Here is a 55,786-nt window from a genome sequence, read left to right as displayed (position 1 = left end):
TCACCGATGCCTCCCCGCTGATCATTGCCTCCGAGAAGGGTTTCTTTGCCAAACACGGCATGCCCGAAGTGAAGGTGGTGAAGCAAACCTCCTGGGCTGGCACCCGCGACAACCTGGAACTTGGCAGTGAACGGGGCGGCATTGACGGCGCTCACATCCTCACACCGATGCCCTACCTGCTCACCACAGGTTCCATCACCAAGAGCCAGAAGCCGTTGCCGATGTATATCTTGGCTCGGCTCAATGTGAATGGCCAAGGCCTCTCACTCTCCAATGAATTCCTGGCCGAGAAGGTCACCATCAAAGACCCGAAGATCAAACAAATTGCCGAGAGGAAAAAAGCCAGCGGCAAACTGCTGAAAGCCGCCATGACTTTCCCAGGTGGAACGCATGATCTATGGATGCGTTACTGGCTGGCAGCCAATGGCGTGAATCCGGCCACCGAAGCCGACCTGGTGGTGGTCCCACCAGCCCAGATGGTGGCCAACATGCAAACCGGCACCATGGACACGTTCTGCGTGGGCGAGCCCTGGAACCAGCGCACCGTAAATCAGAAGCTTGGCTATACAGGAGCCATCACCGGCGAACTGTGGAAAGACCATCCTGAAAAGGCCTTCTCGATGCGCTCCGATTGGGTGGACAAAAACCCCAAGGCGGCAAAGGCCTTGCTGATGGCCGTCCAGGAGGCCCAGATCTGGTGCGAGGACCCTGCCAATCTCGATGAACTCTGCGAGATCACCTCGAGAGACCGCTACTTCAGGTGCAGCGTGGAAGACATCAAGCCCCGACTGGCCGGCAGCTTCGACTACGGAGACGGGCGCAAGGTGGCGAACACTCCGCTGAAAATGCACTTCTGGAGTGACCAAAACTCTCACTCCTTCCCCTACAAGAGCCACGATCTTTGGTTCCTCACCGAGGACATCCGCTGGGGCTATCTGCCCGCAAACACCGACACCAAGGCCTTGATCGACCGTGTGAACCGCTCCGATCTGTGGCGTGAGGCCGCCACCGCCATCGGTCAGGCGCAGGCCATTCCCGCCAGCGATTCCCGCGGCAAGGAAACGTTCTTCGACGGCGTGGTGTTCGATCCGGCAGACCCCAAGGGCTATCTGGCCAGCCTCACCTTCAAAACCTTGAAGTAGATCGCCGGCGCCCATCGCCGGCCCACCCCATCACCCCTTCCAGCTCACGCGTTCCCCTTCCCATTGATGACCACGACGCTCAGCCCAGGACAGCGGCGCAGGCGTTCCGGCCTGCCTGCGCTCAAGCAGGCCCTGCCCTATCTCCTCTGCATCGGCGCCTTTCTACTGGCCTGGCAGATCCTCTCCGCCTTTCTCGGCCAAGCCCGTCTTCCAGGCCCGATCAACGTGATTGCGAACACCTGGGATCCCTACATCAGCCAGCCCTTCTTTGATGAGGGCGGCACCAGCAAGGGCCTGGGCTGGCAGATCCTGATCTCCCTACAACGGGTGGCTGTGGGCTATGGCCTGGCTGCCCTGGTGGGCATCGGCATTGGCGGCTTGCTCGGCCTCAACCGCTTCGCCGGCAAGGGCTTCGATCCGGTGGTGCAGGTGCTGCGCACGGTGCCGCCATTGGCGTGGTTCCCCATTTCGCTGATGGTGTTTCAGGACGCCAACACCTCGGCCATCTTCGTGATCTTCATCACGGCGATCTGGCCGATCATCATCAACACCGCTGTGGGCATCCAAGAGATCCCCCAGGACTACACCAACGTGGCCCGGGTGCTGCGCCTGAGCAAGCGGGCCTACATCCGCAACATCGTGATTCCAGCCACGGTTCCCTACGTGTTCACGGGTCTGCGGATTGCCGTGGGTCTGGCCTGGCTGGCCATCGTGGCCGCCGAGATGCTCAAGGCCGACGGTGGCATCGGCTATTTCATCTGGGATGCCTACAACGCCGGTGGCGAATCAAGCTCCAGCCAAATCATCCTGGCCATTCTCTACGTGGGGGTGGTGGGTCTGCTGCTCGACCGACTGGTGGCCTGGGTGGGCCGCAAGGTGAGCAAGGGGGCCAGCTGAGATGGCCACCGGACTGCTCACGGTTGATGCCGTCACCCAGACCTTCAACCTCGATGACGGCGGCCGATACGTGGCCCTGCAGGATGTGAATCTCGACATCCGCGCCGGCGAGTTTGTCACCCTGATCGGCCACTCCGGCTGCGGCAAGAGCACCCTGCTCAACCTGATGGCTGGCCTCAGCCAGGCCACCGAGGGCGGCATCCTGATGCATGGCCGCCAGGTCGCCGATCCGGGGCCGGAGCGGATGGTGGTGTTCCAGAACTACTCGCTGCTGCCCTGGCTCACGGTGCGCCAGAACATCGCCCTGGCGGTGGACACCGTGTACCCCAAGGTCAACCCAGCCGAGCGGCGGGAGATCGTGGAGCGCAACATCCAGCTGGTGAATCTCACCGCTGCAGCTCAGAAATTCCCAGCCGAACTCTCCGGCGGCATGAAGCAGCGAGTGGCGATCGCCCGGGCCCTGGCGATCCGGCCCACGTTGCTGCTGCTGGATGAACCGTTCGGCGCCCTCGATGCCCTCACCCGCGGCAACCTGCAGCAGCAGCTGATGCAGATCTGCCAGGAGTCGCAGCTCACCGCCGTGATGGTGACCCACGACGTGGATGAAGCCCTGCTGCTCTCCGACCGGGTGGTGTGTCTGCGCAACGGCCCGGCCGCCGGTATCGGCCGGATCGTGGACGTGCCGCTGCCACGCCCCCGCGACCGGCTGGCGGTGATGAACCATCCCGATTACTACCACCTGCGCGCCGAGCTGATCCATTTCCTGCAGGAGCAGCGCCGTCTCAAACAACAAGCCGCCGCCCACTGATGACCACCACCACCGCTGCCAGCAAAGCCAGCTCCGCCGCCACCAGCCAAGCATTTCTGGAATTCCGGGATGTGGGCCAGGTGTTCCACACCCGCCGCGGCCCCTTCGAGGCCCTGCGTGACATCAACCTGCAGGTGCGCCAGGGGGAATTCCTCTGCGTGATCGGCCATTCCGGCTGCGGCAAGAGCACCCTGCTGAACATGGTGTCGGGCTTCCTGCAGCCCAGCAGCGGGGCCGTGACCCTGGATGGCATCCCGATCGAGCGGCCCGGCCCCGATCGGATGGTGGTGTTCCAGAACTATTCCCTGCTGCCCTGGCTCACCGTGTGGCAGAACGTGGAGATGGCCGTGAAGGCCGCTCGCCCGGAGCTGGATGCCCCCAGCCGGCGCGAGGTGGTGAGCCATCACCTGGAGATGGTGGGACTGATGGAGGCCAGCAGCAAGCGACCAAGCCAGCTTTCCGGCGGCATGCGCCAACGGGTGGCGATCGCCCGAGCCCTGGCCGTGACCCCGGCGGTGCTGGTGCTGGATGAACCCTTCGGGGCGCTGGATGCGATCACCAAAGAAGAGCTGCAGGAAGAGCTGCTGGCGATCTGGCGCGAGCAGAAGCCCACGGTGCTGATGATCACCCACGACATCGATGAGGCGCTGTTCCTTGCTGATCGCATCGTGATGATGACCAACGGGCCCTCAGCCACCATCGGCGAGATCCTGGAAGTGCCCTTCGAGCGGCCCAGGAGCTACGAAGCGATCCAGGACGATCCCCGCTACGGCCAGCTGCGCAACCACGCCCTCGACTTCCTCTACCGCCGCTTCGCCCACGTGTTGGACTGAGGCAGCGATCACTGGGGACAAGATCGAAATTCAGGCGGGGGCCAGCGCCACCGCTGCCCCCTTCAGTTCGGGCTGCTTGGAGATCGGGCAGCCCAACTCGTGCATCAACCGATTGGCCTCGCAGGCCAGCTCCCCCTGGGAGGCGCCCCAGTGCATGGGCAGGAACACCGTGCCCGGGCGGATGCGTGCACTGAGCTGCACCTTCACCAGCAGGGCGCCGCGGCGGGAGCGCACCTGCGCCATCCCCCCCTCCTCCAGCCCGGCCTGGGTTGCATCGTGGGGGTGCACCTCCAGCAGTGGTTCGGGGTGGGCCTTGGCCACCCGCGCCACATGGGCGGTGCGGGTCATGGTGTGCCAGTGGCCCAGCAACCGGCCCACGGTGAGCACCAAGGGATAGGCGGCATCGGGGGGTTCGGCCAAACCCAGCGGTGGATCGGCCCAGAGGCGCGCCCGGCCAGAGGGGGTGGGAAAGCGACGGCCATCGCAGCCGGTTTCGGTGTAAAGCCGCTCCTGGCCACCGCCCGGCTCCGTGCCGCCAGGAAACGGCCATTGCTGGGGGCCGTGGTCGGCCAGGAGCTGGTGGCTGAGGCCACTGCTGTCGCACAGTCGGCCGGCGGTGAGCGCCACGAATTCGGCATACACCTCGGCCGCCGTGCCGTAGTTGAACTGCTCCACAAAACCGAGCCGCCGGCCCAGCTCGGCAAAGATCGCCCAGTCGGGGCGAGCCTCACCCGGGGGCTCGCGAAAGGCGCGGCAGAGGGTGACGCGGCGCTCGGAATTCACCATCACCCCCTCCTTTTCGCTCCACTGGGCAGCCGGCAACACCAGGTGGGCCACCGCCTCGGTTTCGGTGCCGGCGTAGGCCTCGCTGAGCACCACCAGCGGGCAGCTGGCCACCGCCGCCCGCACCCGATCGAGGCTGGGCAGGCTCACCAGCGGGTTGGTGGCCGCCACCCACCAGAGGTCGAGCTCGCCCCGCTCCATCGCCTCGATCTGCTGCCACACCGCCAGGCCGGGCTCGGGCACGATCGATCCGGGCGCGACACCCCAATGGCGCTCCACCTCAGCGCGGTGCTCCGGATCGCTCACAGTGCGGTAACCGGGCAGCAGCTGGGCCAGGCCACCCACCTCGCGGCCGCCCATGGCGTTGGGTTGGCCGGTGAGCGAGAAGGGTCCAGCGCCGGGCCGGCCGATCTGGCCGCTCACCAGGTGCAGATTGCAGATCGCCGCCACGGTGGCGGTGCCCTCGCGGCTCTGGTTCACCCCCATCGACCACAAACTCAGCGCGGCTGCGGCCTCACACCACCAATCGGCCAGCTGGCGCAGATCCGCTTCGGCGATGCCGCACACCGCCGCCGCCCGGGCCGGCTCCCAGGCCCGCCAGAGCGTCTCCAGCTCGGTGAAGCCCTCGGTGTGGACCGCCACGAAGGCCTGGTCCACGCCACCCCGCTGCAGCAGCAGGTGGCCCAGCCCGCAGAGCAGGGCCAGGTCGGTGCCCGGGGCGATCGCCAGGTGCAGATCGGCGGCGTCGCTGGTGGCGGTGGCGCGCGGATCCACCACCACCAGCCGCGGCCCGGCCCCCTTGCGCCGGCGCTTGAGCAGCCGCTGGAACAACACCGGATGGCACTCGGCCGTGTTGGTGCCGATCAGCAGCACCAGGTCGGCCAGGTCGAGGTCGTCGTAGCAGCAAGGCGGACCATCGGAGCCGAGGCTGCGGGCGTAGCCCGCCACCGCCGAACTCATGCACAGCCGCGAGTTGGCATCGAAGTTGTTGCTGCCCAGGGCACCCTTGAGCAGCTTGTTGGCCGCGTAGTAGTCCTCGCAGAGAAACTGGCCGGAGCCGTAGATCGCCAGCGCCTGGGGCCCCTTGCTGGCCAGGGTGGCCTGGATGCGCTCCACCAGCAGGCTGAAGGCCCGCTCCCAGCTGATCGCCTCGAAGGGCTGGTCGGTGCGGGCGCGCCAGAGGGGCGTGGTGAGCCGGTTGTGGTGCAGGGTTTCGCCAACGGTGGCGCCCTTCACGCACACCTGGCCCAGGGACGAGGGGTGGTGGCGGTCGCCGCGGGCGGTGCAACTGCCGCCGGGTTCGGCTGGCGCTTTGAGCTCCAGGCCGCAGCCCACGCCGCAGTAGGGGCACTGGGCCCGGGCGACTGGGCTGGCGGAGGAGTCAGTTGCCATGGGGCCATTGGACCAAGGCGGAGCGTCCGATGATGGTGGCGGTTGTTACCGCGATTCCCCTGAGCTCCCCCCTGGCCAGCGCCTGCTTCGGCTTCGAGGCCGACTTCACCGCCGACCTGCGCTGCATCCCGATGGCGGTGCGGCGCAAGCTGGATCTGGCCGGCGTGAAGCTCAAGCTGCAGCACTGGAGTGAGCTGGGCGAAACCGAGCGCCAGGAGCTGCTGGCCTGGGCCGACGATGCCGCCGCCATCGAGGCGCTGCATGCGCACCTGCTGGCGCGCACCGCCGGTCTCAGCGCCGGCCAGGCCAAGGAGCTGCCGCGTCCCAGCGGGGAGCCCTGGCAGCAAAGCGAGGAGCTGCCCGCAGTGCTGGCCGCCTCCTGCACCCAGCTGGGTCTCGGGGTGCGGGCCGGCGACTGGGCAGAGCTCACCGAGCTGCAACGCTTCGCCCTGGTGAAACTCAGCCACCCCGGCCACGAACACCGCAACCTGCAGCGGGCGCTGGCCGAGTTCGGGTTGCTGGCTGAGGCGCGCTGAACAGTGGCGCCCTGAGCCTCACCACTTGCGATAAGGCAGAAACTTGCCGTTCATGGTCACCACCACCCGATCGCCCTTGGGGTCCTCCTGCTTGGCGACGGTGAGGCTGAAGTCGATCGCCGACATGATGCCGTCGCCGAACTGCTCCTGAATCACGTCTTTGAGCGGCAGGCCGTAAACCTGGAGGATCTCGTAGAAGCGATAGAGCAGCGGATCGGTGGGGATCACCGGATCGAGGGCCCCTTTGATGGGATAGGTGATGAGGGCCTCCAGCAAGGCTGAGCGCTCGGGCTCGCTCACCTGCAGAGCCTCCAGCAGGGCCTGGGCCTGATCGGCGGAAGCCGTGGCCTGGCCGTAGAGCAGGCTGGCCGTCCAGACCTCGTCCTGACCCAGGCGAGCACCGAGGTCGGCGAAGCTGAGACCGCTGCGGCGCTTGGCGTCGAGAAGAGCCGTGGTGTGGGGAGGCAGAGCCATGGAGCGATCGAAGGAGCGGCGGGACCCTATGGGGGAACGGCGACCTGCCTGGCAGCCGTTGTTACAGGGGCCCTTGCGCACCTGCCTGCTGAGCGGCGGCGAGAGCCGGCGCATGGGCCGCGACAAGGCGCTGCTGCCCCACCCTGAAGGCGGCACGTGGCTTGAGCGCACCTTGCGCCTGCTGGCCCAGCTGGAGGCGCCGATCACCCTGCTGAGCCGCCATCCGGCGCACCTGGAGCTGGCCCCGCCTCCGATCACCGCCCTCGCTGAACCGCCCCCCTGGGAAGGCCCCCTGCTGGCCCTGCACCGGTTGATGCAGCGCCACCCCGACGAGCGCCTGCTGCTCTGCCCGGTGGACATGCCGGATCTCAGCCTCGCGGCCCTGCACACTCTGCTGGCGGCGGCGACTGGCGAGGCAGATCCCACCCGACTCCACCTGGCCCATGACGGCGAGCGCCTGCAACCGCTGCTGGGCCTCTACCCGAGCAGCGCCCCAATCCGGGCTCACCTGGCCGCGGCGGTGGAGCGCGGCGAGCGGCGGCTGCAGAGCTGGCTGGCCTCGCAGCCTTACCAGGCGGTGCCGCTGGATCCTCTTGCCATCCGCAACGTGAACCGGCCGCAGGCCGATCAGCCGATCGATTCGCCCAGCGCCTCAACCACCCGCTGACATCGATCCAACTCCGCCTCCAGCAGCGCGTCTTCAGCCGGCGACATAGAGCACCCGGCCCTCACGGGCCACATCGCCGAACACGTGCCAGCGGGAGCCGCTCAGTCGTTCGGCATCGGCAACGCCCGCCACCACCAGGTCGACTCCCACTCCCAGCCGACCCAGCGCCCGATCGAAGCGCTGCCAATACGCAATTTTTTCAGCGGGAGTGAGCTGGGGCTGGCGCACGATCACCGCCAGATCCAGATCCGAATCAACTCGGGCTTCCCCACGCGCCCGCGAGCCAAAGGCGATCACCGCTTGCACATCGGGCTCAACGCACAGACGCGCTAAGGCCTCGCCACACCTCTGGGGATCCAATCCTGTGCCCAAGTCCGGCGACACCTTCAACTCCTGGGGCTTGCGCCAGGGAATGGCCGGTGGGCGGAACGGCGTGGCAGCGGAAACAACCATGCCGAAACGCTACCGCCAACATCAGGACTGCAGCCATAGCGTGGCTGCCATGGCTAGCGCCACCGACCAGCTCAACCGACCCCTCGGGGTGCTGCGGCTGTCGCTCACGGCCCGCTGCAACCTGGCCTGCCCCTACTGCCTGCCCGATGGGGTGGAACCGCCTGGCCTGCTGACGCTGGCGCAGCGCCTGGCGGTGATCGAGGCGGCGGTGACCCTGGGGGCGCACAGCCTGCGGCTCACCGGCGGCGAGCCCTTGCTGCACGGCGGCCTGGAGGAACTGATCGCCGCGGTGCAAGCGCTGCGCGCCCGGGCCCCGGGAAGCCCGGGCCTGCGCGAGATCGCCCTCACCAGCAATGGCGCCCTGCTCAGCGCCGAGCGGGCCCTAAGCCTGCGTGCCGCCGGCCTCGATCGCATCACCCTCAGCCTCGATGGCACTACGGGCGCGGCAGTGGCCCGCATGGCCGGAGTCAGCAACGGCAAAGCCCTGCTGGCGAAGGTGCTGGCAGCGATCGAGCACGCCTGCGCCGCCGGCTTTGATCCGGGCCGCGGAGCGCTCAAACTCAACGCCGTAATCCAGCGCGGTGCCAATGACGACCAGCTGCTGCCCCTGGCGGCCCTGGCCCGCGAGCGGGGCCTGGAGCTGCGCCTGATCGAATTCATGGACGTGGGCAACCGCAACGGCTGGCGGCCCGAGGCGGTGCTGAGCGCCGCCGAGATGGTGGAGCGGATCAGCGCGCGCTGGCCGCTGGAGCCCCAGGGGCGCGCGGCCCACGCCACCGCCAGCCGCTGGCGCTACAAGGATCGCGAGCCAGAAGGCGGCGGCGTCCTCGCCGTGGTGGCGTCGGTGAGCGCCCCCTTCTGCGGCGACTGCAACCGCCTGCGCGTCACCGCCGACGGCATCGCCTACACCTGCCTGTTCGCCGCCCCCGGCAGCGGCCTCGACCTGCGCCCCTGGCTGCAGCCCACCAGCTCCTCAGAGGCGCTGCGCGACGTGATCGCCGGCCTCTGGAGCCGCCGGTCCGACCGCTGGAGCGAGGAACGGCAGGAGGTCTGGGCCCGCGGCACCCCCCCGGACCCAGTGGGAGCGCCCGCCCATGCGGAGATGGCCTACCTGGGTGGTTGAGATCAATGGTGGTTGAGATCAATGGTGGTTGAGATCAAACGGCCTCCACGCACCCAGAGCGTTACAGCCAGTGGTGCGGGTAGGGCAGAGCACCTTTGACCCAACGGCTGAAGACCGCGGCGATCAGCACCAACAGCAGTGAACCGCTCAGCACGGGCGTCAGCACAAATGGAGGGGCGGCCCCCAGCGCCACGCCGAGAAAAGCGAGGCCGCCGGCGGGCGGATGCAGGCAGCGCAGCTGCTGACCCAGCAGCACCGTGAGCGCCACCGCCAGGGCGATCACTAGCGGCCCCTGGCCGAGCCAGGCCACCGCCACCACGCTCACCAACGCTCCCACCAGGTTGCCGAGCACGATGTTGCGCGGCTGGGCCAGGGGGCTGGCGGGATAGCCAAACAGCAGCACCGACGACGCCCCCAGCGGCGCCGCCAGCAGCACCATGCCGCTCCAGGCACTGAGCAGGCCCAGCAGGGAGAGCGCCAGCAGCGCCCCCAACCAGGTGACCGACAGATGGCGGCCCCGAAAGCGCGGCTGGTAGTCCCGCCCGCGACGCCGCTGCTCCTCCAGCCAGGTCTGCAGCATCACGATTCGCGTCATGCTCCACGCACCAGCACCGGTACCCGCTTGAAGGCCGGGGTGCCGCTTTCGGGATCGCTCACGGCCCGCATCAGCACGTTGGCCTCCGGATAAAACATCAAAGCCGCTCCGCGGCGCACCGAGCCGGGGATCAGCTCAATCCCTTCCAGCTGGCCTGCTTCGCCCTGCACGGTCACCCATTGGTGGGCCCGCAGACCACAGGCAACCAGATCCTCCGGGTTGACCAGAATCGTCTCACGGTGGGTCATGCCCCGATAGCTGTCGCCCGGTTTGTACACCACGGTGTTGTGCTGGCCGTAGCTACGGGCGGTGATCAAGCTGAGCACCAGGCCCCGCTCACAGGGGGCCAGGCCGCCGAAATGCTCCGGACTGGGCAAGGTGAGATCCGGCAGGGGCGTGGCGGCGAGTTGGGCGCGACCCGTGGCGGTGGGGAAGCGCGGCTCCTGGAACACCCGACCCGCCACCTCAAACTCCCGCTTGCTGGCATCGATGTCGGCGATCGCCCCATAGCCGGGCACGGTGCGGGCGATCAACTCGCGCACATACACGGGATCCTGCAGGCACCGCCAGTCGATCGGCTCGCTGCCGTGCAGGCGGTGGGCCAGCTCGGCCAGGAAAGCCACCTCGCTGATCAGGTCCCCACCGCGCAGGTGGGTGCGGCCGGGCTCATTGAGCCGCACCCAGTTGTTGCCCGATTCCACCGTGGTGCGATGGGGCGTCTCGAAGCGGTTGAACACCGGCAGCAGCAAGGTCTGGCGGGCGCCGAGGCCATGGAAATGGCCGGTTTTGGGCTTTGTAGCCAGGTAGGCGATCGTGTCGATGCGGCCGAGGGCGCGCTGGGCCTGGGCGCTATCGGGATTGGCGCCGAACAGATTGCCGCCCAGGCACAACAGGGTGTCCACTTCACCCCTCTCGGCCGCCTCGATCAGGGCGCGGGTGTCGTAGCCGGGGGTGCGGCTGAGCGGCCGGCCGAGCAGCTGCTCAAGTGCCAGCCGCATCGGCTCACGCAGGTGCACCGACACCCCCATCGAGCCGAAGCCCTGCACGTTGGAATGGCCGCGGATCGGCATCGTGCCCGCCCCGGGGCGGCCCACGTTGCCCGTGAGCAGGGCGGTGTTGGCGATCGCCTGCACGTTGGCGGTGCCATTGGCGTGGTGGGTGATGCCCATCGCCCAGGCGAACACCACCGCCTTGCACGCAGCCAGCCGGGCGGCGGTGTGCTCGAGCTCCTCGCGGCTGAGGCCGCAGCAGGCACTGATCGCCTCCCAGCTGGTGGATTCGATCTGCTCAAGCAACGGCTGCCAGTCGTCAGCGTGGGCCTTCACAAACGCAAGATCGATGGCGCCGCGCTCCAGCAGCGCCTTCTGGATCCCCAGAAACACCGCCGTGTCGGAACCGGGGATCGGCTGCAGAAACAGCGAGGCGATCTCACTACCACCGCCGAGCATCGAGCGGATCGGGAAGGCGGGCGAGCCGAACTTGAGCAGCCCGGCCTCCAGCACCGGATTGATCACGATCACCGTGCCGCCGCGCTCGCGCAGGCGGATCAGCTCGTTCATCAGGCGCGGATGGTTCGCCGGCGCGTTGGAGCCCACCAGCACCACGCCATCAGCGTGCTGGAGGCTCTCCAGGTTCACCATCGAGGTGCCGCTACCGAACACCCTGGTGAGGCCGATGGTGGAGGGGGCGTGGCAGAGGTCGGAGCAGTCGGCCAGGTTGTTGCAGCCGCGGGCCCGCAGCAGCAGCTGCAGCAGGTAGGCGGCCTCGTTGGAGGAGCGGCCGGAGCTGTAGGAAGCCACCCGCGCCGGCGCCGGCGCGTGGAAGGCCTCGGCCACCAGCGCGTGCACCTCCTCCCAGCTGATCGGCTCGTAGTGCGTGCTGCCGGCGCGATGGATCAGGGGCCGATCGAGGCGCCCCAGGCGATCGCATTCGGCGGAGCTGAGCTGCTGCAGCTCGGCCAGGCTGCGACCGGCAAACACCTCAGCGGGCACCGCTGGCTGCAGTTCTGCCTGGATCGCCTCCACACTCTTGAAACAGCGCTGCAGCGGCTCGCCCAGTTCATCGCGAAAGCCGCCGTTCTGGCCGCCGGTGCCCCAGGCGCACGACAGGCAGGCGCTCTGATGGCTGAGGGTTTGCCAGAGGCGCAGACCCGTGGGCGAGAAGGTGGCGCGGGCCCAACCATCGATCAACGGCCAGCCGCCGCCGCTGCTGCCATCCTCCAAAGCCGATGGCAGATCCGACCCCGTCGGCAAACCAGTGGCTGGCGATCCAGACTCCTCAGGCGCCATGGCCACGGATGCCGGTTTCAGTGGCACGCTAGAGAGATCAGCCCTGGCCCGCCGGCTGATCCGGCGATTCCCCCAGCCGCGGCAACAGCTGCACCAGGTTGCAGGGGCGGGTAGCGGCATCGAGCTGGGCGCAGATCAAGCGGTCCCAGGCGGTTTCCACCGCGTCCAGGGAGCCCGGCAGCACGAAGATCACCGTGCCGTTGGCCACCCCCGCCAAACAGCGGCTCTGCAAGGTGCTGGTGCCGATCGTCTCGAACGACAGCACCCGGAACAGCTCGCCGAAGCCCTCAATCGTCTTGTCCAGCAGGGGAACCACCGCCTCCGGCGTGCCGTCGCGGCCAGTGAGGCCGGTGCCGCCGCTGCTGATCACCACCTGCACCGCCTCATCGGCGATCCAGCGGCTGAGTTCGGCGCGAATGCGATAACGGTTGTCGGGCACCAGTGCCCGCTCCACCAGCCGGTGGCCGGCCGCCTGAAGCCGCGCCAGCAGGGCATCACCGGAGCGGTCGTCCGCCAGGGTGCGGGTGTCAGACACCGTGAGCAGGGCGATGGCGAGGCTCAAAGCGGATCGAACAACGCGAGAGCCATCGTGACAGTGGCGCGCGGGAGCGCTAGTTAGCGTTGCGGCCATGGGTGAGCCATCGGCCGCAGGAATCCGCATCCGCCTGTTCGCAGGGCTGCGAGAGCAGGCGGGCTGGGCCGAGCGGCAGTGGACCGCAGACGCCTTGGTGGAGGCGACCCTCACCCCGCGCCAGCTCTGGCAGACGCTGCAATTGCCGGGAGAGCTGAACAGCGTGCGCGTCGCCATCAACCAGCAGTTCGCCGCGGCCGACACCCCCCTACTCCCCGGCGATGAGCTGGCTTTCCTACCTCCGATCAGCGGTGGCTGACGCTGAGGGCCTGCAGCTCAAGATCGATCTCCACTTGGAGGCCTTCGAGCCGCTCGCCTGCCTGGAGCAGTGGCAGCGCCAGCTCGCCGCCAGCGGCCCCAGCACCAACGCCAGCGCTGCCGAGAGCGTGTTCATCGGTCGAGTGCGGGCCGCGGCCGCCGATGGAACGCCCCTGCTGGCCCTGGAATTGGAGCACTATCCGGGCATGACCGAGCGCCAGCTGCAGCAGCTGGCCACAGGCTGCTGCGCGCGCCATGGGGTGGGCAGCTGCCTGGTGCAGCACCGCATCGGCCGGGTGCTGCCGGGTGAAGCGATCGTGCTGGTGGCCATCGGCGCCGACCGCCGCGGCCCCGCCCAGCGCTGCTGCCAGGAGCTGCTGGAGGCGCTCAAGCACGACGCACCGTTCTGGAAACGGGAGTGGCGCCGCGATGGCACAGGCGAGTGGCTCACGAGCAACACGCCGCTGTGAGCCTGCCCTTCAGCCCCGATACACCGTGTCATGGCTGCCGATGTCAATCGGAATCAGACGCTGGCCTTCGATCAACAACTCCAACGTGATCCTGTAGCTGATGTTGATCGACACGGAATGCAGCCCGCTCAAGCGTCCCTTCAGGGCATGCAGGCGCAAGGACGGGTGACCTGGATTGACCTCCAACAGCAACAGCGTCTTGCGGTACGCATCCCGCAACTCAGGATGGCGACGCAGGAAACGCGCGGCTCTGCGGTTGTACCGCTCGGTGAACAGGAGCGTCCAACTCAAGGCAGCTCAGCCGCCAGGGCATCCAGCCGCTGCAGGTGGGCCTCTACGGATTCTGCGATGCAACGTCCGGCCGCCACGTCGTTCCGCGTCTCCAAGAGGGCCAGTTCCAGCTCCAGATCCCGCAAGCGCTGAAACTCCTCGGCCTCCATCACCACATAACGCAAGCGGCCACGCACCGAGACGCCTGCTTCGCGCTCGTGCTCCAGCGCTCGCGTGATCGCCCCCACCCCCGCAGTCTTCAACGCATTGGCCGAGAGGATTTCCATCGCACGGTTGAGCGGCTTTCAAAGCATACGAACAACCGCACGCTTCACAGCACCGGCAACCGCAACAACTGCGCCCACAGCTCCGTGCCGGCCTCCAGGGCGCCCAGCTCCGCCGGGATCTCCAGCAGCAGATCGGCCCCCTGCAGCGAGCCGATGCGTGAGGAGGCCTGCGACCCTTCCACCCGGGCCCACAAGCCCCCGTCGGCGGCCACCACCAGCCGGGCCCGAGCCAGCTCCGGCCGGCCAGCCCCGCGCCGCAGCGCCGCCTCCAAGCGCACCTTCAGGCGCGGCAGCCGTTGGACCTCCGCTCCCTCCAGCCGTTGCAAGGCCGGCCACAGCAGCTGCAGCGCCGTGATCGCCGCCGCCACCGGATTGCCCGGCAAACCGAAAAATGGCACCCCCGCCACCTGGCCCCAGGCGAAGGGCCGGCCGGGCTTGAGGAACAACTTCCAAAAACTCACCTGCCCCAGCTCCGCCACCAGGGGACGGATCCAGTCGCTGTCGCCAGCCGACACGCCGCCGGTGCTCACCACCACATCACAGCCCGCCGCCAACTCCTGCAATGCCAGCCGCAACGGCTCCGGCTGGTCGACCACCACCCGCTGATCGGCAACGGCGTAACCGAGCCGCTGGAGCAGAGCACTGAGCAGCACCGAATTGCTCTCCCAGATCTGCCCCGGCCCCCGCGCCAGCCCCGGCGGCAGCAGCTCATCGCCACTGATCAGCAAGCCAATCCGCGGCCGGCGCGTCACCTGCAGCTGCTGCACGCCGCAACTGGCCAGGCGGCCGAGATCGGCAACACCAAGCCGCTGGCCTGCTGGCACTAGCTCCTGGCCCGCAGCCGCCTCCTCGGTGGGCTGGCGAATCCAGGGGTTGGGGCCGCCGGGCTTCAGCAAGTCCAGCCGCTCGCCATCCACCGCCACCAGCTCCTGGGGCAGCACCCGATCACTGCCCTCGGGCACCAAAGCACCGGTGAGGATCCGCACCGCTTCTCCGCTCCGCAACATCAGCCCATAGGGAGCCCCAGCCGCGGAGACCCCCACCAGCCGCCAGGAGCACCCAACCGGTGGCGGATCCGATCCAGCAATGGCGTAGCCATCCATGATCGAAGCGCGAAACCCCGGCACTGCAGCAGGGGCGATCACCGCCGCCGCCGTGGTGCGGCCCAGGGCGTGGCTGAGGGCGAGGGATTCGCTCGCGGCGAGGGGCTGGAGCTGCTCGAGGATCAAGGCGCGGGCCTGATCCAGCGGCAAGCCCTCGCGGCCATAGGGCTCCGTGGCAGGCCCATCAGCCATCGTCCTGACCCCCAGGGCGCACCCAATCCCCCCCGCGCCCTCCGGATTTGCGCACCAGCCGCACCGGCCCGATCGTCATCGCCCGGTCGGCGCTCTTGAGCATGTCGTAGAGGGTGAGCAGGCCCACCTGCACGGCGGTGAGGGCTTCCATCTCCACGCCGGTGGGGCCGGTGGTGCCCGCCGTGGCCTCACAGCGCAGGCCCACAGCCGAACCATCCGGCAACGGCGCCTCGGCGATCACCACCTCCAGGCAACTGAGCGGCAGCGGGTGGCAAAGCGGGATCAATTCGGCGGTGCGCTTGGCCGCTTGGATCGCCGCCACCCGCGCCACCGCCAACACGTCGCCCTTGCCGGCCCTCCCCTCGCGCACCAGCGCCAGGGCCTCCGGAGCCAGGGCAAGAAAACCTTCGGCAACGGCCTGGCGCAGCGTGGCCGGCTTGGCCGCCACATCCACCATGTGCGCCTCACAGCGGCTGTTGAGGTGGCTGAGCTGGAGGGGAGTCAACTCCGATGCAGCCATGGCCGCCTTGCAACCGACACCCAAGCATGAACCGCAGATGACAGCTGCAGCAGTGGCTCGCCCCATAACGTGAGGGTCCCTGAGCCCACGCCATGACCGCCCGCCCAGCCACCGCAGCCCTGTCGCTGCTGCTGGCCGCCGGTCTAGGTCTGCTCGCCGCACCGGAAACCCAGGCAGGCCCGCTGCTGCGCCGGGCCCAGGAACGCAAGGCCTGCCAGGAGTTCGCCGGCAAGCTCCAGGCCGCCTCCGGCAATGCCCAGCAGGCCCAACTGGTGTATCAGCAGGGGGTGCTGAAGCTGGTGGAAACCTTCGGCGAAAACCCCTGCGGCGACATCCCCGCCCCCACAGCTACTGCCCCGGCGGCAGCGCCCACTCCAGCACCGGCCACCCCCGCGGCTGCGACCACCATCCAGCCCACGAATCCCCAGCAGGCTCAAGCCTGCCAGGAGTTTGCAAGCAAGCTGCAGGGCGCCCAGGGCAACCCAGCCCAGGCCCAGCAGATCTATGCGATGGGCAGCCAGAAACTGAGCGGCATGTTTGGCCCCAACCCCTGCCCGCAGATCAAGGCCCCCTGAGCGCCAGCCCCCGCCGCCGGCACCGCTCCATCCCGCACACCAGCCCCACACGCACCCGGTCGCTCCCCTCTTGTCGCTCTCCCGCCCCTCCACCTTCTTCTGCGCCTTTCTGACGCTGCTCAATGACCGGCTGGGGGAGTCGATCGTGTTCCCGCTGCTGCCGTTTCTGCTGGCGGGCTTCACCAATGACGGCCGCGTGCTGGGTCTGCTGGCGGGCAGTTATGCCATCGCCCAGTTCGCCTTCACGCCCCTGATCGGCGCCCTCAGCGACCGCTTCGGCCGCAAACCGGTGATCAGTGTCTGCGTGGCGGGCTCGGTGCTGGGCCTGGCCCTGTTTGCCCTCACCATCAGCCTGCCCTGGGCCACCCTGTGGCCCGCGGCCCAGGCTGCCGGGCTGCCCCTGGCGCTGCTGTTCGGGGCCCGGCTGATCGACGGGGTGAGCGGCGGCACCGCCGCAACCGCGAGCGCCGTGCTGGCCGACATCTCGCCGCCGGAAAAGCGAGCCAAGGCCTTCGGCCTGATCGGCGTGGCCTTCGGCCTGGGCTTCATCCTCGGCCCGGCCCTCGGTGGCCTGCTCAGCCGCCTGAACGTCACCCTGCCGCTGCTGGTGGCGGTTGCCATCGCCATGCTCAACCTGGTGCTGGTGCTCACCGTGCTGCCGGAAACCCACCCGCTGGAAGCCCGCCGAGCGATGCCGCGCAAACGGGATCTCAACCCGTTCGCCGCGCTGCAGCGGGTGTTCACCAACCCCCAGGTGCGGCGCCTGTGCGTGGCCTTCTTCCTGTTCTTTCTGGCCTTCAACGGCTTCACGGCCGTGCTGGTGCTGTATTTCAAGCAGGCCTTCAACTGGGGGCCCGGGCTGGCGGCGGCGGCCTTTCTCGTGGTGGGCGTGGTGGCCACGGTGGTGCAGGGGGGGCTGATCGGACCGCTGGTGAAGCGCTTCGGCGAATGGCGGCTCACCTTGGCTGGCCTGGGCTTTGTCATCGCCGGCTGCCTGTTGATCCCGATGGCCACCCGCGCCAATGCCCAGCAGGTGGTGTTCAGCGCCGTGGCGGTCCTGGCGCTGGGCACCGGCCTGGTCACCCCCTGCCTGCGCAGCTTGGTGTCCCGGCGGCTCGACAGCGAGGGCCAGGGTGCCGCCTTGGGCAGCCTGCAGGGGCTGCAGAGCCTGGGCAGCTTCCTCGGCCCACCACTGGCGGGCTTGGCCTACGAAACCACAGGGCGGCAGAGCCCCTTCTGGCTGGGCATCATCCTGCTGGTGGGCGTGGCCCTGCTGGTGGCCGGCGGCCTACCGGGCCGGTCGGCAGTGGGGATGGAAGCTGGAATACACAGCTCAGACGGTTGAAATTGCTACGTTGCGCCTCATCAGGGGCGGGTTGGCATGGCGGAATCAAAGGCTGACGCGCAGGTCGCTCCGGAGCTCTACATCAACCGCGAGCTCAGCTGGCTGGAGTTCAACTCCCGGGTGTTGGCCCAGGCCCTCGACGAGCACACCCCGCTGCTGGAGCAGGCGAAATTCAGCGCCATCTTCAGCAACAACCTCGATGAATTCTTCATGGTGCGGGTGGCTTCGCTGAAGTCGCAAATTGAAGCGGGCGTCAGCACCCTCAGCGACGACGGCCTCACCGCCCAGCAACAGCTCCAGGCGATTCGCGCCAAGCTGCGGCCGCTGCTGGAGATGCAGCAGAAGCACTACCGCCACTCACTCAAAACCCATCTCGCCGACTACGGCGTTCACCTGATCGACTACGCCAACCTCAACGGCGATCAACGTGAGTGGCTGGACAGCTATTTCCAGAACGCCATCTTTCCAGTCCTGACCCCCCTGGCGGTGGATCCCTCCCACCCCTTCCCGTTCATCAGCAACCTGAGCCTCAACGTGGCCGCCCTGGTGCGCGACCCCGACTCTGGCCAACAGGAATTCGCCCGGGTCAAGGTGCCGCAGAAAAACCTGCCCCGCATCGTCCAGATCCCGCCCAACCTCAGCGGCAAACAACCCGAGCCCGTGTACACGGCCGTACCGCTCGAGCAGGTGGTGGCCTTCAACCTGGGCCTGCTGTTTCCGGGCATGCACGTGGAGGGGCACTTCTTCTTCCGTGTCACCCGCGATGCCGACCTCGAACTGCGCGACCTCGAGGCCGACGACCTGATGGAGGCCCTGGAGGAGGGCCTGCGCAAACGCCGCCGCGGCGGCGAAGTGGTGCGCCTGGAGGTGGCCGATGAGATGCCCGAAGCGGTGGTGCAGCTGCTGATGGAGGGCACCGCCGTGGAAGCCGAAGACGTCTACCGGATCAACGGCCCCCTGGGCCTCGACGACTTGATGAGCCTGTTGGCCATCCCCTTGCCCCAGCTCAAGGAAAAACCCCACAAGGGCCGCACCAGCCCAGCCCTGGCGCGCACCCAGAAGGGCCAGCTGGAAGACGGCTCGATCAAGGCCGAGGAGTTTGAAAGCATCTTTTCGGTGATCCGCCGCGGCGATGTGCTGCTGCATCACCCCTACGACCTGTTTTCCACCTCCGTGGAGGAATTCCTCAACCAGGCCGCCGACGACCCCTCGGTGTTGGCCATCAAGATGACCCTCTACCGCACTTCCAAGGATTCGCCTGTGGTGGGGGCCCTGATCCGGGCCGCCGAAAACGGCAAGCAGGTGATGGCCCTGGTGGAACTGAAGGCCCGCTTCGACGAAGACAACAACATCCAGTGGGCCAAGCAGCTGGAGGCTTCAGGCGTGCACGTGGTGTATGGCGTGCTGGGCCTGAAAACCCACACCAAAATCCTGCTGGTGGTGCGCAAGGAAAAGGAGCGTCTCAACAGCTACGTGCACATCGGCACCGGCAACTACAACTCCAAAACCTCCAGCCTCTACACCGACATCGGTCTGCTCACCGCAAGGCCGGAATTCGGCGCCGATCTGGTTGAGCTGTTCAACTACCTCACCGGCTTCTCCAAACAGCAGAGTTTCCGCCGGCTGTTGGTGGCGCCGGTCACCCTGCGCAACCGCATGGAGGGCCTGATCCGCCGCGAGATCGAGCACGCCCAGGCAGGCCGCGGCGGCCACATCCGGGCCAAGATGAATGCCCTGGTCGATCCGGCGATCATCGCCCTGCTCTACGAAGCCTCCCAAGCGGGGGTGACGATCGAACTGGTGGTGCGGGGCATGTGCAGCGTGCGGCCCAACCTGGAAGGGATCAGCGACAACATCAGCGTGGTGAGTGTGATCGGCCGCTTCCTCGAACACTCACGCCTGTTCTGGTTTGCCAATGGCGGCGAACCTGAAATGTTCATCGGTAGCGCCGACTGGATGTCTCGCAACCTGGACCGGCGGGTGGAAGCCGTTGCTCCCATCGAAGATCCACGGCTGCGGCATCAGCTTGAACAGGTGCTCGAGCTCTACCTTCAGGACACGGGTGCCTGGCACATGGACAGCCAGGGACATTTCAGTCAGCGTCAGCATGCTGGTGATCCAAACCTCGCTCAACAGCAAATGGTGCGTCGCTGGCGAGGCGGCTTGGCACCCGCCAACTGATGCTGCAAAAGCACAGGCATCCGTGCTAATCGGCAGCAAACCATACAGGAATTCTTCCAAATCAAACCGTTGCAGCATGCGTTGCAGTGCTACATTCCGGCCAAATCCAATACGGAGGCTTGGGTGTGGGGACGCCTTTGCAATCCGCTTCAGCCGTTGTTGACAACAACGGTTCGGAGCTTTCAGCAACGAAACTGGCAAAGGTGCGCGCAACCGGTCCCCGGGCCGGCGGACGTCTCAGTGCCGATTCGATTGGTTGGTATCTGAGCACCATTGGCCGTGTGCCCCTGCTCACGGCCGCGGAAGAAATCGAGCTGGCCCACCATGTGCAGGCCGGTAAACGGCTGCAAGAATTGCCCTCCGAAGAGATCACGCCCAAACACAAGCGCCAGCTGCGGATGGCCCAGCGGGCCCGCGACCGCATGATGGCGGCCAACCTGCGCCTGGTGGTAAGCGTTGCCAAGAAGTATCAAAACCAGGGGTTGGAACTGCTCGATCTGGTGCAGGAAGGGGCGATCGGCCTAGAGCGCGCCGTCGACAAGTTCGATCCGGCCATGGGCTACAAGTTTTCGACCTACGCCTACTGGTGGATCCGCCAGGGGATGACCCGGGCCATCGACAACAGTGCCCGCACAATCCGCCTGCCGATTCACATCAGCGAAAAGCTCTCGAAGATGCGGCGCATCAGCCGGGAGCTCTCCCACCGGCTCGGGCGCCAGCCCAACCGGCTGGAGCTGTCCCATGCCATGGACATGGCTCCCCAGGACCTCGAGGAGCTGATGGCCCAGAGCGCCCCCTGCGCCTCCCTGGATGCCCACGCCCGCGGCGATGAAGATCGCAGCACCCTGGGCGAACTGATCGCCGATCCGGCCAGCAACGAGCACATGGACTCGATGGACCGGCACATTCAGAAGGAGCACTTGGGCGCCTGGCTCTCGCAGCTGAATGACCGAGAGCAGAAAATCCTCAAGCTGCGGTTTGGGCTGGAGGGATCGGAGCCCCTCACCCTGGCGGAGATCGGCCGACTGATCAACGTGTCACGGGAGCGGGTGCGACAACTGGAAGCCAAAGCGATCATGAAATTGCGGCTGATGAGCAACGTTCAGCAGGCCGCCTGAGCCGATGGTGGGCGGATGGCCGCAGCAGCTGCTGGGTGTTGCGGCCATCACCAGCTGGCTGACCCTGCTGGTGATGGCCGCGCTGCAGGTGCGCCGCCGCTGGAACGGCCAGCGGGAATGGAGCCGCAAGCTGGTGCACATCGGCACCGGAGCCGTGGTGCCGATCGCCTGGGCCCTGGGCATCGACCGCCTGATCGCGGTGCCGGCGGCAGGCGTGATCACCCTGCTGGCCGCACTCAACCACCGCTTCCGGCTGCTGCCTGCCATTGAAGATGTCGGCCGCGCCAGCTACGGCACCATCGCCTACGGGGCCTCGATTACCCTGCTGTTGCTGCTGTTCTGGCCGCAGCAACCGGCTGCAGTCGCAGCGGGCGTTCTGGTGATGGCCGTGGGGGACGGCCTGGCCGGATTGGTAGGGCCGCTGGTGGCCTCCCCGAGCTGGCACATCTGGGGTCAGCGCAAATCAGTGGTGGGCACCACGGCCATGGCCCTGGGCAGCCTGGCGATGCTGCTGGTGGTGAGCCAACTGGCCCAGGCGGCAGGGCTGCCCCAACCGGCGCTGGGCGCCTTGCTGGCCATCGCCGCCGCAGCGGTGCTGCTGGAGCAGGCAGCCGTGCTGGGCCTCGACAACTTCACCGTGCCCTTGGCGGCTGGCTGGTTGTGGGCACGGCTCAGCTGAGCAGCAGGGGGCGGGCCGCCTGGGACTGCCGCACCGCTTCGGCCAACGTGTCGAGCACCGACCCGGTGGTGGCCAGATCGATGCAGGCATCGGTGATGCTCTGGCCATAGGTGAGCTGGGCAAGATCGGTGGGGATCTTCTGGTTGCCCGCCACCAGATGGCTCTCGAGCATCACCCCCATCACGTGGGTGGAACCCGCGCGCAGTTGCTCCGCAACCTGAACCGCCACCTCGCCCTGACGGCGGTAATCCTTGTTGGAGTTGCCATGGCTGCAATCCACCATCACCCGAGGCGGCAGGCCGGCTTTGGCCAGCTCAGCAGCGGCCTCCTCAACCGCCTCCGGGTGGTAGTTGGTACCGCGATTACCACCCCGTAAGACCAGATGGCCATCGGGGTTGCCCGTGGTGGTCACGATGGCGGCTTGACCGTCGTGGTTGATGCCAAGGAAATGGTGGGGCCGCGCCGCCGCCTCCATGGCATTGATGGCGGTGATGGCACTGCCGTCGGTGCCATTTTTGAAGCCGATCGGCATCGACAAACCCGAGGCCATCTCCCGGTGGGTCTGGCTTTCGGTGGTGCGGGCGCCGATGGCCGTCCAGCTGATCAGATCGGCGATGTATTGGGGCACCACCGGATCGAGCAGCTCGGTAGCCGCCGGCAGCCCCATCTCGGCTAAATGCAGCAGCAGGCCGCGGGCCACCCGCAGTCCCGTATTGATGTCGTAGCTGCCATCGAGGTGGGGGTCATTGATCAGGCCCTTCCAACCCACGGTGGTCCGGGGCTTCTCGAAGTACACCCGCATCACGATCTCGAGCGCATCCTGGAAGCGCTCTTGGGCCGCAGCAATGGCCGTGGCGTACTCCTTGGCCGCCGCCACGTCGTGCACCGAACAGGGCCCGACGATCACCAACAGCCGGGAATCACGGCCATGCAGGATCGCCTGAATCCGCTGGCGGGCCTGCTGCACGGTGGCCGCCGAGCGCTCCGTGATCGGCAATTCGCGATGCAACAGCGCCGGGGGCACCAGCGGCCTTGTTTCCACCACATGCAGGTCGGAGGTGGTGGTGGTGGTCATGGGCCTGATGCCGTTGAAACGGCGCCGCGCAGGGGTTTCCACCCTAGTCAGCAGCGATTGCGACCAAACGCTGGACCGGCCGCCAAGAACAATGGAAAGCAGATTGACGCGATCGGGCATGTCTGCAGCCAGCTTCCTCTCCAGCTACCGCGCCGCCGCGGCCGAGCGCGAGGCCCTGGGCATTCCGGCCCTGCCGCTCAGCGCTGAGCAGACCGCGGCCCTCACCGAGCTGCTGCAGGCCCCGCCCGCCGGCGAGGAATCCTTCCTGCTGCACCTGCTCTCCGAACGCATCCCCCCCGGCGTGGATGAAGCGGCCTATGTGAAAGCCGATTGGCTCAGCGCCGTGGCCCAGGCCAAAACCATCAGCCCCCTGGTGAGCCCCGTGGAGGCCGTGCGCCTGCTGGCCACGATGATCGGCGGCTACAACGTGGGCGCCCTGATCGCACTGCTAGCCAGCGCCGATGCCGCCATCGCCGAGGCGGCCGCCACAGGCCTGAGCCGCACCCTGCTGGTGTACGACGCTTACCACGATGTGCTGGAGCTGGCGGCCAGCAACCCCTACGCCCAGAGGGTGGTCGACAGCTGGGCCGCCGCTGAATGGTTCACCGCCAAGCCCGAGCTGCCGGCGGAGATCACCGTGACGGTGTTCAAGGTGGAGGGCGAAACCAACACCGACGACCTCTCGCCGGCCACCCACGCCACCACCCGCCCCGACATCCCCCTGCACGCCACGGCGATGCTGGAAACCCGCATGCCCGGCGGCCTGGAGCTGATCAAGGAGCTCAAAACCAAGGGCCACCCGGTGGCCTATGTGGGCGATGTGGTGGGCACGGGGAGCTCCCGCAAATCCGCCATCAACTCGGTGCTGTGGCACACCGGCACCGACATCCCCCACGTGCCCAACAAGCGCGGCGGCGGCGTGGTGCTCGGCGGCAAGATCGCGCCGATCTTCTTCAACACCGCCGAAGACTCCGGCGCCCTGCCGATCGAGTGCGACGTGAGCGCCCTCAACAGTGGCGATGTGATCACGATCCGCCCCTACGCCGGCACGATCGAGCGCGCCGCGGGCGAAGCGAATGCCGGGGAGATCGTGGCCCGCTTCGATCTCAAGCCCAGCACGATCACCGATGAGGTGCGCGCCGGCGGCCGCATCCCCCTGCTGATCGGCCGCTCTTTGACAGACAAGGTGCGCGCCCAGCTGGGCCTGCCCGCCAGCGACCTGTTCATCCGCCCCAGCGCCCCCGCCGACACCGGCAAGGGCTTCACCCTGGCCCAGAAGATGGTGGGCAAGGCCTGCGGCCTGAGCGGCGTGCGCCCCGGCACCAGCTGCGAGCCGCTGATGACCACCGTGGGCTCCCAAGACACCACCGGGCCGATGACCCGCGATGAGATGAAGGAGCTGGCCTGCCTGGGCTTCAGTGCCGATCTGGTGATGCAGAGCTTCTGCCACACCGCCGCCTATCCCAAGCCGGTGGATCTGAAAACCCACGCCGAACTGCCCGACTTCATGGCCTCGCGTGGCGGCGTGGCCCTGCGCCCCGGCGACGGCATCATCCACAGCTGGCTCAACCGCATGCTGCTGCCCGACACGGTGGGCACCGGCGGCGATAGCCACACCCGCTTCCCGCTGGGCATCTCCTTCCCCGCCGGCTCGGGCCTGGTGGCCTTCGCCGCCGCCATCGGCGCCATGCCGCTGGACATGCCCGAATCGGTGCTGGTGAAGTTCACAGGGAAGCTGCAGCCGGGCGTGACCCTGCGGGATGTGGTGAACGCGATCCCCTACGTGGCCATCCAGCAGGGGCTGCTCACGGTGGCCAAGGAGGGCAAGCAGAACGTGTTCAACGGCCGGATCATGGAGATCGAGGGGCTGCCCGATCTCAAGCTCGAGCAGGCGTTTGAACTCACCGACGCCACCGCCGAGCGCTCCTGCGCCGGCAGCACCATCAAGCTCTCGGTGGACACGGTGAGCGAATACCTGCGCAGCAACGTGGCGCTGCTGAAAAACATGATCGCCCGCGGCTACGGCGATGAGCGCACATTGGCGCGCCGCATCAAAGCGATGGAGGCCTGGTTGGCCAATCCGGTGCTGCTCGAGGCCGATGCCGATGCCGAGTATGCGGCGGTGATCGAGATCGATCTGGATGCGATCACCGAGCCGATCCTGGCCTGCCCCAACGACCCCGACAACGTCAAAACCCTGAGCGAGGTGGCGGGGGCGGCCATCGATGAGGTGTTCATCGGCTCCTGCATGACCAACATCGGCCACTACCGCGCCGCCGCCAACGTGCTCAAAGGCCAGGGCGAGAATGCCGCCCGCCTCTGGGTGTGCCCGCCCACCCGCATGGACGAGGAGATGCTGAAGAAAGAGGGCTACACCGCCGTCTTCGAAGCCGCCGGCTCCCGCATGGAGATGCCCGGCTGCTCGCTCTGCATGGGCAACCAGGCCCGGGTGGACGACAACACCACCGTGTTCTCCACCAGCACCCGCAACTTCAACAACCGGCTCGGCAATGGTGCCCAGGTGTACCTGGGCAGTGCTGAGCTGGCGGCGGTGTGCGCCCAGCTGGGCCGCATCCCCTCCAAGCAGGACTACCTGGCGATCGCGGCCGAGAAGATCGATCCTTACGGCGCCGAGCTCTACCGCTACCTCAACTTCGACCAGATCGAAGGCTTCGAGGATCAGGGCCGGGTGGTGAGCGCCGAAGACGAGGCGAAGGTGCTGACGGAGGTGTGAACTGTTGGGTGAGACGCTGGAGGTCCCCATCCGGCGTCTCACCTGAACCAGGAAACCCTGCTGTTTGAGCCCGCCCAGCCTGAGGCCGGGGCGCTGCGGACGGTGCTGGCCTTTCCCAGCACCTACACGGTGGGCATCACCAGCCTGGGCTACCAGGTGGTTTGGGCCACCCTGGCGCAACGAGCCGACGTGGATGTGCGCCGCCTATTCACCGACCAGGGCGACCCGCCGCACCGGATCTGTGATCTCTTTGGCCTGTCACTGAGCTGGGAGCTCGACGGCCCGGTGCTGCTGGATCTGCTAGAGCAGCAGCGCATTCCGATCTGGGCCAGCGAACGGGGCGACAGCGACCCGATCGTGTTCGGCGGTGGCCCCGTGCTCACGGCCAACCCCGAGCCCCTGGCACCCTTCTTCGATGTGGTGCTGCTGGGCGATGGCGAACTGCTGCTGCCCGCCTTTGTGGATGCGCTGCAACAGCACCGCGGCGCCCCGAGGGCCGAACGGCTGCGGCAGCTGGCCCAAGTGCCGGGCGTGTACGTGCCCAGCCTCTACGCCCCTCGCTACTCCAGCGAAGGCCAACTGCTGGCCGTAGAACCGATCGAACCGGGCATCCCAGCCACGGTGGCCAAGCAAACCTGGCGCGGCAACACCCTCAGCCATTCGGCCGTGATCACCCCGGAGGCGGCCTGGCCCTCGATCCACTTGGTGGAAGTGGTGCGCAGCTGCCCGGAGCTGTGCCGCTTCTGCCTGGCCAGCTACCTCACCCTGCCCTTCCGCACCCCCAGCCTCGATGACGGCCTGATCCCTGCGGTAGAGAAGGGGCTCACCGCCACCCAGCGGCTGGGCCTGCTGGGGGCCTCGGTGACCCAGCACCCCCAATTTGCCGACCTGCTGGCCTGGCTGGATCAGGATCGCTTCGAAGGCACCCGGGTGAGCGTGAGCTCAGTGCGGGCCGCCACGGTGACGCCCGAGCTGGGACGGATCCTGGCCAAGCGGGGCAGCAAGTCGCTCACGATCGCCATTGAGAGCGGCAGCGAACGGATGCGCCAGGTGGTGAACAAGAAGCTCGCCACCGAAGAGATCTACGCCGCCGCCTGCTACGCCAAAGAAGGCGGCCTCACCGGCTTGAAGCTCTACGGAATGGTGGGGTTGCCCACCGAGGAAGACACGGATGTGGTGGCCACCGCCGAACTGCTGCTGGCCCTGAAAAAAGCAACGCCGGGGCTGCGGCTCTCCCTGGGCGTGAGCAGCTTCGTGCCCAAGGCCCACACGCCGTTCCAGTGGCAGGGGGTGCGGCCCGAGGCCGACAAGCGCCTGAAGCTGCTGGCCAAGCGGCTCAAGCCCAAGGGCATCGAGCTGCGCCCTGAAAGCTACGGCTGGAGCGTGATCCAGGCACTGCTGTCGCGCAGCGACCGGCGCCTGGCCCCGGTGATCGCCGCCGCCAGGGGCCGTCACGAAAGCCTGGGGGGCTGGAAGCAGGCCTACCGGGCCGCAGTGGAGACCAGCCGCTCCGGACCCGAAGCTCCACCTCCCTGGGACGACGTGATCCACATCACCTGGAATCAAGATCGCGTCTTGCCCTGGGTGCACCTGGAAGGCCCCCTACCGACAGCCACCCTGGCCAAACACCGCAGCGAAGCCCTGGGCGAATCGCGCTGAAGCCCTACCCAGGCCTCAATCAAACACCGCCGTGCGGCCGCGATACACCATCACCTGACGGCAGAGGTGCAGCCGCAGGGCCCTTGCGAGAGCCAGGCGCTCGCAGTCGCGGCCCTTGCGGATCAGGTCGTCCACGTCGTCGCGGTGGCTCACATGCACCGTGGCCTGCTCGATGATCGGGCCGCCGTCGAGCTCTTCGGTCACGTAGTGGGCGGTGGCACCGATCAGCTTCACGCCCCGCTCCCAGGCGCGGTGATACGGCTGGGCGCCCTTGAAGGCCGGCAGGAAGGAGTGGTGGATGTTGATCACCTGGTGCCCCTGCATGCCCTCGCCGCGGAAGCGGGCCAGGAAGCTGGGACTGAGCACCTGCATGTATTTGGCCAGCACCACCAGCTCGATCTGGTGGTCAGCCAACAGCTGCAGTTGAGCCTGCTCGGCCTCTTCTTTGCTGCCAACGCTCATCGGCAGATGCACGTAGGTGGCACCGAAGCCCTCCGCCACCGCGCAAAGGTCGGGGTGGTTCGACACCACCAGCGGCACGGTCATCGGCAGCTCACCGGCCCGGGTGCGCCAGAGCAGGTCCACCAGGCAGTGATCCTGCTTGCTCACGAAGATCGCCACCCGCGGCAGCTCATCGGAGAAGTGCACCTGGCCCTCGCCGCCCAGCCGCTCGGCCAGAGCCGCCACCGCCGGCGCAATCGCCTCTCGAGGCAAGCCGAAGCCATCCAGCGCCCACTCAATACGGCTCAGAAACAGGCCGGCGCCCAGATCGGTGTGGTGGTCGGCATGACGGATGTTGCCGCCATTGGCCGCCACCCAGCCCGAGAGCTCGCTCACGAGGGCGGGGCGATCTGGGCAGATCACCTGAAGGATGGCGGTGGGTGCAGACATGGCCGCGCGCGACGTCAACTGCAGACGTAGCACCCGAGGTGTCGCCAACAGGTTGCGAGGGGCTACAGAGAGGGGCTTTGGGCCAGGGGGCACCGATACACTCAGCGCCACGAATCAGGTGTTGGTGATGGTGATGGCTTCTGCCCGGATCCCTGCGGTGATCTCTACGGCGACCGCTGCGCTCGCCCAGCAGCTGCGCCGCTTGGTGGTGCTTGCCATGGCGGCCGTGCTCTGCCTGGGCCTCACCGCCTGCGACGGCGGCCAGAGCAAAAAGCCCCCAACCATCAGCCCGGAGGACATGGCCCTGATCGAGCGGCAAGCCGAGGGCTTCCTGGCCGCTCGCAACCGCCTGCCCGAGCTGGCCGCCCTGGTGAATGACCGCAACTGGGTGTTCACCGCCAACCTGATCCACGGCCCCATGCAGGAGGTGGGCCGGGAGATGAGCTACATCAACCAGCGTCTGCTTCCCGCCGACCGCCCCGAAGCTGAACAGCGCGCAGCAGCTCTCAAAACCGCCCTGGCCCAGCTCGATGAGGCCGCCCGCCTCCAGGATGGCGACAAGCTGCGCAAGGCCTACATCAAAGTGGCCAGCGGCTTCGGCCTGTATGCCCAGGTGCTGCCCGCCCAGGTGCAGGAAGACCTGAAGCAGGTTTGATCCAACCGGGGGACCCACCCCGATCAGCCCGGCCCCGATCCGTTGTGGTTGTGGGTGCGGGTCTGGTGGGCCGGGCCTGTGCCTGGCAGCTCCAGCAGCGCGGCCACCAGGTGCAGCTGCTCGATCCCGGCCTGAACGGCAGCCCAGATCCCAACTCCGGCAGCTGGGCGGCCCTGGGGGTGCTGATGGCCCAGGTGTTTCACCGCAGTAGCGGCCGCGGCTGGCGCCTGCGCCAGCGCAGCCTGAGCCTCTGGGGCGACTGGCGCCAGCAGCTGGGAGCCCAGGGCTGGCCACTGGCCTGGCGACCGGGGCTGCTGCTGTTGGCCAGCGGCGCCGACGATCTGGAGCGCCAGCAACGCCTGGTGGCCAGCCGCCAGCGTCAGGGCCTGCCCTTGGAGCTCTGGGGCCAAACCCAGCTCGACGCCCTGGCACCGGCCCTGCCGGCAGGGGCCGTGGGCGGCCTCTATTCCCCCGCCGACGGCCAACTGGATCCGGCCACAGCCATGGCTGCCCTGCTGGCAGACGGGCTGCGGTTGGGCCTGCAGCCGATCTGCGATCGCGCCGAGCAGCTGGAACGGCATGCCGGCGGCTGGACGGTGCACACCAGCGGCGGCCAGACCCTGCGGGCCGATGCGGTGGTGGTGAGTGCCGGGGTGGCCAGTGCGGGCCTACTCGCATCCCTCGGCCACAACCAGCCCCAGGAGCCGGTGCTGGGCCAGGCGCTGGAACTGGAGCTGGCAGCCCCCACCAGCTGGGACACGCCTGGGCCCTGGCCCGGAGCCGTGGTGTGGCAAGGAGTCAACCTGGTGCCACAAACCAACATCGGCGATCCTGGCAGCGGGCGGCTGTGGCTGGGGGCAACCCTGGAGCCCGGCGATCAGGCCGATCCAGCCGCCCTGGCCCACCTGCGCGCGTTGGGCGGCGCGGCCCCCGCCTGGCTCGAGCAGGCCGCGGTCATCCGGCGCTGGCAAGGCCACCGAAGCCATCCGATCGGCCAACCCGCCCCACTGCTCGCCCAGCTGGAACCGGGCCTGCTGCTGGCCAGTGGCCACTACCGCAACGGCGTGCTGCTGGCCCCGGCCACGGCGGAGTGGGTGGCCGATCAACTGGAGCCCTAACCTGCCGGCGTGGCGCCTCAGCCACTGCCACCAACCCGTTTCGATCGCTCTCTCCATGGCCGTCGCCCGCTTTCGCCCCACCGCGCTCACCGGGGCCGTCTTCGGCGTGGCGGCTGTGGTCAGCCTGAGCAGCTGCGGTGGCAACGGCCCGACGCTCCAGGCCGCCGGAGCCAGTTTCCCGGCGGGTCTCTACCAGCGCTGGTTTGCCGATCTGGCCAACCAGGAAAAGATCCGCGTCAATTACCAGTCGGTGGGCTCAGGGGCTGGCGTGCGCCAGTTCCAAGCGGGCACCGTGGATTTCGCCGCCAGCGACAAACCCCTGGAGGCCAGCGAAGCCGCCGCCATCAAGCGCGGGGTGGTGCAACTGCCCCTTACCGCCGGCGCCATTGCCGTGGCTTACAACCTGCCCGGCTGCAACCTCAAGCTCAGCCAGACCCAGCTGGTGCAGATCTTTGAAGGCAAGATCAAAAACTTCCAGCAGCTGGGCTGCGCCAACCAGCCGATCCAGGTGGTGGTGCGCTCCGACGGCTCCGGCACCACCTACAACTTCACCAACTCCCTGGCCGCCTTCAGCCCCGGCTGGAAGCAGGGCCCCGGCGTCGGCAAATCGGTGAACTGGCCCACCGGTGTGGGCGCCAAGGGCAATGAGGGCGTCGCCGCCAGCCTGCTGCAAACCAAGGGCAGCCTCGGCTACGTGGAAGCAGCCTATGTACGGGGCGTGCTCCAAGCGGCCGCGATCGCCAACCGCTCGGGCGCCTACGCCCTGCCTGATGCCGCCAGCGCCAGCGAGGCGCTGGCCACGATCAACCTGGGGGCTGACCTCACCGGCAGCGATCCCAACCCCAGCGCCGGCTACCCGATCGTCACCTTCACCTGGGTGCTGCTCTACAAGACCGGCAACGGCGCCAAGCTGCCCGCCCTGCAGAGCACCTTCAACTACGCCCTCAGTGCCGCGGCCCAGCAGCAGGCTCCGGCCCTCGGCTACATCCCCCTGCCCGCGCCGGTGGTCACCAAGGTGAAAGCGGCCCTGGCCGGCGTGGGCGCCTGAAACCAGGGCTCTGGGTCACTTGCTCTCAGTGAACTCGGCGTCGATCACGTCGTCGCTGGCGGAACCGCTGCCCGCCTCGGCGCCCGCACCGTTGCCTCCGGGAGCAGCGCCGCCGGCTTCAGCACCCGCAGCCTGCTGATACACGGCAGCACCGGCGGCATAAAGGGCCTGCTGCAGGGTTTCGAGTTCCGACTTCATGGTGTCGAAGTCGTCCTTCTCAATCGCCTCCTTGAGCTTGACGGACAACGCCTCCACCTTGGCTTTGTCCTCAGCGCCCACCTTGTCGCCCAGTTCGCCGAGTTGCTTCTCAGCCTGGTAGACAAGGGTTTCGGCCTGGTTCTTGAGGTCGATTTTCTCGCGCTTCTCCTTATCGACCGCGGAGTTGGTTTCCGCGTCCTTCACCATCTTCTCCACCTCGTTTTCACTGAGGGTGGAAGCACCGGTGATGGAGATGCTCTGCTCCTTGCCGCTGCCCTTGTCCTTGGCGGTCACGCTGAGGATGCCGTTGGCGTCGATGTCGAAGGTGACTTCGATCTGCGGCACGCCGCGGGGGGCAGGGGGAATGCCGTCGAGGCGGAAGGTGCCGAGCGACTTGTTGTCGCTGGCCATTTCGCGTTCGCCCTGAAGCACGTGGATCTCCACGTTGGTCTGGCCGTCCACCGCCGTGGAGTAGGTCTCCGTTTTCTTGGTGGGAATCGTGGTGTTGCGGGTGATCATCTTGGTCATCACACCGCCCAGGGTCTCCACACCGAGGGAGAGCGGGGTGACATCGAGCAGCAGGATGTCCTTCACCTCACCGGCCAGCACACCGCCCTGAATGGCGGCGCCCACGGCCACCACTTCGTCGGGGTTAACGGTCTGGTTGGGGTCCTTGCCGGTGACGCGCTTGACCAGCTCCAGCACTGCCGGGATGCGGGTGGAGCCACCCACCATGACGATCTCATCGAGCTCGCCGGAGGAGAGCTTGGCGTCCTTGAGGGCCTGCTCCACCGGCACACGGCAGCGGTCGATCAGCTTGGAGGCCAGCTCTTCAAACTTGGCCCGGGTAAGGGTGAGGTCGAGGTGCTTGGGACCTTCAGGGGTTGCCGTGATGAACGGCAGGTTGATCTCGCTCTGGGTGGCACTGGAGAGCTCGATCTTGGCCTTCTCGGCAGCCTCGGTGAGGCGCTGCAGGGCTTGCTTGTCCTGGCGCAGGTCAATGCCCTCGTTGGCCTTGAAGCTGTCGGCCAGGTGATCCACGATCACCTTGTCGAAGTCGTCGCCGCCCAGGTGGGTGTCCCCGGAGGTGGAGAGCACCTCAAACACGCCATCGCCCACCTCCAGCACCGACACGTCGAAGGTGCCGCCGCCCAGGTCGAACACCAGGATGCGCTCGTTGCTCTTGCGGTCGAGGCCGTAGGCCAGAGCCGCCGCCGTGGGCTCGTTGATGATGCGCAGCACCTCAAGGCCGGCGATCTTGCCGGCGTCCTTGGTGGCCTGTCGCTGGGAGTCGTTGAAGTAGGCGGGCACGGTGATCACCGCCTGGGTGACCGTTTCACCGAGGTACTTGCCGGCATCTTCGGCCAGCTTGCGCAGCACTTGGGCGCTCACTTCCTCGGGGGCGAACTGCTTGTTCAGCACCGGGCACTTCACCTTCACATTGGCGCCGGCCTTCTCCACGCCATAGCTCACCTCTTTCGACTCTTCGTTCACCTCATCAACGCGACGGCCGATGAAGCGCTTCACCGAATAAAAGGTGTTTTCGGGGTTCATCACCGCCTGGCGCTTGGCGATCTGGCCCACCAGCTGATCCTGGTTTTTGGTGTAGGCCACCACCGAGGGGGTTGTGCGGAACCCTTCAGCGTTGGCGATCACCGTGGGCTTGCCGCCCTCCATCACGGCGACGCAGCTGTTCGTGGTGCCGAGGTCAATACCGACGACCTTGCCCATGGGTTACCACCTCCTTACGGTGAATGAATCGGACTGGATGCATCTTCAGCAGCTGGGGCCTTCCCAGGCGAGGTGTGGTTCCCGAACAGCCCCTGCCGCCAACGCTTTCGTCCATGCCCACGCCGATCTCCGGACACACCGCTCTGGCTGGAGTTCTTGGGGATCCGGTGCGCCATTCGCTCTCGCCGGCAATGCACAACGCCGCCCTGGCGGAGCTGGGCCTCGACTGGGTTTACCTGGCGCTGCCCGCGCCGGCGGAGGAGCTGGAAACGGTGGTGCGGGGGCTGGAGGCCCTGGATTGCCGCGGCCTCAACGTCACCCTGCCCCACAAGCAGGCCGTGGCCCGGCTGTGTCGCAGCCTTTCTCCCCTGGCCGAGCGGGTGGGGGCGGTGAACACCCTGGTGAGGCACCCCGAGGGCGGCTGGCTGGGGGATAACACCGATGTGACGGGCTTCCTGGCCCCCCTGCGAGCCAGCGGCAGCTCCTGGCACGGCCGGCGGGCCGTGGTGCTGGGCTGCGGCGGCAGCGCCCGGGCCGTGGTGGCCGCCCTGGTGGAGCTGGGCTGCGGCGCCATCACGGTGGCCGGCCGCAGCAGCGCCCGCCTGGAGGGCCTGCTGAGCCCCTGCCGCAGCTGGGCGCCGCAGGTGCAGGGGCTGGCCTGGGATTCACAAACCGAAAGCCTCCAACACGCCCTGGCCCAGGCTGATCTGGTGGTCAACACCACACCGGTGGGCATGGCATCAGCCACCAACCCAGAGGCGGCCCAGCAGAGCCCACTCACGCTGGCCGAGCTGGAGACACTCCGGCCCGGCAGCACCGTCTACGACCTGATCTACACGCCGCGGCCCACGGCCCTGCTGCAGGCGGCCAGCGCCCGGGGCTGCCACAGCCTCGATGGACTGGAGATGCTGGTGCAGCAGGGAGCAGCCGCCCTGCGCCTGTGGAGCGGCCTTGAAACGGTGCCCGTGGCCGCCATGCGAGCCGCAGCTCTGGCCCAGCTCGGCGGCGGCAACAGCCGCCCTTAGCCTTGGGGCCGCGGCAAGGTCCAAGCGATGCAGGCTCCACCGATATGGCAACGGCTACTGGCCGCCCTGGCCTACCTGCTGCCCTGGAGCGACGCCTTCCCCTTTGGCCGCGCCCTGTTTGGCCTGTTTCCGGCGCTGCAGTGGCTGGGGGTGCCGGTGCTGCCGGTGGCACTGCTGGAGCAGGTCGTGCCCTTTGGCGGCCTGGTGCTGTTCCTGGTGCTGTTCCTGGCGGTGGTGCGCAACAGCCAGGTGCCCTACCTGATCCGCTTCAACGTGCTGCAGGCGATCCTGATCGACATCGTGGTGGTGCTGGTCACCCTGGCCTTCCAGGTGCTGCAGCTGGGCGCCCTGGATTTCGTCGGCAAAACCCTCAGCAACACTGTGTTCATCGGCATCCTGGTGCTGGTGCTGTTCGCGATGATCCAGAACCTACGGGGCAAGGACGCCGACATCCCCAGCCTCTCTGAGGCAGTGCGGATGCAGCTGTAGGGTGGTTGATCCGTCGCTGGTGGGCGCCTGCCCGCTGGCCGCTGCCCCAAACCCTGAGGCGACACCTTCAAAGCGACCATGACGCAGCCCTATTACGAGACCATGTACATCCTTCGTCCGGACATTCCGGAGGAAGAGGTAGAAACCCATGTCGCCAAGTACCGCGACCTGGTGACTGAATCCGGTGGAGCAGTGCTCGATTGTCAGATGCGCGGCAAGCGCCGTCTCGCCTATTCGATCGCCAAGCACCGCGAAGGCATCTACGTGCAGCTCAACCACAATGGCGACGGCCAGCAGGTGGCACCCCTCGAGCGCGCCATGCGCCTGTCGGAAGATGTGATCCGCTACCTCACCGTCAAACAGGACGGCCCCATGCCGGCCCCACGCACCCTGCCTGGCGCCGTCAGCGAAGCAGCCCCCATGGAACCGGCCGCGGTTTGACCGCAGGGCATCCAGCCCTGCTTGTGCAAAGCCGGGCGTGACCGTAACCTCCATCCATGGAGTCGGATTGCAGTCCATCTGAATCGAATTTGCAGGCAGAGCCGACCACAACATCGGCTGCTGAGCATGGTGCCGGCCCCCTGATCCCTCCTCCACCGAAGTGGCAGTCTTCTGTCCCTTCGGTTTTTTCATGGCATCAGCAGCAGGAACGCCGGGAGGCGCTGGAACAGGAACTCGCCAAGACCCGTGAGGAGCTTCAGGCGATGCAAACGCTGCTTGAAGAGCTGCCTGCCCTGTTTGAAGACAAATTCCGGCAGCGCCTGCAACCCAAGTTGGAGCAGCAGCAACGGCTGCTCGAGGACAACGCCACCCTGCGCCAGCACCTGCTTCAGCTGCAACCGGCCAGGGATTCAGAGCGTCAACCGCTGCTGATGCCCCGTCAACAGGAGCGGCCGCGGATGCGCCAAGCCCTGCGGCATGCCTTTGGACTGAACAGCAACCGAGCGGCCTAACGCTGACGCTGGTTGGCCGCCCAAAGGCGGGTGGGCAGGCCCCACACGTAGATGAAGCCTTCGGCAGCCCGATGGTCGAACTGATCACCGGCGTCGTAGGTGGCCATATCGGGCACGTAAAGGCTGTTGCTGGCGCTGCTGCGACCCACCACAGTGGCGTTGCCCTTGTGCAACTTGATCCGCACGCTGCCGTTCACCACCGCCTGGGTGCGCTCGATGAAACCATCGATGGCGTCCTTGAGCGGGCCATACCAAAGGCCCTGGTACACCAGATCGGCCCACTGCTGCTCCAGCTGTCGCTTGCTGCGCAGCACGTCGGCCGCCAGGGTGAGGCTCTCGAGCTCCTGGTGGGCCCTGATCAACAGCAGCAACCCCGGAGTTTCGTAGATCTCGCGGCTCTTGATGCCCACCACCCGGTTCTCAATCATGTCGAGCCGGCCAAAGCCGTGGCTGCCAGCCAGGGCGTTGGCGCGGCGGATCAGGCTCACCGGATCGAGGCGCACGCCGTCGATGCTCACCGGATTGCCCTGCTCAAAACCGATCTCCACCACCTGGGGCACCGCCGGGGCGTCGTCCACCGAGCGGGTCATGGCGTAGATCTCCTCGGGCGGCTCCACGTTGGGATCCTCCAGGGGGCCGGCCTCGATCGAGCGACCCAGCAGGTTGAGGTCGATCGAATAGGGCGACTTCTTGCTCACCGGCGAGGGAATCCCGCAGCGCTCGCCATAGGCGATTGTTTCCTCGCGGCTCATGCCCCACTCGCGCGCCGGGGTGAGCACCTTCAGATCAGGCGCCAGGGCGCCGATGGCCACATCGAAACGCACCTGGTCGTTGCCCTTGCCAGTGCAGCCGTGGGCCACCGCATCGGCGCCCACCTCGCGGGCGATCTCCACCAGGCGACGGGCGATCAGCGGCCGGGCCAGGGCTGTGCTGAGCGGGTAGCGGCCTTCATACAGAGCATTGGCGCGGATCGCCGGGAAAGCGAACTCGGTGATGAAGGGCTCGATCAGGTCGCCCACAATCGACTGGCTGGCGCCGGAGTCGAGGGCTTTCTGGCGGATCGGTTCGAGCTCATCACCCTGACCCAGGTCGGCGGCGAAGGTGATCACCTCCTCCACCCCCCACTCCTGCATCAGGTAGGGAATGCAGACGCTGGTGTCAACACCACCGGAATAGGCCAGCACCGCCTTCTTCGCCCGACCCATCAACGCCGCTCCATGTGCTCAGTCGGTCGATTCTCCCCTGTCGGGGTCGGGCAGCGACCAGCGGGCCAGCAACCAGAGCCCCACGACCAGGGGCGGCACCAGCACCAGCAGCCACACCAGCGCCGGCTGCACCGGCAACGGGGCTGGCCAGCGCTGGCCGGCGGCAGCCAGCAGAGCACTGATCGCCAGGGCCAGAGACCACAGCCGCAAAACCCCCGTCAACGGGCTGGTAACCATCGGTGCCATGGGGATTTTCAACGCCGACGCTATGGTGATCCATTGGTCTAGCTGGGCCTTCTTCAGCGGGCCCGTCGTCAGCAACACCTATGAGCACACTCGCGACCAGTGGCAGCAGTCGACTCGACACCATCAACCCTTCACTGACCCGCTACGGGCGCAGCGAGCCGGCCCCGGTGCTGCCGCTGCGGGATGAGCCCGACCTGCTGAGCTGGCTCGAAACCAGTGGACGCTTGGTGGCCGACGAGGAAACCGCCAGCACCGACGTGAGCACGGTGGAAGAGGAAGAGCTCTCGGCGCTGATGGGTGAGAAGGAGGACTACAACAAGGACGACGAGCAGCAGGACGAAAACTGGGAAGATTGAAGCTGGGGCGAACGGCGCCGACAAGGGAAACTGGGACGCTCGTCGTCCCAAGTCCTTGCTTGCGTCCTCCAAGCCCAGCAGTCTGATCAGCGCGATCCTGCTGGCCCTGGTGCTCCTGCTGGCCTGCGTGGTGTGCGACTGGCAAGCCCGCGCAGCCCAGCTCACCCCCCCCCTGCTGCTGGCCGGCCTGATCAGCGCCGGCGTCACGGCCTGGGGGATACCGCGGCTGCGGGAGCTCAAGCTCGGCCAGGTGATCCGCGACGAGGGACCCCAGGGTCACCTGAGCAAGGCGGGCACCCTCACCATGGGTGGGCTGCTGGTGGTGCCAGTGGGGGTGCTGGTCGGTGGCCTGATCACCCCGAGTGATCCACGGCTGCTGGCCGTCGCCGCCGTCACCCTGGCCTATCTGGCCATCGGCGCCATCGACGACTGGCGCAGCCTCACCCGCCGCACCAACACCGGTCTCACCCCCCGGGGCAAACTGCTGCTCCAGGCGGGAGCGGCCCTGCTGTTTTTGGTCTGGGCCGCCACTGGTCAGTGGCTGGGGGGCGCCTCACCCGGCGACATTGCGCTGCCCCTCGGCTGGGTGCTGCCGATCGGAGTGCTGATCTGGCCGCTGGGATTGTTTGTGTTTCTGGCCGAAAGCAACGCCACCAACCTCAGCGACGGCCTCGACGGCCTGGCGGCGGGTTGCGGCGCCGTGGTGTTCACCGGCCTGGGGCTGCAGCTGATGCTGCGCGGCCATGAAGGCGATGCCTCCCTGGCCGGCTTCTGCGCTGCGATGGCCGGCTGCTGGCTGGGCTTTCTGGCCCACAACCGCCATCCCGCCCGGCTGTTCATGGGCGACACCGGCTCCTTGGCGATGGGGGCCGCCCTCAGCGCTGTGGCCCTGCTCTCCAACAGCCTCTGGCCGCTGCTGGTGATGGGCGGGGTGTTCCTGGCCGAATCCCTCTCGGTGATCCTGCAGGTGTGGGTGTTCAAGGCCACCAAAAACCCCAGCACGGGCCAGGGCCGGCGGCTGTTTCGGATGGCGCCGCTGCACCACCATTTCGAGCTGGGGGGCCTGAACGAACAGGTGGTGGTGATCCGGTTCTGGATCGCCAGCCTGCTACTGGTGGGAGTGGGTTTGGTGCTGCTGCCCTGAACCCTGCCATCGCCCCTGATCCCATGGCCTACTTCACCTGGAAGGACACCGGCCTCAGCTCCGACTGCGCCAGCCTCGCGGCCATGGCCTCCCGATTCGAGGAGGCAGCCGCCCTGATGCGGCGCATGGCCAGCGAAGGGTTCCAGCTGGAACGGCACAGCGATGGCCAGCACATCACCCATCGCGACCCAACGGTGTTTGAGGCCTACGGCTTCATCAACGAGGAATCGCCCGTGCGCCAGCTCACCCTGCTGCCCTAGTTGCGACGCAGGTAACCCACCACCCACACCACCACAAAGGCCAACGAGGAGAGCCCGAGATAAATCAGGGCCCACTTCTGCAGGGTGGCGATATCCCAGCCGAACAACAAGCCGTTGGCGGCGTCCCCGGCGGTGCTGAAACCCAAGGGCAAATCCAACAGCCAACCCATCAGTGCGCCCCGGTGTGCAGGAAGATCGGTTCCATCTTGCTGTCCGGTGCCCGTCCCGGACACCGACCATGCCCTCGCCTGCCCCCACCTGCCTGCCCACCACCCTGATGCTGCTGGGCAGCGGCGAGCTTGGCAAGGAGGTGGCCATCGCCGCCCAGCGCCTGGGCTGCCGCGTGATTGCCGTCGACCGCTACGCCGGCGCCCCGGCGATGCAGGTGGCCGATGCCACCGAGGTGATCGCCATGACCGATGCGGAGGCCCTCAAGGCCGTGGTGCGCCGCCACAAGCCCAACCTGGTGATCCCGGAGATCGAAGCCCTGGCGGTGGATGCCCTGGCCGAACTGGAGGCCGAGGGCATCACCGTGATCCCTACCGCCAGGGCCACAGCGGTGACCATGAACCGCGACCGGATTCGCGATCTGGCTGCCACGCAGCTGGGCCTGCGCACCGCCCGCTTCGCCTATGCCCACAGCGCCGCCGAACTGGCCGCCGCCGCCGCACCCCTGGGTTGGCCGGTGGTGGTCAAGCCGGTGATGAGCTCCTCCGGCAAGGGCCAGAGCGTGGTGCAGGGCCCTGAGGGCATCGCCGCGGCCTGGGAAGCAGCCATGGCCGGCGCCCGGGGGGAGGGGTCCCAGGTGATCGTGGAGGAGTTTTTGCACTTCGAGCTGGAGATCACCCTGCTCACCGTGAAGCAGTGGACGGGGCCAACGCTCTTCTGCCCGCCGATCGGCCACATCCAAGAGAGGGGCGACTACCAATGCAGCTGGCAGCCGGCCGCCATGCCCGCCGAAGCCCTGGCGGCCGCGCAGGCGATGGCCCAGGCCGTCACCGACAACCTGGGCGGCGCCGGCCTGTTCGGCGTGGAGTTTTTCCTCTGCCGCACCGCCGCTGGAGAGCTGGAGGTGGTGTTCTCCGAGCTCTCGCCCCGCCCCCACGACACCGGCCTGGTGACCCTGGTGGGGCAGAACCTCAGCGAATTTGAATTGCACCTGCGGGCGGTGCTGGGATTGCCGATCCCGGCCATCCGCAGCCTTGGGCCCGCCGCCAGCCGGGTGATCCTGGCCGAAGCGCCTGGCACCCCGGTGACCTACGCCGGCCTCGCTGAGGCCCTGGCGGAGGAGGACACCCAGGTGCTGCTGTTCGGCAAGGCCGAAGCCCGGCCCCAGCGGCGCATGGGCGTGGCCCTGGCCCGCAGCAGCAGTGAAACGGAAGCCCGTCGCAAGGCCGATGGCGCCGCGGCCCGGATCCAAGTGCGACCCTCCAGCTGAACAACCGACGCTGACCCCCTGGTGCGGCAGGGATCCGGCCCTTAAGGTGCGCCCAGCAAGAGCCGTCATGAGTCAGGCCCAACCCCGCCCGCGTCGCAACCGACGCGACAGCAGCCGCGGGGCTGTGGTCACCGACCTGCGCAACCTGGGCGAAAAGCGCCAAACAGCCCGCGAAAAGCGCCAAACTGCCCGCGAAAAGCGCGAAACAGCCCGCGAGCAACGCCAGCCTGGGCGCGAGCAACGCCAAACGGCAACCGGTCAGGCGCCGGCATCGGCCCGGCGGCGCCGGCCACCGCTGCTGCCCTTTGCCCTGGGGATCGCTCTGGGCTACGGCCTGGCCGGCCCCCTGCCCCAACTGGTCTCGGGAGCAATGGCAGCGCTGCTGCAAGGGCCCCAGCAGCTCACCAGCCTGATCAATCCCTTCGGCCTGGGCGCGCGGCGCATCGTGGTGATCGGCACCGACAAGGTTGGCGAGAACACCGATGTGATGTTCACCGTGGAGCTCAAAGACGGGCTCACCCAGCTCACCCAGGTGCCACGGGACACCTTCGTGGAATCAGCCGACTACGGCGTGCTCAAGGCCAATGCTCTGTTTGCCTTCGGCGGCATCGGGGCCCTGAAGCAAGAGCTCACGACCCTGATCGGTGCCCCGGTCGACCGCTACATGCGCGTCAACCTGCGGGCCGTCGAGCACCTGGCCGACGCCCTCGGCGGCGTCGAGGTGGATGTGCCCAAGCGGATGTACTACGTCGACAACGCCCAAAACCTCTACATCGACCTCTACCCCGGGCGGCAGGTGCTGAAGGGCGAGCTGCTGGAAGGCTTCCTGCGCTTCCGCAACGATGAAATGGGCGACCTGGGCCGGATGGAGCGGCAGAAACTGGTGCTCGCCGAGGTGTTCCGCAAGCTGGCCCAACCGGCCACGCTGGCCCAACTGCCGCAGCTACTGAAGATCGCCGGCGACGATGTCAAAACCGATCTCTCCCCGGTGGAGATGGGCCAGCTGCTCACGGCCATGGCCGGCACCAAATTGAGCACCCGTCAGCTGCCGGGCCGGCTGTTCTGGCACAACGACCTGAGCTACTGGATGCCAGACGGCAACAGCCACTACGCGGGCGTCGACAGCCCCTAACGCCGCAGGAAGCGGTGGTGATCGAGACCCTCCAGCAAACCCCAGGCCTGGGGGGTGGAGGCGAAGAACACGCGCCGGTGGTTGCGCAGGCTTTCCAGGGCCGGATCGTGATCATCCGGCACCACCCCGCAGGGCAGGCCCCGCAGCAACTCCCCATCCCCCTGCTGGCTGGCCTGCACCAGGATCGCGGTGAGGGGCAGCTGCCAGCGCAGGGCGATGTAACGCAGAGCCTCGGTTTTCGAGGCGGTGAGCGGCAGCACGTCGAGGTACCAATGCTGGAACAGGTGGGGACGGGCCGGCAGATGGTGCTGCTGCAAGGTTTGGCGCACCACCGGCAGGATGCCCTGGTCGAGTTCCTGCAACAGAAAACTCACCTTGAAGGGTCCCTGCTGGGCGGGGTCCTGCAGCCGTAGCCGCGGTTCGAGAGCCGCCATCGCCGTCACGACGGCGCCCCGACTCCAACGGCGGCCGATGTGGCGCTGCCAGTGATGGTCGGGCACAGGGCCCTGGGGCGAACGGGTGTGAATTTCGGTACCGGCCTGGGTGATCCACAAACAGGGCTCAGGGAGATGCAACTCCGCGAAACGCTGCCGGGCCGCCCGGATCGCGCGGCCGCTGGTGACACCAATGCCCAGCTGGGGCTCGGCCTGCAGGCGACGGCGCAACTCCGCCAGGCTGCCGGCATCGGGATGGGCCAGGCTGGCGTCCAGATCCAGCACCAGCAGGCGCTCGGGGCACACCGACAGCCCCGTTTCTCCCTGTTGAAACCAACGGCTGGGCCGCAGGCTGGCGGCCTGATGGGCAGCAGCCGTCGCGGCCCCGAGATAGTGGTTCACATGGGCATCCCAGCTGAACGAGCGGCTGACGGCCTCCACACCGTTGTCACGCCAACGGCGCCAGCGCTGCGGGCAGGCCAGGCTGTCCTCCAGGGCCTGCTGCAAGGCATCCAGATCGGACACATCCACCAACAAGCCGTTCTGGCAGCGGGCCAGGATGTCCTTGGGGCCACCGTCATCGGTGGCAACGATCGGCACGCCGCAGGCCGCGGCCTCCAGCAGGGTGAGGCCGAAGGGTTCGGTGAGGGCCGGATTGACGAACACGCCGCCCAAGCGTGAGGCCCAGCGGTAGATGGCCGGAATCTGGTGACGCTCGTGCTGCTTCGGGTAGGCCACCTGGCCGTAGAGATCGAAGCGATCCACCAGTTCAAACACCTGTTGGAACACCTCCCGCTGCTGCTTCTCGAGCTGGCGGGGGTCGTTGCGACAACCGAGCAACAGCACGAGGTTGTGCTGCCGGCGCAGCCGCTCAGAGCGACCAAACACCTCCACCAGGGCCGGAATGTTCTTGCGGTGGTCAGCGCGACAGATGGCGAGCACCGGCGGCTTGGCCGGATCGCGCAGAAACGGCTCAATCAGCGTTTCCACGGCGGGTTCCAGAAGACCCGCCTGGGGCGGAAAGAACTGGCGCATGTCCACGCCAGGCGGAATCACGGCGGCCTGCTTCGCACAGAAACGGCCGTAGCGGGCGTACTGCACCTCCAATTCCTGGCGGGTGCTGGTCACCACCAGATTGCTGTGGGCCAGGGCCAGCTCCTCGGCATCGATCCGCCGGGCCATGGCGTAATGCTCCTCGATCTGGCGGGGATCGAGGCCGGCGTCAATCAATCGCCGCCGCTTTTCGCGGCCCAGGGAATGGCCCGTGAACACCAGGGGAATGCCCAAGCGGCGCCGCAACAGCGCCCCCACATAACCGGCATCGGCGTAGTGGGCATGGATCCAATCAGGCAATTGATCCTGCGCCAGCAGGCTTTCGGCCAGGGCATCGGCCAGTTCATCGAGATGGGGCCAGAGCAGCTCCTTGCGCAGGTAGCGGCGTGGACCGAAGCTCAGACGCCGAATGGCGGCGTGGGGGCCGAGCGACTCCCAGGCCTTGGCGTAATCCGCCGAGACGCGACGATCCTGGATCAGCCGCGTCACCACCTCCTGCCGCTCCACCTCCGGCCGCAGCGCCAGGCTGCGGGCCAGCTCCAGCACGTAGGTGGTCTGGCCGCCGGTGTCCGCATCCCGGCCCAATTCGAGGTCGTGGCCTCGAAGCAAACCATGCAAATGCAGATGCAGAACGTAGAGACCAGCCATGCCAGATCAGGTCCGCGGAATCACTCTGGTGCGGAAGCAAGTACACCTATCGATAGCCGCGCCAGGGCGATCTGTCTGAATCAGATCGGTCAACAGGGGGCAGAAACAGCTGCCAGGACAGGGATCAATCCACCACCACCTCAGGAGGATGCTGCTTGAGCACCTGCTTGAGATACCGCCCTGTGTGGCTGGTGGAATGCTCAGCCACCTCCTCTGGGGTGCCCGTCACGACGATCTCTCCTCCCTTGTCTCCCCCTTCTGGGCCGAGATCCACGATCCAGTCGGCACAGCGGATCACATCGAGGTTGTGCTCGATCACCAGGATTGAGTTGCCCTTGTCCACCAGCCGCTGCATCACGTCCATCAACTTGTGCACGTCGTAGAAGCTGAGGCCTGTGGTGGGTTCGTCAATCAGGTAGAGCGTTTTGCCGGTGGCACGCCTGGAGAGCTCGGTGGCCAGCTTCACCCGCTGGGCTTCACCACCGGAGAGGGTGGGGGCGGGCTGACCCAACTTCACGTAACCCAGGCCCACATCCACCAACGTACGCAGCCGATCCGCAGCCTGGGGAATCGCCGAGAACACATCAGCAGCCTGCTCCACCGTCATCTCGAGCACCTCAGCGATGGTGAAGCCCTTGTAGGTCACCTGCAGGGTCTCGCGGTTGTAGCGGGCGCCCTTGCATACATCGCACTGCACATACACATCCGGCAGGAAGTTCATTTCAATCACGTTCACGCCCTGGCCAGCGCAGGCCTCACAGCGCCCACCCTTGACGTTGAAACTGAACTGACCCACCTGGTAGCCGCGGGCCTTGGCCTCCACCGTGGCGGCAAACACCTGGCGGATCGGATCAAAAGCCCCCGTGTAGGTGGCGGGGTTGGAGCGGGGCGTGCGCCCGATCGGGGATTGGTCGATCACGATCACCTTGTCGATCGCCTTGATGCCGCGCAGCTCACCCAGACCCGACGGAAACGGCACCTTCAGGCCCAGCTGGTGCTCCAGGGCCGGGTGCAGCAGCTCATTCACCAAGGTGCTCTTGCCGCTGCCACTCACACCGGTGACGCACACCAGCCGGCCCAGCGGGATCTCCACATCGAAGCCGCAGAGGTTGTTGCGGGCGCAGTCCACCAGGGTGATCCGGCGGCTGCCGCTGACGCGGCGCTCCGCTGGGGTGGGAATCGCCCGGCGACCACTCAGGTAGGCCCCGGTGAGCGAATCCTCGGCGGCCAACAGGTTGTCGAAGCTGCCCTCAGCCACGATGTGGCCCCCATGCACCCCCGCCCCCGGACCGATGTCCACAATGTGATCAGCAGCCCTGATCGTGTCTTCGTCGTGCTCCACCACGATCAGGGTGTTGCCCAGATCCCGCAGTTTCAGCAGGGTGTTGAGCAGCCGGTCGTTGTCGCGCTGGTGCAGACCGATGCTCGGCTCATCGAGCACATAGAGAACGCCCGTTAAGCCCGCACCAATCTGGGTGGCCAGCCGGATGCGCTGGGCTTCACCACCACTGAGCGTCATCGCCGGGCGATCCAGGCTCAGGTAGTCGAGCCCCACATCCAGCAGAAACTTCAACCGCAGGCGGATCTCACGCAACACCAGATCGCCGATCTGGATCTGACGAGGCGTCAGCAGGGGCTCGGCCCCCTCGCTGGCACCCACCCCCATCAGCGCCTCTATGCGGCTGAGGGTGTCACCCACACTCACGGCCGTGAGTTCGTGGATCGCATAGGGGCCCACCCGCACCGCCAGAGCTTCCGGCCGCAATCGCAGGCCATGGCAGGTGGCGCACGGCACCAACTCCAGGAATTTCTCCAGCTTCTGGCGGATCGACTCGCCGCTGGCGTCGCGCAGCTGGCGCTCGAGGATCGGCAGGATCCCCTCAAAAGGGCGCTCGAAGCCGGCGCTCTTGCGGTAGCGACTATCAGCCTGAATCAGGATCGGCTCACGGCTGCCGTTGAGCAGCACATCGCGCTGCTCGTCGCTGAGCTGGTTCCAGGGCGTCTTGATCTCGAAGTTGAACGCCTCACCGACGGAATAGAGCAGCGAGAAGTAATAAGAGTTGTCCTTGTCGGCCCAGGGGGCGATCGCCGCGTACACCGGCAGGTTCGGATCGGGCACAACCCGTTCGGCAGTGAACTTGCGCAGGTGGCCAATGCCGTGGCAGTCGGCGCAGGCGCCGTAGGGGCTGTTGAACGAAAACAGCCGCGGCGAGAGCTCCTCCATCACGGCTCCGTGCACCGGGCAGGCGAAGTTCTCCGAGTAGAGACGCTCCTGCTCCACCCCTTCGGGCAGCTCCTCACCGGCCTTCGGCACCACCTCCACCAGGGCCAGGCCATCGCCGCGCTTGAGGGCGGTTCGCAAAGAATCAGTCAGCCGTTCCTGCACCCCCTCGCGGGCCACCAGCCGGTCCACCACCACCTCGATGTTGTGGGCGTGGTTCTTGTCGAGCTCGATGTTGTCGGCCAGCTCGCGCACTTCACCGTTGATGCGCACCCGGGCGAAGCCCTCCGCCACCAGGCCCCCCAGCAGCTTCACGTGGGTGCCCTTCTTGCCACGCACCACCGGTGCCAGCAGCTGGTAGCGGGTGCCCTCCGGCAGGGCCAGGATCTGATCCACCATCTCGTCGATGGTCTGGGGCCGGATCGAGCGGTCGCACTGAGGACAGTGGGGTTCGCCGGCGCGGCCGAACAGCAGGCGCAGATAGTCCTGGATCTCCGTCACCGTGCCGACGGTGGAGCGGGGGTTGTGGCTGGTGGATTTCTGGTCGATCGAGATGGCCGGCGACAGCCCCTCAATCGCATCCACATCGGGCTTGTCCACCTGCCCTAGAAACTGGCGCGCGTAGGCCGACAGGCTCTCGACGTAGCGGCGCTGGCCCTCGGCGAAGATCGTGTCGAAGGCCAGGGAGCTCTTGCCGCTGCCGCTCACGCCGGTGAACACCACCAGGCGGTTGCGGGGGATCGTCAGATCGACGTTCTTGAGGTTGTGCTGGCGGGCACCCCGCACCCGGATCACATCCTCCAACGTGCCACCGCTCAGCACCCGGCTGGGATCGAGGGCCTTCTCATGAATCGTCTGGGCGAGGGTTCTGCTGGGTCCAGCAGAGCTCTTGGCGCGGGGCATCCAGACGGCTCGGGAACAGCCAATTGTACGGACGCCGGCTCAGGCCTCAGGGGCGAAGGCTGGGCAGGCTCGGCGGCAGAGCTCCTCGCTCACCTGCCAGAGGCGCTCTCCCTGGGCCAGATCGAGGGCCGCCGGGGCCGGCCGCACCGCCGCCGGCCAACCGCGCATGCCGCCGAACTGGTTGGGACCGTAGTGACCAGCAGGCTCGACTTCCGCTGCGGTGGCGGCAAACAACTGGGGCAGGGCCCCCTGGGCGGCACTCTGGAACAGGGGATCGAGCAACCGATAGATCGTGCCCTCAAAGCGGGCGCCGCTGGCGGCGATCGAGGCGGGCTGCAGGTTGGTGCGGGCCAGGCCTGGATGGGCTGCCGCCGAAAGCAGCCCGGGGAAACGCCGCTGAAGTTCGTGGGCCAACACCACATTGGCCAGCTTGCTCTGGCCATAGGCAGCCCAGCGGTCGTAGCGCCGCTCACCCTGGAGATCGTCGAAATCCAGCCGGCCGAAATACTGCGCCCCTGAGGTCACCTGCACCACCCGCGCCCCGGAGCTGGCCTCGAGCAAGGGCAGCAGCAACCGGGTGAGGGCGAAGTGGCCCAGGTGATTGACGCCGAACTGCAGCTCGAAACCCTGACGGGTGAGCTGGCGGGGCGGGGCCATCACGCCGGCGTTGTTGAGCAGCAGATCGAGGCGGCCATGGCGCTCGGCCACCGTGGCGGCAGCCCACACCACGCTGTCGAGGTCGGCCAGGTCGAGCTCCAGCAGCTCTATCGCACCCGTGCCGCTACCAGCGGAGCCGGCGCCAGCCAGCAGCTCCAGACGGGCAGCCTCAGCCCGCTCCAGGCTGCGGCAGGCCAGCAGCACCGTGGCCCCCCGAGCCAGCAGGGCACGAGCACTCTCCAGGCCCAGGCCGCTGTTGGCGCCGGTGATCAGGGCCAGCCGACCGCTCTGGTCCGGCATGGCGGCCCCACTCCAGCGGGCCGGAACGGCAACAGCCTGAGATGGCGCCATCGATCTCCAACAGCAAATGCTGGGGCGGTTCTAGCGACCGTGCTGGTCCAACAGGCTCGCGGCGTAGCTGCGGGCTTCTCCGGAATCACCGCCGGCCAGTTCCGCCAGCTCGGCCTGGCGGGCCTGAGTGTCCCGCAGGTGGGACACCCGCGTGTGGGTGATCCCCTCCAGCACCTGCTTCGACACCCGGAAGTGGTGGTCGGCCGCCGCGGCCACCAGCGGCTGGTGGGTAACGCAGAACACCTGGCGCTGCCGGGCCAAACGCTGCAGCAACTCAGCCATGGCACCGCTCACCCGACCACTGACACCGGTGTCGATCTCATCGAACAGCAGGGTGACGTGGGAATCGGCGGCGGCCAGGCAGGTTTTCAGGGCCAGCAGAAAGCGCGACATCTCACCGCCGGAGGCCACCTCCGCCAGCGGCGCCAGCGGCACGCCGGGGTTGGCGGAAAACTGAAACTGCACCACATCAGCGCCCTCCTCCCCCGGCTGCCCGGGCGTGATCGCCACCGCAAACCGCACGTTGGCCAGACCCATGGGGCGCAGCGCCTCCATCAGCTGCTGTTCCAGCTGCCGGGCCGCCGCCTCCCGGGCCGATGTGAGCCGCCCATTGGCCTGGTCGCGGGCCTGGCGGGCCGTGTGCTCCGCCAACTCCAGGGCCTCGAGGGAGGCCTCAGCGCCGCCGGGGGCCAGCTGCTCCCGCAGGCGATCGCGCAGGGCGATCAGCTGTCCCAACTCCTGACCATGGCGCCGCTCCAGACCCTTGAGCTGAGCCATGCGCTCCTGCAGGGCCTCGAGGCTTTCGGGATCACTTTCAAGAGCGGCGCCATAGCGCTCCAGGTCGCGCACCAGATCCTGAAGCGCCGCCAACCCATCGGTGCAGCCGCTGCGCAGGGCGCCGACGTCGCCATCGAGGGCTTCCATCTGGGCCAGTTCCTGCTCGCAGGCGGCCAGGTGATCCAGCACCGACGGCGCCTGATCGGCCCCCTCCAGCAACCGGCCCAGCAGCACCATCACACCCTCCTGCAGCCGCACCCCGTGAGCCAGGCGGTTTTCCTCGGCCTGCAACCGCTGCCGCTCCAGGGGATCCTCCAGCTGGGCCGCCTCCAGATCGGCGAGCAGCTGCTCCTGCTGGGCGCGCTGCGCCTGCACCTGGTCCCAATCGGCCCGCGCTTGCTCCAACGTCGCCGCCGCCTGTTTCCATTGGCGCCAGGCCGCCGCCACCGGATCCAGCAGGGCCTGAATGCCGTCACCGGCAAAGCGGTCCAGCCAGCGCCGCTGCTGACCCGGCCGGGCGAGCTGCTGGGTCTGGCCCTGCACGGTGAGATCGAGCAGCAGGGGGCGCAGCTCGTGAATCTGGGCGCGGCTCACCACCACCCCGTTCAGGCGGTTGCGGCTGCTGAGGCGTTCCTCGCTGAGGCGCCACTCACGGCTGAGCAGCAGCTCCTCCTCGTCAGCGTCCAGCTCCTGCTGCCGCATCCAGGCCTGCAGAGGCGGCGTCAGCGTGAAGCTGGCCTCGATCACGCCCCGCTCCGCCCCCCGGCGCAGCAAACGGGCACCGGCACTGCCCTGGGCTCCACCCAGCAGGGCATCGAGGGCATCAAGCAGGATCGACTTGCCAGCACCGGTCTCGCCGGTGAGCACGGTAAAACCCTCGCGGAAGCTGAGCTCGAGCCGCTCGATCAGGGCGATGTTGCTGAGGCGCAGTCCAGTCAGCACAGGCGCGGGAGGCGGCAGTCGGCGGCCACCGGGTGTTGAAGCCGACCGTAGCGGCTGTGTCTTTCGTTTAGAAGAGGGGGACGACCTTCAGATGGCCCCCCTGGCGGCCTGGCCCCCAGCATGGCGAGCGCCTCTCCTGAAACCTCCGCCGAACTCAGCGACTTTCTGGAGGTCGCCGGCCTACTGGAGTACGACCCAGCCACCATCACCCGCATCTATGCGGGCCACCCGCAACGGCTGATCCGGCGGCTCTGGCAAACCCTCGTGCCGATCGGTCTTTATCTATTGGGGGTTGGTTTCGACTGGTTCACAGGTCGGCTCAAGAGCCCCGGCCGGGCCCGCGACCGCGCCAAGGAAGCCGCCGATCTGGTGGCCTCTCTGGGCCCCGCCTTCATCAAGGCCGGCCAGGCCCTCTCAACCCGGCCCGACATCGTGCCGCCGCTGCTGCTGGAGGAACTTGCCCAGCTGCAGGACCAACTGCCCGGCTTCGACTCGGCGCTGGCCATGGCCTGCATCGAGGAGGACCTGGGCGCCCCGGTGCTCGACGTCTACGAGCAGCTCGACGCCGAACCGATCTCCGCTGCTTCCCTCGGCCAGGTGCACAAGGGGGTGCTCAAGAGCGGCCAACCGGTGGCCGTGAAGGTGCAGCGCCCCGGCCTGCGCGAGCAGATCACGCTCGACCTCTACATCGTGCGCAACATCGCCGCCTGGCTCAACCAGAACATCGGTCTGATCCGCAGCGATCTGGTGGCCCTGATCGATGAGCTGGGCAAGCGGGTGTTCGAGGAGATGGACTACTTCAACGAAGCCGCCAACGCCGAACGCTTCGCCGAACTGCATGCCCACAACCCCCGCATCGCTGTTCCCCGCATCTACCACCAGGCCACCAGCCGCCGGGTGCTGACCATGGAGTGGATCGAGGGGGTGAAACTCACCAACCTCGAAGCCGTGCGCGGCATCGGCGTCGACCCCGACGACATGGTGAGCGTGGGGGTGAACTGCAGCCTGCAGCAACTGCTGGAGCACGGCTTCTTTCACGCCGACCCCCACCCCGGCAACCTGCTGGCCCTGTCGGATGGCCGCCTGGCCTATCTGGATTTCGGGATGATGAGCGAGGTGAGCCGCGAGTCGCGCACCGGCCTGATCCAGGCGGTGGTGCACCTGGTCAACCGCAGCTTCAGCAAGCTCAGCAAGGATTTTGTGAGCCTGGGCTTCCTGGCCGAGGACGTGAACCTTGAGCCGATCGTGCCCGCCTTTGAAACGGTGTTTGGCCAGGCGATCGAGCAGGGCGTCAGCCGCATGGACTTCAAGGCCGTCACCGACGACCTCAGCGGCGTGATGTATCGCTTCCCATTCCAGGTGCCGCCTTACTACGCCCTGATCATCCGCTCGCTGGTGACGCTCGAAGGCATCGCCCTCAGCGTGGATCCTGAGTTCAAGATCCTCGGCGCCGCCTATCCCTATTTCGCTCGGCGACTGATGGAGGATCCCGATCCCAGCCTGCGCCGAAGCCTCAAGGAGATGCTCTTCGACGGCGACATCTTCCGCTGGCAACGGCTCGACAACCTGATCGCCAGCGCGTCCCAGGGTGCCCAGCTGGATCTGGACGGGCTGCTCGATCAAGTGCTCAGCTTCCTGTTCTCTCCCAACGGCGGCCTGCTGCGCCAGCAGCTGGTGGACGCAATGGTGGCCCGCATGGATGCGGTGGCCTGGCAGACCACACTGCGGCTGGGAAAACGCCTGCCGGAACGTCTCCAACCACCGGGCCTGCGGCGCCACCGGCTCAGCGAGGCCAACGAACCGCTGCTCGATCTCGAGCCGGTGCGGCAGTTGATGGGCATCCTTCAAGCGCTGCCGGGCTTTGAGCCCCAAATGGTGCTGCGGCGTTTGCCCCGACTACTTGGGGAACCGCAACTGCGCCAGATGGGGGTTCAACTGGCCCGCGGATTGGCGGAACGGGGGGTGGTGCGGCTGGTGCGCGATGTGCTCGTTCCGGCCTGACCACAGAAACAACCGCCGTAGGCTGGGTCGCATGCAAAGCGCCTTCCGCCACTCAAATCCAGGCCGCAAGCGTCAGGGCCTGGCCGCGATTGCCCTGGGCTTCAGCCTGATGGGTTTGCTGCCCTCAGCAACACTGGCTCCGGTGGCCGCGGCGGAAAACCTGGTGTTTGTCAGTGGTGCCTTCCGGCGCTCCATCGCCGTGGCTGAGCTGGAGCACCTGGCCCAAACCGGCGAGGCCCAAGGGCTGCTGGTCGACGTCTTGCGCCTCAGCAAACAAAATCCCAAGGACGTTGCCAAGCTGCTGAACCAGTCGATCAGCCTGCCGGTCACCCTGGTGAGCCGACTGCTGAACACCCGGATCGGTGAAGCGATCCTGGAGCGTCTGGCCCAAATTGTGTACCCGCTCAAGGCATCCAAGGTTGGTGTGCCCGCCCTGCGCTCAGCGATGGTGATGGGAGTGGTGGCTGGCAACGGTTCGATCTCACCGCTCTCCTTTTTCCAGGCCTATCCCGCCCTGGAGATGGAGGTGAGCATCCCCGCCCTGATGAACCTGTTGAGCAAAGCCAATTCCATCGCCGAACTGGTGCGCTTCTTCTCCGAATCGCCGCTCGACGGCTTGCGGGGCGATGCCCCTGGAGCCGCGCCGTAGATTCACCCCAGCCACTGCTCTAACCCGTGCCCTTGCTCCGTTCCCTGAGGCGTTTGAGCAAGGGACCCTTCGGACCCCGTCCGACGATGCAGGATTGGCCCGGTTTGATCGAGGCCTACCGGCGCTGGCTACCGGTGTCCGGCAAGACGCCAGTGATCACCCTGCATGAAGGGGCCACGCCGCTGATCCCAGCCCCGGTGATCGCCGAACGGATCGGTAGGGGCGTCAAGGTGTTTCTCAAATACGACGGCCTCAACCCCACCGGATCCTTCAAGGATCGGGGCATGACCATGGCCATTTCCAAAGCCAAGGAGGCGGGCTCGGAAGCGGTGATCTGCGCCAGCACGGGCAACACCTCAGCCGCCGCCGCCGCCTATGCCCGCCGGGGTGGGATGCGCGCCTTCGTGCTGATTCCCGATGGCTACGTGGCCCAAGGAAAACTGGCCCAGGCCCTGCTCTACGGCGCCGAGGTGATTGCCATCCAGGGCAACTTCGATCGGGCCCTGGCAATCGTGCAGGACGTGGCCAACCAGTACCCGATCACCCTGGTGAATTCGGTGAACCCCTACCGGTTGCAGGGCCAGAAAACGGCCGCCTTCGAAGTGGTGGATGCCCTGGGGGAGGCCCCGGATTGGCTCTGCATTCCCGTCGGCAACGCCGGCAACATCAGCGCCTACTGGATGGGGTTTAACGAATACCGAAACGCCGGGCACTGCCGCAACCTGCCGCGAATGATGGGGTTCCAGGCAGCAGGATCGGCACCCCTGGTGCTGGGCCACACGGTGGATCAACCGGACACCATTGCCACGGCGATTCGGATCGGCAACCCGGTGAACCGCGACAAGGCGCTGAATGTGAGGAGCGAGAGCGGCGGCGGTTTCATGGCCGTCACCGACGCCGAAATCATCGAGGCTTACAAGCTGCTGGGCGGCGGTGAAGGGGTGTTCTGCGAACCCGCCAGCGCCGCTTCGGTGGCGGGCTTGCTCAAGCGGAGAGACGAGGTGCCTGCGGGAGCCACGGTGGTGTGTGTGCTCACCGGCAATGGTCTGAAGGACCCGACCACGGCCATCGAGCACAACGACGCCCGTTTCCACACCGGCCTGGAGGCTGATACGGCCAAGGTGGCTGCAGTGATGGGCTTCTAACTCGGCCGCTTCGGGGCTAACCAATTGGCAAAGCGTCTGAGGGAAAGCGTGGGAAAAACTCCTTTCTACCGGGGAGAAGCGCATGCCCAAGAACAGCGATGGAGCACCCTCTTTTTCCACAACACTGGGAAAAGGTGGAAAAACCGATCTTTCCCGCAGGTCCGGTTCAACAAGCCTCAGCCCTCGAAGCCGCACATCCCTCTTGCCTCGAGTGTTTTCTGGGTTTTCCCCGTTTCCCCCAGCCCCTACGACGACGGTTTCATTCTTTCTGATGGAATCCATTAATCCCATGATCGAAAAGGCTGTTGAAGCCGGTTCACCGACGTTGCGGAATCAGCCGGCCTGTGGAAGCGTGGGGGCTCCCCGTTTCCAGCCGTCAGGCTTCTCGACACCCACACCATGAAGCTGGTCTGTTCCCAGTCCGAACTCAGCACCAGCCTTCAGCTGGTGAGCCGGGCCGTGGCCAGCCGGCCCACCCATCCGGTGCTGGCCAACGTGCTGCTCACCGCCGATGCGGGCACCGGTCGGCTCAGCCTGACCGGCTTTGACCTCAGCCTCGGCATTCAGACCAGCCTGCCCGCCAGCGTTGAAACCAGTGGTGCCATCACCCTGCCGGCTCGGTTGTTTGGTGAAATCGTGTCGCGGCTCTCGAGCGACAGCCCCATCACCCTGCACTGTCCGGAAGGTTCCGAACAGGTGGAGCTGACCAGCTTGTCGGGCAGCTACCAGATGCGGGGTATGCCGGCGGAGGATTTCCCCGACTTGCCCCTGGTGCAGAGCGGCACGCCGATCCGGCTGGAGGCGGATGCCCTGGTCAAGGGTCTGCGCGCCACATTGTTTGCCAGCAGTGGCGATGAGGCCAAGCAGCTCCTCACCGGAGTGCACCTGCGACTCGACCCCAGTGGCCTCGAGTGTGCAGCCACCGACGGCCATCGCCTGGCCGTGCTCTGCCTGCCCCATGCCAGCGCCGCCGTCGAGGGGGATGGCGGCGATCCCTTTGCCGTTACCGTTCCCGCCCGCTCTCTGCGGGAGCTGGAGCGCCTGCTCTCCGGTCGCCAGTCCGCCGAGCCGCTGAGCCTGTTCTACGACCGCGGCCAGGTGGTGTTCCTGTGGGCTGATCAGGTGCTCACCAGCCGCAGCCTTGATGGCACCTACCCCAACTACCGCCAGCTGATCCCCGACAGCTTCAGCCGCACCATCGCCCTCGATCGCCGCGCCCTGGTGTCTGGCCTGGAACGGGTGGCGGTGCTGGCTGATCAGCACAACAACGTGGTGAAGCTCAGTGCCGAACCGGCCACGGGTCAGTTGCTGATCCAGGCCGATGCTCAGGATGTGGGCAGTGGCTCGGAAGGCCTGGCAGCGTCGATCACGGGGGACGCCATCCAGATCGCCTTCAACGTGCGTTATCTGCTCGATGGGCTCAAGGCCATGGCCTGTGATCAGGTGCTGCTGCAGTGCAATGCACCCACCACTCCGGCAATCCTGACGCCGGCGGAGGGAGATCAGTTCACCTATCTGGTCATGCCCGTTCAGATCCGCAGTTGACCGTGGTGGCCCTTCCGGAGCAGTTGCTGCTGAGTGAGCTGCTGCGCCGTCGAGTTCGCTGTGACCAGGGCCTCGACCACGGCGCCGGCCTGCAGGTGTGGATGCACCCACCGGTGCATCGGGTGCTGGGTTGGGTGTCCAAGCCTTCGGCCTTTGGCGCCCGCCGGCTGGTGTGGCGCCTCAACCAACTGCGCGGACTCACCGACCTGGAGGTGCTGGTGCAGGGAGAGCCCGCCGAAACTGATCAGGACGTTGTGGAGCGGCTACCCAACCTGATCGAGGCGGTGGTGCTCGATCGCCGTCAGCAGCCCATCGGCAGCCTCGCCGATGCCGCCATCGAGCTGCGCACGGGCCGCATCCGCCACTATCTGGTGAGCCGCAGCGATCCCCGTTTGCCCGGCAGCAGCCGCTGGCGCCTGAGCCTGGATCGCCTGGTTGATCAACAGCCTGGCCAGGTGTTCACGGCCCTGGAGAGCCTCGACGACCTGCCCCTGGCCCGGGCCAGTGTGCGCCAGGAGTTCTTGCGTCGCTCCCGCCGCTGGCGCGATCAGATGCAGGAGGCCGGCAGCCGCGTTGAAGAGCGGCTGGAGGGGTGGTTGGAGGAGCCGCCTTGGAATGAGCCGCTGGACGACTCCAGCCAGGCCGATGCTTGGGAGGAGGAGGAGGAGGCTTTTTTACGCGACAGCTCGGACCAGCGCCTTGAGTCTGAAATTTGGGACGGCTGGTCGGACCCCGATGCTCCAGCGGATCGCGGCTGGCCAACCGAGCTTGATGATTCGAGGGACCCTTGGGTGTGAATCTGCAGGTTGGATAGGGTGATGGTCTAGGCCACGTTCTGTTTTGGCGTTCTGGGGAAGACCTGATGTGTTACCGATGCCTAGTTGCTGGTTTCGACACGATTTCCCTATCCAAAACCCATTGGACTTCCGATCAACTCAACTTTCGGTTGATCCCTCCCCAGCAGCTTATCTCACCAGACTTCCAGCGTTTCACCAGCCAGCAGGTGGTACGCGATGGCGTGATGGATGTTTATTTGCATCGGCCATCTGGACGAACTGAGATCAATGGAGGCGGTTTTGGTCGTCAAACGATCCAGACTCTGCACTTAGATGACGATCTTTATGGTTTTTTGCTCAATGCCCTGGTTGAGTTAGATGCTTTAATTGATCTAGATTTTCGGTTGGTGAATAACCCGGATTTTGCCGATCTTTCTTTTTATCTTGATAGTGAAATTAATCTTGGTGACTCAGACGGGCTGACATTAGGTATTGCTCTCACTAACAATGTAGATGGCCGTGGTTTTTGGGAGGTAATGCTCAATACACCAGCGTTTGATGGAAATCAAAATTATTTGCGTGTATGCGTTCAGGGGTCGGGACGCCCGGCCGCACGAATGCAAGCCTGATCACTCACTGCTGAGCGATCAGAGACTCTTCCTTGCTCGTTCTTCTTCCCTCAGGGATCGCTCAGCAGTGACGGCATC

The 55,786-nt window shown here is 67.0% G+C and carries 53 protein-coding genes and 1 pseudogene (1 of these 54 cut by a window edge); 34 read left to right on the top strand and 20 right to left on the bottom strand.

Annotation, left to right across the window (positions count from 1 at the left end; all coding sequences use genetic code 11):
* The 4 genes and pseudogenes from KBY70_RS09475 to KBY70_RS09460 form a co-directional block, all read left to right on the top strand.
* Positions 1–1,142: the 3' portion of a CmpA/NrtA family ABC transporter substrate-binding protein gene (locus KBY70_RS09475; protein ID WP_094558914.1), read on the top strand. 175 nt of this gene lie to the left of the window's left edge; 1,142 of the gene's 1,317 nt are visible here — the last part of the coding sequence; its start codon lies beyond the left edge, outside the window; its stop codon occupies positions 1,140–1,142.
* Positions 1,143–1,208: 66 nt separating this feature from the next.
* Positions 1,209–2,039 (top strand): nitrate ABC transporter permease, encoded by an 831-nt coding sequence (gene ntrB / locus KBY70_RS09470; protein WP_094558915.1) that lies wholly within the window; start codon positions 1,209–1,211, stop codon positions 2,037–2,039.
* Between the two features lies 1 nt (position 2,040).
* Positions 2,041–2,841: pseudogene (locus KBY70_RS09465) on the top strand (nitrate ABC transporter ATP-binding protein); the annotation flags it as partial.
* Between the two features lie 5 nt (positions 2,842–2,846).
* Positions 2,847–3,680, top strand: a complete 834-nt coding sequence (locus tag KBY70_RS09460; protein ID WP_254988310.1) for an ABC transporter ATP-binding protein — start codon at positions 2,847–2,849, stop codon at positions 3,678–3,680.
* A 30-nt stretch (positions 3,681–3,710) separates the two neighbouring features.
* Here KBY70_RS09460 and KBY70_RS09455 read toward each other — a convergent pair whose 3' ends face one another.
* The gene (locus KBY70_RS09455) at positions 3,711–5,855 is read right to left on the bottom strand and encodes a molybdopterin oxidoreductase family protein (RefSeq protein ID WP_094558918.1); all 2,145 of its coding nucleotides are present in this window, start codon (positions 5,853–5,855) and stop codon (positions 3,711–3,713) included.
* 32 nt (positions 5,856–5,887) lie between these two features.
* Between KBY70_RS09455 and KBY70_RS09450 the strand changes: the two genes are divergently transcribed.
* On the top strand, positions 5,888–6,391 hold the full coding sequence (locus KBY70_RS09450; protein ID WP_254988308.1) for a nitrate reductase associated protein: 504 nt from the start codon (positions 5,888–5,890) through the stop codon (positions 6,389–6,391).
* Positions 6,392–6,409: 18 nt separating this feature from the next.
* Here KBY70_RS09450 and cynS read toward each other — a convergent pair whose 3' ends face one another.
* Positions 6,410–6,865 carry a cyanase gene (gene cynS, locus KBY70_RS09445; protein WP_094558919.1) on the bottom strand — a complete coding sequence of 152 codons (456 nt, stop codon included), beginning with the start codon at positions 6,863–6,865 and terminating at the stop codon, positions 6,410–6,412.
* Positions 6,866–6,923: 58 nt separating this feature from the next.
* On the opposite strand from cynS, the gene KBY70_RS09440 reads away from it, so the two are divergent.
* Entirely contained in the window at positions 6,924–7,532 is a 609-nt protein-coding gene (locus tag KBY70_RS09440; RefSeq protein WP_254988307.1) for a molybdenum cofactor guanylyltransferase, read from the top strand.
* Positions 7,533–7,565: 33 nt separating this feature from the next.
* On the opposite strand, the gene KBY70_RS09435 is transcribed toward KBY70_RS09440, so the two are convergent.
* The gene (locus KBY70_RS09435; RefSeq protein WP_094558921.1) at positions 7,566–7,985 is read right to left on the bottom strand and encodes a nucleotidyltransferase domain-containing protein; all 420 of its coding nucleotides are present in this window, start codon (positions 7,983–7,985) and stop codon (positions 7,566–7,568) included.
* A gap of 49 nt (positions 7,986–8,034) precedes the next feature.
* On the opposite strand from KBY70_RS09435, the gene KBY70_RS09430 reads away from it, so the two are divergent.
* Positions 8,035–9,108: a GTP 3',8-cyclase MoaA gene (locus KBY70_RS09430; protein WP_094559196.1), complete on the top strand. Its 1,074-nt coding sequence runs from the start codon at positions 8,035–8,037 to the stop codon at positions 9,106–9,108.
* A 61-nt stretch (positions 9,109–9,169) separates the two neighbouring features.
* On the opposite strand, the gene KBY70_RS09425 is transcribed toward KBY70_RS09430, so the two are convergent.
* Genes KBY70_RS09425 through moaB form a run of 3 tightly spaced genes read right to left on the bottom strand, consistent with a single transcriptional unit; the run spans position 9,170 to position 12,553 of the window.
* Entirely contained in the window at positions 9,170–9,703 is a 534-nt protein-coding gene (locus tag KBY70_RS09425) for an HPP family protein (protein ID WP_254988306.1), read from the bottom strand.
* Complete coding sequence (locus KBY70_RS09420) at positions 9,700–11,991, bottom strand: FdhF/YdeP family oxidoreductase (RefSeq protein WP_094558922.1); 2,292 nt, start codon at positions 11,989–11,991, stop codon at positions 9,700–9,702. The genes KBY70_RS09425 and KBY70_RS09420 overlap by 4 nt, the downstream gene beginning before the upstream one ends.
* Positions 11,992–12,028: 37 nt before the next feature.
* The gene (gene moaB / locus KBY70_RS09415; RefSeq protein ID WP_094558923.1) at positions 12,029–12,553 is read right to left on the bottom strand and encodes a molybdenum cofactor biosynthesis protein B; all 525 of its coding nucleotides are present in this window, start codon (positions 12,551–12,553) and stop codon (positions 12,029–12,031) included.
* Positions 12,554–12,620: 67 nt separating this feature from the next.
* On the opposite strand from moaB, the gene KBY70_RS09410 reads away from it, so the two are divergent.
* The gene (locus KBY70_RS09410) at positions 12,621–12,881 is read left to right on the top strand and encodes a MoaD/ThiS family protein (protein WP_254988305.1); all 261 of its coding nucleotides are present in this window, start codon (positions 12,621–12,623) and stop codon (positions 12,879–12,881) included.
* Positions 12,874–13,350 carry a molybdenum cofactor biosynthesis protein MoaE gene (locus KBY70_RS09405; protein ID WP_254988304.1) on the top strand — a complete coding sequence of 159 codons (477 nt, stop codon included), beginning with the start codon at positions 12,874–12,876 and terminating at the stop codon, positions 13,348–13,350. The genes KBY70_RS09410 and KBY70_RS09405 overlap by 8 nt, the downstream gene beginning before the upstream one ends.
* A 9-nt stretch (positions 13,351–13,359) precedes the next feature.
* Here the strand turns inward: KBY70_RS09405 and KBY70_RS09400 are convergent, their stop codons facing one another.
* The 4 genes from KBY70_RS09400 to moaC are packed head-to-tail and all read right to left on the bottom strand — an operon-like array spanning position 13,360 to position 15,722.
* Entirely contained in the window at positions 13,360–13,641 is a 282-nt protein-coding gene (locus tag KBY70_RS09400; protein ID WP_094558926.1) for a type II toxin-antitoxin system YafQ family toxin, read from the bottom strand.
* Positions 13,638–13,907, bottom strand: a complete 270-nt coding sequence (locus tag KBY70_RS09395; protein ID WP_094558927.1) for a prevent-host-death protein — start codon at positions 13,905–13,907, stop codon at positions 13,638–13,640. The genes KBY70_RS09400 and KBY70_RS09395 overlap by 4 nt, the downstream gene beginning before the upstream one ends.
* 44 nt (positions 13,908–13,951) lie before the next feature.
* Complete coding sequence (locus KBY70_RS09390; RefSeq protein ID WP_254988303.1) at positions 13,952–15,202, bottom strand: molybdopterin molybdotransferase MoeA; 1,251 nt, start codon at positions 15,200–15,202, stop codon at positions 13,952–13,954.
* Positions 15,195–15,722, bottom strand: coding sequence for a cyclic pyranopterin monophosphate synthase MoaC (gene moaC, locus KBY70_RS09385; protein ID WP_409996047.1), 528 nt, complete (start codon positions 15,720–15,722; stop codon positions 15,195–15,197). Before moaC ends, KBY70_RS09390 begins: the two co-directional genes overlap by 8 nt.
* A gap of 92 nt (positions 15,723–15,814) precedes the next feature.
* Between moaC and KBY70_RS09380 the strand changes: the two genes are divergently transcribed.
* The 5 genes from KBY70_RS09380 to KBY70_RS09360 all read left to right on the top strand — a co-directional run bounded on the left by KBY70_RS09380 (position 15,815) and on the right by KBY70_RS09360 (position 21,620).
* Positions 15,815–16,297: a hypothetical protein gene (locus KBY70_RS09380; protein ID WP_094558930.1), complete on the top strand. Its 483-nt coding sequence runs from the start codon at positions 15,815–15,817 to the stop codon at positions 16,295–16,297.
* Positions 16,298–16,367: 70 nt separating this feature from the next.
* A complete protein-coding gene (locus tag KBY70_RS09375; protein ID WP_254988301.1) occupies positions 16,368–17,642 on the top strand; it encodes an MFS transporter in 1,275 nt (424 codons plus the stop codon).
* A gap of 36 nt (positions 17,643–17,678) precedes the next feature.
* A complete protein-coding gene (gene ppk1, locus KBY70_RS09370; protein ID WP_254988300.1) occupies positions 17,679–19,823 on the top strand; it encodes a polyphosphate kinase 1 in 2,145 nt (714 codons plus the stop codon).
* A 194-nt stretch (positions 19,824–20,017) separates the two neighbouring features.
* Positions 20,018–20,941 (top strand): sigma-70 family RNA polymerase sigma factor, encoded by a 924-nt coding sequence (locus KBY70_RS09365; protein ID WP_261356064.1) that lies wholly within the window; start codon positions 20,018–20,020, stop codon positions 20,939–20,941.
* A gap of 4 nt (positions 20,942–20,945) precedes the next feature.
* Entirely contained in the window at positions 20,946–21,620 is a 675-nt protein-coding gene (locus KBY70_RS09360) for a diacylglycerol/polyprenol kinase family protein (RefSeq protein WP_254988298.1), read from the top strand.
* Here KBY70_RS09360 and KBY70_RS09355 read toward each other — a convergent pair.
* The gene (locus KBY70_RS09355; RefSeq protein ID WP_254988296.1) at positions 21,613–22,695 is read right to left on the bottom strand and encodes a 3-deoxy-7-phosphoheptulonate synthase; all 1,083 of its coding nucleotides are present in this window, start codon (positions 22,693–22,695) and stop codon (positions 21,613–21,615) included. The two genes, KBY70_RS09360 and KBY70_RS09355, sit on opposite strands and share 8 nt — an antisense overlap.
* A 118-nt stretch (positions 22,696–22,813) precedes the next feature.
* Between KBY70_RS09355 and acnB the strand changes: the two genes are divergently transcribed.
* Positions 22,814–25,429, top strand: coding sequence for a bifunctional aconitate hydratase 2/2-methylisocitrate dehydratase (acnB, locus tag KBY70_RS09350; RefSeq protein WP_254988295.1), 2,616 nt, complete (start codon positions 22,814–22,816; stop codon positions 25,427–25,429).
* A 102-nt stretch (positions 25,430–25,531) separates the two neighbouring features.
* Positions 25,532–27,088, top strand: coding sequence for a B12-binding domain-containing radical SAM protein (locus tag KBY70_RS09345; protein ID WP_254988293.1), 1,557 nt, complete (start codon positions 25,532–25,534; stop codon positions 27,086–27,088).
* 15 nt (positions 27,089–27,103) lie between these two features.
* On the opposite strand, the gene purU is transcribed toward KBY70_RS09345, so the two are convergent.
* Positions 27,104–27,979: a formyltetrahydrofolate deformylase gene (gene purU / locus KBY70_RS09340; RefSeq protein WP_254988292.1), complete on the bottom strand. Its 876-nt coding sequence runs from the start codon at positions 27,977–27,979 to the stop codon at positions 27,104–27,106.
* 133 nt (positions 27,980–28,112) lie between these two features.
* Between purU and psbQ the strand changes: the two genes are divergently transcribed.
* From psbQ to pstS, 3 genes are read left to right on the top strand one after another with little or no spacing between them, the layout of a single operon-like run.
* Complete coding sequence (gene psbQ, locus KBY70_RS09335; protein ID WP_094559199.1) at positions 28,113–28,634, top strand: photosystem II protein PsbQ; 522 nt, start codon at positions 28,113–28,115, stop codon at positions 28,632–28,634.
* Positions 28,635–28,678: 44 nt separating this feature from the next.
* Positions 28,679–29,752: an NAD(P)/FAD-dependent oxidoreductase gene (locus KBY70_RS09330; protein WP_254988291.1), complete on the top strand. Its 1,074-nt coding sequence runs from the start codon at positions 28,679–28,681 to the stop codon at positions 29,750–29,752.
* A 55-nt stretch (positions 29,753–29,807) separates the two neighbouring features.
* On the top strand, positions 29,808–30,800 hold the full coding sequence (gene pstS, locus KBY70_RS09325; protein ID WP_094558938.1) for a phosphate ABC transporter substrate-binding protein PstS: 993 nt from the start codon (positions 29,808–29,810) through the stop codon (positions 30,798–30,800).
* A gap of 15 nt (positions 30,801–30,815) precedes the next feature.
* On the opposite strand, the gene dnaK is transcribed toward pstS, so the two are convergent.
* Complete coding sequence (dnaK, locus tag KBY70_RS09320) at positions 30,816–32,729, bottom strand: molecular chaperone DnaK (RefSeq protein ID WP_254988290.1); 1,914 nt, start codon at positions 32,727–32,729, stop codon at positions 30,816–30,818.
* A 113-nt stretch (positions 32,730–32,842) separates the two neighbouring features.
* Here dnaK and KBY70_RS09315 point away from each other — a divergent pair, with 113 nt between their 5' ends.
* The 4 genes from KBY70_RS09315 to KBY70_RS09300 all read left to right on the top strand — a co-directional run bounded on the left by KBY70_RS09315 (position 32,843) and on the right by KBY70_RS09300 (position 35,196).
* The gene (locus tag KBY70_RS09315) at positions 32,843–33,754 is read left to right on the top strand and encodes a shikimate dehydrogenase (RefSeq protein WP_094558940.1); all 912 of its coding nucleotides are present in this window, start codon (positions 32,843–32,845) and stop codon (positions 33,752–33,754) included.
* Between the two features lie 27 nt (positions 33,755–33,781).
* On the top strand, positions 33,782–34,243 hold the full coding sequence (locus tag KBY70_RS09310; protein ID WP_094558941.1) for a Tic20 family protein: 462 nt from the start codon (positions 33,782–33,784) through the stop codon (positions 34,241–34,243).
* Positions 34,244–34,321: 78 nt separating this feature from the next.
* Entirely contained in the window at positions 34,322–34,684 is a 363-nt protein-coding gene (gene rpsF, locus KBY70_RS09305; RefSeq protein ID WP_254988287.1) for a 30S ribosomal protein S6, read from the top strand.
* A gap of 263 nt (positions 34,685–34,947) precedes the next feature.
* Complete coding sequence (locus KBY70_RS09300; protein ID WP_254988286.1) at positions 34,948–35,196, top strand: hypothetical protein; 249 nt, start codon at positions 34,948–34,950, stop codon at positions 35,194–35,196.
* On the opposite strand, the gene KBY70_RS09295 is transcribed toward KBY70_RS09300, so the two are convergent.
* Both KBY70_RS09295 and KBY70_RS09290 read right to left on the bottom strand, forming a co-directional pair.
* On the bottom strand, positions 35,193–36,401 hold the full coding sequence (locus tag KBY70_RS09295) for an argininosuccinate synthase (protein WP_254988285.1): 1,209 nt from the start codon (positions 36,399–36,401) through the stop codon (positions 35,193–35,195). The genes KBY70_RS09300 and KBY70_RS09295 overlap by 4 nt on opposite strands.
* A gap of 18 nt (positions 36,402–36,419) precedes the next feature.
* A complete protein-coding gene (locus KBY70_RS09290) occupies positions 36,420–36,623 on the bottom strand; it encodes a hypothetical protein (protein ID WP_233128377.1) in 204 nt (67 codons plus the stop codon).
* Between the two features lie 104 nt (positions 36,624–36,727).
* Here KBY70_RS09290 and KBY70_RS09285 point away from each other — a divergent pair, with 104 nt between their 5' ends.
* Genes KBY70_RS09285 through KBY70_RS09275 form a run of 3 tightly spaced genes read left to right on the top strand, consistent with a single transcriptional unit; the run spans position 36,728 to position 38,407 of the window.
* Positions 36,728–37,003: a DUF3134 domain-containing protein gene (locus tag KBY70_RS09285; protein ID WP_094558945.1), complete on the top strand. Its 276-nt coding sequence runs from the start codon at positions 36,728–36,730 to the stop codon at positions 37,001–37,003.
* A 55-nt stretch (positions 37,004–37,058) separates the two neighbouring features.
* Positions 37,059–38,147, top strand: coding sequence for a phospho-N-acetylmuramoyl-pentapeptide-transferase (gene mraY / locus KBY70_RS09280; protein WP_254988284.1), 1,089 nt, complete (start codon positions 37,059–37,061; stop codon positions 38,145–38,147).
* A 23-nt stretch (positions 38,148–38,170) separates the two neighbouring features.
* Positions 38,171–38,407, top strand: coding sequence for a hypothetical protein (locus tag KBY70_RS09275; RefSeq protein WP_254988282.1), 237 nt, complete (start codon positions 38,171–38,173; stop codon positions 38,405–38,407).
* Here the strand turns inward: KBY70_RS09275 and KBY70_RS09270 are convergent.
* Positions 38,404–38,577 (bottom strand): cytochrome B6, encoded by a 174-nt coding sequence (locus KBY70_RS09270; RefSeq protein ID WP_198953804.1) that lies wholly within the window; start codon positions 38,575–38,577, stop codon positions 38,404–38,406. The genes KBY70_RS09275 and KBY70_RS09270 overlap by 4 nt on opposite strands.
* A gap of 68 nt (positions 38,578–38,645) precedes the next feature.
* On the opposite strand from KBY70_RS09270, the gene purT reads away from it, so the two are divergent.
* Together purT and KBY70_RS09260 are read left to right on the top strand one after the other, a co-directional pair.
* Positions 38,646–39,845 (top strand): formate-dependent phosphoribosylglycinamide formyltransferase, encoded by a 1,200-nt coding sequence (gene purT, locus KBY70_RS09265; RefSeq protein ID WP_254988280.1) that lies wholly within the window; start codon positions 38,646–38,648, stop codon positions 39,843–39,845.
* Between the two features lie 67 nt (positions 39,846–39,912).
* On the top strand, positions 39,913–40,977 hold the full coding sequence (locus KBY70_RS09260; protein ID WP_254988278.1) for an LCP family protein: 1,065 nt from the start codon (positions 39,913–39,915) through the stop codon (positions 40,975–40,977).
* Here KBY70_RS09260 and KBY70_RS09255 read toward each other — a convergent pair.
* From KBY70_RS09255 to recN, 4 genes are all read right to left on the bottom strand, one after another.
* Complete coding sequence (locus KBY70_RS09255; RefSeq protein WP_254988277.1) at positions 40,974–43,112, bottom strand: HAD family hydrolase; 2,139 nt, start codon at positions 43,110–43,112, stop codon at positions 40,974–40,976. The genes KBY70_RS09260 and KBY70_RS09255 overlap by 4 nt on opposite strands.
* Positions 43,113–43,236: 124 nt before the next feature.
* A complete protein-coding gene (gene uvrA, locus KBY70_RS09250; RefSeq protein WP_254988276.1) occupies positions 43,237–46,236 on the bottom strand; it encodes an excinuclease ABC subunit UvrA in 3,000 nt (999 codons plus the stop codon).
* 39 nt (positions 46,237–46,275) lie between these two features.
* Complete coding sequence (locus KBY70_RS09245; RefSeq protein ID WP_254988275.1) at positions 46,276–47,244, bottom strand: oxidoreductase; 969 nt, start codon at positions 47,242–47,244, stop codon at positions 46,276–46,278.
* A gap of 30 nt (positions 47,245–47,274) precedes the next feature.
* A complete protein-coding gene (recN, locus tag KBY70_RS09240; protein ID WP_254988274.1) occupies positions 47,275–48,963 on the bottom strand; it encodes a DNA repair protein RecN in 1,689 nt (562 codons plus the stop codon).
* A gap of 120 nt (positions 48,964–49,083) precedes the next feature.
* Between recN and KBY70_RS09235 the strand changes: the two genes are divergently transcribed.
* From KBY70_RS09235 to KBY70_RS09210, 6 genes are all read left to right on the top strand, one after another.
* Positions 49,084–50,964, top strand: a complete 1,881-nt coding sequence (locus KBY70_RS09235; RefSeq protein WP_254988272.1) for an ABC1 kinase family protein — start codon at positions 49,084–49,086, stop codon at positions 50,962–50,964.
* 31 nt (positions 50,965–50,995) lie between these two features.
* Positions 50,996–51,613, top strand: a complete 618-nt coding sequence (locus KBY70_RS09230) for an alpha/beta hydrolase (RefSeq protein ID WP_254988271.1) — start codon at positions 50,996–50,998, stop codon at positions 51,611–51,613.
* Between the two features lie 86 nt (positions 51,614–51,699).
* The gene (thrC, locus tag KBY70_RS09225; protein WP_254988269.1) at positions 51,700–52,758 is read left to right on the top strand and encodes a threonine synthase; all 1,059 of its coding nucleotides are present in this window, start codon (positions 51,700–51,702) and stop codon (positions 52,756–52,758) included.
* 399 nt (positions 52,759–53,157) lie between these two features.
* Positions 53,158–54,303, top strand: coding sequence for a DNA polymerase III subunit beta (gene dnaN / locus KBY70_RS09220; RefSeq protein ID WP_254988268.1), 1,146 nt, complete (start codon positions 53,158–53,160; stop codon positions 54,301–54,303).
* 5 nt (positions 54,304–54,308) lie between these two features.
* Complete coding sequence (locus KBY70_RS09215; protein ID WP_254988352.1) at positions 54,309–55,100, top strand: RNA methyltransferase; 792 nt, start codon at positions 54,309–54,311, stop codon at positions 55,098–55,100.
* A 149-nt stretch (positions 55,101–55,249) separates the two neighbouring features.
* Positions 55,250–55,708 (top strand): hypothetical protein, encoded by a 459-nt coding sequence (locus KBY70_RS09210; protein ID WP_254988266.1) that lies wholly within the window; start codon positions 55,250–55,252, stop codon positions 55,706–55,708.
* The last annotated feature ends 78 nt before the right edge of the window (positions 55,709–55,786 follow it).

It is taken from the genome of Cyanobium sp. ATX 6E8 (assembly GCF_024346335.1).
Classification (GTDB): Bacteria; Cyanobacteriota; Cyanobacteriia; order PCC-6307; family Cyanobiaceae; genus Cyanobium_A.
Note: the sequence above shows the minus strand (reverse complement) of the source record. Positions and strands in the feature narration are given on the sequence as shown.

What these genes read in the sequence shown, in the direction of transcription:
- KBY70_RS09300 (WP_254988286.1), top strand. Translation starts at nt 34,948, where the DNA reads ATGCAAACGCTGCTTGAAGAGCTGCCTGCCCTGTTTGAAGACAAATTC.
- KBY70_RS09410 (WP_254988305.1), top strand. Translation starts at nt 12,621, where the DNA reads ATGGGTGAGCCATCGGCCGCAGGAATCCGCATCCGCCTGTTCGCAGGG.
- KBY70_RS09245 (WP_254988275.1), bottom strand. Translation starts at nt 47,244, where the DNA reads ATGGCGCCATCTCAGGCTGTTGCCGTTCCGGCCCGCTGGAGTGGGGCC.
- ppk1 (WP_254988300.1), top strand. Translation starts at nt 17,679, where the DNA reads ATGGCGGAATCAAAGGCTGACGCGCAGGTCGCTCCGGAGCTCTACATC.
- KBY70_RS09230 (WP_254988271.1), top strand. Translation starts at nt 50,996, where the DNA reads ATGCAAAGCGCCTTCCGCCACTCAAATCCAGGCCGCAAGCGTCAGGGC.
- KBY70_RS09355 (WP_254988296.1), bottom strand. Translation starts at nt 22,695, where the DNA reads ATGACCACCACCACCACCTCCGACCTGCATGTGGTGGAAACAAGGCCG.
- dnaN (WP_254988268.1), top strand. Translation starts at nt 53,158, where the DNA reads ATGAAGCTGGTCTGTTCCCAGTCCGAACTCAGCACCAGCCTTCAGCTG.
- thrC (WP_254988269.1), top strand. Translation starts at nt 51,700, where the DNA reads ATGCAGGATTGGCCCGGTTTGATCGAGGCCTACCGGCGCTGGCTACCG.
- KBY70_RS09435 (WP_094558921.1), bottom strand. Translation starts at nt 7,985, where the DNA reads ATGGTTGTTTCCGCTGCCACGCCGTTCCGCCCACCGGCCATTCCCTGG.
- KBY70_RS09235 (WP_254988272.1), top strand. Translation starts at nt 49,084, where the DNA reads ATGGCGAGCGCCTCTCCTGAAACCTCCGCCGAACTCAGCGACTTTCTG.
- KBY70_RS09295 (WP_254988285.1), bottom strand. Translation starts at nt 36,401, where the DNA reads ATGGGTCGGGCGAAGAAGGCGGTGCTGGCCTATTCCGGTGGTGTTGAC.
- rpsF (WP_254988287.1), top strand. Translation starts at nt 34,322, where the DNA reads ATGACGCAGCCCTATTACGAGACCATGTACATCCTTCGTCCGGACATT.
- uvrA (WP_254988276.1), bottom strand. Translation starts at nt 46,236, where the DNA reads ATGCCCCGCGCCAAGAGCTCTGCTGGACCCAGCAGAACCCTCGCCCAG.
- acnB (WP_254988295.1), top strand. Translation starts at nt 22,814, where the DNA reads ATGTCTGCAGCCAGCTTCCTCTCCAGCTACCGCGCCGCCGCGGCCGAG.
- KBY70_RS09425 (WP_254988306.1), bottom strand. Translation starts at nt 9,703, where the DNA reads ATGACGCGAATCGTGATGCTGCAGACCTGGCTGGAGGAGCAGCGGCGT.
- KBY70_RS09270 (WP_198953804.1), bottom strand. Translation starts at nt 38,577, where the DNA reads ATGGGTTGGCTGTTGGATTTGCCCTTGGGTTTCAGCACCGCCGGGGAC.
- KBY70_RS09455 (WP_094558918.1), bottom strand. Translation starts at nt 5,855, where the DNA reads ATGGCAACTGACTCCTCCGCCAGCCCAGTCGCCCGGGCCCAGTGCCCC.
- cynS (WP_094558919.1), bottom strand. Translation starts at nt 6,865, where the DNA reads ATGGCTCTGCCTCCCCACACCACGGCTCTTCTCGACGCCAAGCGCCGC.
- KBY70_RS09315 (WP_094558940.1), top strand. Translation starts at nt 32,843, where the DNA reads ATGCCCACGCCGATCTCCGGACACACCGCTCTGGCTGGAGTTCTTGGG.
- KBY70_RS09285 (WP_094558945.1), top strand. Translation starts at nt 36,728, where the DNA reads ATGAGCACACTCGCGACCAGTGGCAGCAGTCGACTCGACACCATCAAC.
- purU (WP_254988292.1), bottom strand. Translation starts at nt 27,979, where the DNA reads ATGTCTGCACCCACCGCCATCCTTCAGGTGATCTGCCCAGATCGCCCC.
- KBY70_RS09420 (WP_094558922.1), bottom strand. Translation starts at nt 11,991, where the DNA reads ATGGCGCCTGAGGAGTCTGGATCGCCAGCCACTGGTTTGCCGACGGGG.
- pstS (WP_094558938.1), top strand. Translation starts at nt 29,808, where the DNA reads ATGGCCGTCGCCCGCTTTCGCCCCACCGCGCTCACCGGGGCCGTCTTC.
- ntrB (WP_094558915.1), top strand. Translation starts at nt 1,209, where the DNA reads ATGACCACGACGCTCAGCCCAGGACAGCGGCGCAGGCGTTCCGGCCTG.
- KBY70_RS09450 (WP_254988308.1), top strand. Translation starts at nt 5,888, where the DNA reads ATGGTGGCGGTTGTTACCGCGATTCCCCTGAGCTCCCCCCTGGCCAGC.
- KBY70_RS09360 (WP_254988298.1), top strand. Translation starts at nt 20,946, where the DNA reads ATGGTGGGCGGATGGCCGCAGCAGCTGCTGGGTGTTGCGGCCATCACC.
- KBY70_RS09255 (WP_254988277.1), bottom strand. Translation starts at nt 43,112, where the DNA reads ATGGCTGGTCTCTACGTTCTGCATCTGCATTTGCATGGTTTGCTTCGA.
- KBY70_RS09430 (WP_094559196.1), top strand. Translation starts at nt 8,035, where the DNA reads ATGGCTAGCGCCACCGACCAGCTCAACCGACCCCTCGGGGTGCTGCGG.
- KBY70_RS09380 (WP_094558930.1), top strand. Translation starts at nt 15,815, where the DNA reads ATGACCGCCCGCCCAGCCACCGCAGCCCTGTCGCTGCTGCTGGCCGCC.
- psbQ (WP_094559199.1), top strand. Translation starts at nt 28,113, where the DNA reads ATGGCTTCTGCCCGGATCCCTGCGGTGATCTCTACGGCGACCGCTGCG.
- KBY70_RS09395 (WP_094558927.1), bottom strand. Translation starts at nt 13,907, where the DNA reads ATGGAAATCCTCTCGGCCAATGCGTTGAAGACTGCGGGGGTGGGGGCG.
- KBY70_RS09310 (WP_094558941.1), top strand. Translation starts at nt 33,782, where the DNA reads ATGCAGGCTCCACCGATATGGCAACGGCTACTGGCCGCCCTGGCCTAC.
- dnaK (WP_254988290.1), bottom strand. Translation starts at nt 32,729, where the DNA reads ATGGGCAAGGTCGTCGGTATTGACCTCGGCACCACGAACAGCTGCGTC.
- KBY70_RS09275 (WP_254988282.1), top strand. Translation starts at nt 38,171, where the DNA reads ATGGCCTACTTCACCTGGAAGGACACCGGCCTCAGCTCCGACTGCGCC.
- KBY70_RS09390 (WP_254988303.1), bottom strand. Translation starts at nt 15,202, where the DNA reads ATGGCTGATGGGCCTGCCACGGAGCCCTATGGCCGCGAGGGCTTGCCG.
- KBY70_RS09260 (WP_254988278.1), top strand. Translation starts at nt 39,913, where the DNA reads ATGAGTCAGGCCCAACCCCGCCCGCGTCGCAACCGACGCGACAGCAGC.
- KBY70_RS09460 (WP_254988310.1), top strand. Translation starts at nt 2,847, where the DNA reads ATGACCACCACCACCGCTGCCAGCAAAGCCAGCTCCGCCGCCACCAGC.
- purT (WP_254988280.1), top strand. Translation starts at nt 38,646, where the DNA reads ATGCCCTCGCCTGCCCCCACCTGCCTGCCCACCACCCTGATGCTGCTG.
- moaC (WP_409996047.1), bottom strand. Translation starts at nt 15,722, where the DNA reads ATGGCTGCATCGGAGTTGACTCCCCTCCAGCTCAGCCACCTCAACAGC.